This window comes from Streptosporangium sp. NPDC053982 (assembly GCF_055585205.1).
The window spans coordinates 169,899-226,517 of record NZ_JBVJKQ010000006.1 but is presented as its reverse complement, the minus strand read 5'-3'; the positions used below and the strand labels follow the sequence as shown (position 1 = coordinate 226,517).

The following is a 56,619-nucleotide window of genomic DNA, read 5'->3' as shown; positions in this document are numbered from 1 at the left end:
CCGGCGTCGTCGTGCTGCCGGAGACGGCCGAGCAGGTCGCGGCCGTGGTACGGCTCTGCGGCGACCACGGCGTGCCGTTCGTGGCCAGGGGCGCCGGCACGGGCCTGTCGGGCGGGGCGCTGCCCCGCACCGACGGGGTGCTGATCGTCACCTCCAGGATGCGGCGTGTCCTGTCGGTCGACGTGGCCGCGCGGCGGGCCGTGGTGGAGCCGGGGGTCACCAACCTCGCGATCACCGAGGCCGTGCGCGACCTGGGCTACTACTACGCGCCCGACCCCTCCAGCCGGCAGGTCTGCTCGATCGGCGGCAACGTGGCGGAGAACTCCGGCGGCGCGCACTGCCTGAAGTACGGCTTCACGGTCAACCACGTGCTCGGCCTGGAGGTCGTCACCCCCGACGGCGAGATCGTCGAGCTGTCGGACGACGACCCCGGCTACGACCTGCTGGGGGTGTTCGTCGGCTCGGAGGGCACGCTCGGCATCGCCACCAAGGTCACCGTACGGCTGACGCGGGCGCCGGAGGCCGTGACGACGCTGCTGGCCGCCTTCGACGGCATCGAGCGGGGCGGCCGGGCGGTGTCGGCGATCATCGGCGGCGGCATCGTGCCCGCCGCCATCGAGATGATGGACGCCCTGGCGATCGAGGCGGCCGAGGCCGCGGTGGCCTGCGCCTACCCCGAGGGCGCCGGGGCGGTGCTCATCGTCGAGCTCGACGGACCCGCCGCGGAGGTGGCCCGCCAGTACGAGGAGGTGACCCGGATCTGCCGGGAGACCGGCGCGTTCGAGCTGCGGACCGCCGACGGCCAGGAGGAGCGCGACGCGATCTGGAAGGGCCGCAGGTCGGCCTTCGCCGCGGTGGGCCGGATCAGCCCCGCCTACATCGTGCAGGACGGGGTGGTGCCGCGGACCGCGCTGCCCGGGGTGCTGGCGAGCATCGACCGGCTGTCACGGGAGCACGGCATCCGGGTGGCCAACGTCTTCCACGCCGGGGACGGCAACCTGCACCCGCTGGTGCTGTTCGACGACGCCCGGCCCGGAGAGACCGAACGGGCCGAGCTGGTATCGGGGCGGATCCTGGACCTGTGCGTGGAGCACGGCGGGTCCATCACCGGTGAACACGGCGTCGGCGTGGACAAATCCCGATATATGCCGAAGATGTTCTCAGAAGATGATCTCGACACCATGCAGCGGGTGCGCTGCGCCTTCGACCCCCGGAGCCTGTCGAACCCGGGCAAGGTCTTCCCCACCCCCCGCCTGTGCGGCGAGGTCCCCGGGGTCCGCAGGGGCGCGCACCCGCTGGTCGAGTCAGGACGGGCGGAGCAGTTCTGATGGACGGCCGGCGCGAGGACGCGCCACAGCGGACCACGTCACAGGGGACCACGTCACAGGAGACAGCGGCCCGGCAGGCGGCGTCCCGGCGGACGGCCCCGGACCGGGCGGCGCCGTACGGGACGGGGGCGGCGGTCCGGGAGGCCGGGCCCGGCGACGCCGTGTCCGTCGTCCGTCCCCGCTGGACGGCGCTGCCGGAGAGCACCGAGCAGGTCGCCGCCCTGCTGCGCCACGCGGCCGTGCACGACCTCGCCGTGGTCCCGGCCGGCGGGGGCACCAAGCCGAACCGGGGCCTGCCGCCCGAACGCTGCGACCTCGCGATCGGCACCCGCCGCCTCGACGGGACACCGGAACACGCCGCGGGCGACCTGATCGTCCGGGTCACGGCGGGCACGACCATGGAGACGCTGGCCGCCGTCCTCGCCGAACGGGGCCAGCGGCTCTGCCTCGACGTCCCCGACGGCGGCGCCACGGTCGGCGGCACGCTCGCCACCGCCGAGGCGGGCCCGCTGCGGTTCCGCTACGGCACCGCCCGCGACCTGCTGATCGGCGTCACCGTCGTGCTGGCCGACGGCACCGTCGCCACGTCGGGCGGCAAGGTCGTCAAGAACGTCGCCGGATACGACCTGGGCAAGCTGTTCACCGGCTCCCACGGCACGCTCGGCGTCATCACCGAGGCCGTCTTCCGCCTCGGCCCCGTGCCGCCCGCCCGCCGCTGGGTCGTCGCGGAACCGCCCGTCTCCGGCTCGTCGGCCGCCGATCCGGACGCGACGGCCAGGCTGGACGCGCTGGTCGGGCTGCTGGCCGCCTCCCCCGCCGAGCCGAGCGCGATCGAGGCGGACCTGCCCGGCCCCGGCCGGGAGCCCTCCCTCGCCGTCCTGGTCGAGGGGAGCGCCGCCGAGGAGCGGGCGCGCGCCGTACGGGACCTGCTGGACGTCCACGGCCCGGCGCGGATCGCCGGTGAGGCGCCCGCGTGGTGGGGTGCGCCGCCCGGCGAGGAGACGCTGCTGGAACTGCGGTTCCCGCCCGGCCGGGCCGCCGGCGCGCTGCGGGCCGCGGCGGCGGGCGGCGTGCCCGCCCGGGTGCGCGGATCGGTCGCGTCGGGCGTCCTGCGGGCCGGCCTGCCCTCCGGCGTCGCCGCGCCGGAGTTCGCGGGGTTCGTGACGTCGGTCAGGGACGGCATGGCCGGACTCGGCGGCAGGCTGACCGTCGTCGCCGCGCCGCCCTCGCTGATGACCGCCGTCGACCCCTGGGGGCCGGTGAGCGCGCTGCCGCTGATGCGGCGGGTCAGGGAGCGCCTCGACCCCGATCGCAGGATGTCCCCCGGCCGCCTCCCAGGAGGGATCTGACATGGACCCCGAGCTGATCGCCGACTGCGTGCACTGCGGGTTCTGCCTGCCGACCTGCCCGACGTACGTGCTGTGGGGCGAGGAGATGGACTCCCCCCGCGGCCGGATCCACCTGATGGGCCAGCACGTCGAGGGCACCCCGATGACCCCGGAGATGGCCGGGCACTTCGACGCGTGCCTGGGCTGCATGGCCTGCGTGACCGCCTGCCCCTCCGGGGTGCGCTACGACCGCCTCATCGAACAGACCCGCGCCGTGGTGGAGCGCGAGCACGTCAGGGAGCCCGCCGACCGGGCGCTCCGGGAGATCGTCTTCCGGCTCTTCCCCTACCCCCGGCGGCTGCGGGCGCTGCGGCTGCCGCTGCGCCTGTCCGCGGGGGCGCGCCGCCGGATCGCGCCGCGTCTGGAGCGGATCAACCCGTCCCTGGCGGCCATGGCCGGCCTCGCCCCCGACGTGCCGGACCGGGTACGGCTGCCGCGCCGGGTCCGGGCCGTCGGCCGGCGCAGGGCCACGGTCGGGATGCTCACCGGGTGCGTGCAGGGCGAGTTCTTCCCGCAGGTCAACGCGGCCACCGCCCGGGTGCTCGCGATGGAGGGCTGCGACGTGGTCATCCCGCCGTCGCAGGGATGCTGCGGGGCGCTGTCGCTGCACGCGGGACGTGAGGAGCAGGCCGTACGGCTCGCCCGCCGGACGATCGCCGCCTTCGAGCGGGCCGGCGTGGACACGGTGGTGGTCAACGCGGCGGGCTGCGGCTCGACGATGAAGCAGTACGCCGAGATCCTCGGCGGCGAGTGGGCCGAACGGGCGGCCGCCATCCGGACCGCCGACCTGGCCGAGTATCTCGCCGCCCTCGGCCCGGTGGCCCCGCGGCACCCGCTGCGGCTCTCGGTGGCCTACCATGACGCCTGCCACCTGGCGCACGCCCAGGGGATACGGTCACAGCCGCGCGCGCTGCTGGCGGCCATCCCGGGTCTCACGGTGCGGGAGGTCGCCGAGTCCGCCGTGTGCTGCGGCTCGGCGGGCACCTACAACCTGCTGCAACCCGAGGCCGCGCGCGAGCTGGGCGACCGCAAGGCGGCGCGGGTGCTGGAGACCGGCGCCGACCTGCTGGTCTCGGCCAACCCGGGCTGCACCATGCAGGTCACCGCGGCCCTGCGCCGCCGGGGCGGCCCGGAACTGCCGGTCGCGCACACCGCGCAGGTCCTGGACGCCTCCCTGCGGGGCCTGGCGAAGGTGCCCTGAGGGCGGGACGGATCGGACAGGAGAAGCGCATGAGCGGCGTGCAGTCGGTCGACCGGGCTCTGGACGTGCTGGAGGCGCTGGCCGAGCGGGGCGGCGAGGCCACGCTGTCGGAGATCGCCGCCGGGACGGGCCTGCCGTACGGGACGATCCACCGGCTGCTGCGCGCGCTGGTCGACCGCGGGTACGTGCGCCAGGACGAGGGCCGCCGGTACGCGCTGGGCGGCGCGCTGCTGCGGCTCAGCGGGGTGGCCGAGCGCATGGTCGGCGCCTGGGCGCAGCCGTACCTGGCGAAGATGGTCGAGCTGTCCGGCGAGACGGCCAACCTCGCGGTGCTGGAGGGCGACTTCGTGGTCTACGTCGCCCAGGTGCCCTCGCCGCGGCGGCTGCGGATGTTCGCCGAGGTCGGCAGGCGGGTGCTGCCGCACAGCACCGCCGTGGGCAAGGTCCTGATGGCCGCGCGGCCGGACACCGAGGTGGCCTCCATCGTGGAACGGACCGGCATGCCGCGGCGGACCGCCAACACGATCACCGACCTTCCCGGCATGCTCGCCGAGCTGGGGCGGGTGCGTGAGCGCGGCTACGCGACGGACCTGGGCGAGGAGGAGCTCGGCGTCCACTGCCTGGCCGTCGGGGTGCGCGACGGCTCACGGGTCGTGGCCGCGATGTCGGTGTCCGGACCGGCCGAACGGATCGACGCCCTGGACCGGGAGGAACTGGCCGGGGGCATGCGGGAGATCGCCGAGGCGTTCCGCGCCGAACTCGGCTTCTGACCGTCCGGCTCGGCTTCCGGCCGGCGGGTTCGCGGCCGGCCCGGATCGGCCCCGTACCCGGCTCGCGGAGAACGCGGGCGGCGGCGCCCGCGCGCCGGGCTGCGAGGAGGGCCGGGCGCGGTGACGAACGCGGCGCCGCCGGAGGGCGCGGAGTCAGTCGTCGAGGGTGTGGACCGGGGCGTCCGAGGCCGAGCAGCGGACCTCGACCTTCACCTCGCCGGACTCCGACTCGAACTCGACGCGGGCCCGGCGGTCCGGCCCCCGGTCCACCTTGTCGACGTGGAAGCCCTGCGCCGGGCTCCACGACCGCAGGGTCACCAGCCCTCCGTCGCAGCGGGCGATCACGTTCCCGCCGGCCGTGGCGATCAGCCGGCTGCGGCCGGGCGACGCCCCGGCGGCGGGGGTGGGTGGCGTCCCCGCGTCCGCGGGCCCGGCGGTCGTCGGCCCGCCGGTCGTCGGGCTGAGGGCCGTCGGCCCGGCGGTCGGAGACGCGGCCGGGGCGGCGGACCCGGACCCGGCGGCGGTCGGGCCGCCCGAGGGGGTGGGATCCGCGCCCGGGGGCACGGCGGCCGGGGTCGCGCGGGCGAGGGCCTCGCGGACCTCCCGCGCGGACAGCGGACGTCCGGCGGAGTCGGCCAGCGGCTCGCCGAGGACACCGATCACCGTGACACCCGCCCCGGTCGCGATGACGACGGTGATCAGCCAGCCCGCGGCGGCGGCGAGGGGAATGCGCCTGCTCACGGGTCCCACTCTCCCAGCACGATCGCTAAGGCGTGGTTAAGGGGTCGATAACGTGCTTATGCCGAGGGTCGCAACCGGGCTACCGTTGCGGCAAATGTCCAATGTGCTGCTCATCGAAGACGACGCCGTGATCCGCGTCTCGCTCACCCGCGCCCTGCACGATCGGGGCCACGCGGTGGCGTCGGCCGCCGCGGCCCTCGACGGCCTCCGCCTGGCCGTCGAGGAGCGCCCCGACCTGGTCGTGCTCGACCTGGGCCTGCCCGACCTCGACGGCCTCGACCTGCTGCGCATGCTCCGGGCGGTCAGCCGGATCCCGGTGATCGTGGCGACCGCCAGGGACGGCGAGGCGGAGATGGTCCGGCTGCTGGACGCCGGAGCCGACGACTACGTGGTGAAGCCGTTCACCGCCGCCCAGCTCGACGCCCGGATCCGCGCGGTGCTCAGGCGCGCCGGAACGGACCGCGCCGACGGCGCGGTGACCGTCGGCGGTCTGCGGGTGGACGCCCGCACCAGAGAGGCGAGCCTGGACGGCGCGCCGCTGGACCTCAGCCCCAAGGAGTTCGAGCTGCTGCACTACCTGGCCTCCCGGCCCGGCGAGGTGGTCACCAAGCGGGAGCTGCTCACCCACGTCTGGCAGATCCCCTACGGCGGGGCCGACAAGACGGTGGACGTCCACCTCTCCTGGCTCCGCCGCAAGCTGGGCGAGACCTCCGCGGCCCCCCGATACCTGCACACCGTGCGCGGCGTCGGCGTACGGCTGGCCGCCCCGGCATGAGGCGCTGGCTGGCCCTGCTGGTCGCGGCGACCACCTCCCTCGTCCTGATCGCCCTGCTCGTCCCGCTGGCGCTGCTGGTCCGCACGGCGGCCGAGGGCCGGGCGATGAGCGCCGCCGGGAGCGAGGCCGACTCGGTGGCCGTGACGGTCGGCTCGGCGGACGCCGAGACCCTGCGGCTCGGCACCGAGCGGGCGGCGCACCCGGTGACGGTCTTCCTCCCGGACGGACGGGTGGTCGGCGCCCCCGCCCGGCGCTCCCCCGCCGTCGAGCTGGCCGCCCGGGGCCGCAGCGTCACGGCGGCGGTGCCGGGCGGTAGGGAGGTCCTGGTGGCGGTCCAGGGCGTGCCGGGCGGCACGGCCGTGGTGCGGGTCCACCTGAGCGACGCCGACCTGACCGAGGGGGTGGCGCGGGTGTGGGCCGGGCTGGCGGCCCTCGGCGTGGCCCTGGCCGGGCTCGGCGTGCTGGTCGCCGACCGGCTGGCCCGCGCGGTGACCGGGCCGGTCTCGGCCCTGGCCGGGGTGTCGCACCGGCTGGCCCGCGGCGACCTGGCGGCCAGGACCGTGCCCGGCGGCCCGCCGGAGGTGCGGGCGGTCGGACTGGCGCTCAACCACCTCGCCGAGCGCATCACCGGCCTGCTCGCCGAGGAGCGGGAGAACGCGGCCGACCTCTCCCACCGGCTGCGCACCCCGCTGACCGGGCTGCGGCTGGAGGCGGAGTCGCTGGCCGACCCCGGTGAGGCGAGGCGGATCGAGGCCCGGGTGGACGCCCTGGAGCGGGCCGTCACCTCGGTGATCGTCGAGGCCAGACGGCGGACGCGGGACCGGGCCGGCTGCGACGCGGCGGCGGTCGTCTCGGCCCGGGTCGCGTTCTGGTCGGTGCTGGCCGAGGACCAGGCCCGCCGGCTCGACCTCGACCTGGCCCCGGGGCCGCTCCCCGTCGCGGTCCCCGCCGACGAGCTGGCCGCCTGCGTGGACGCGCTGCTGGGCAACGTGTTCGCGCACACGCCCGAGGGGGCGGCTCTCGCCGTACGGCTGGCGACGGCGGACGGCGGGGCGCTGCTGACCGTGTCCGACGACGGGCCCGGCTTCGGGACCGGGACCGCCGCGCCCGCGGAACGCGGCAGGAGCGGCGCCGGATCGACCGGTCTCGGCCTCGACATCGCCCGCCGCACGGCCGAGTCGTCGGGCGGCTCGCTGTCCCTGGGCGCCTCCGCGACGGGCGGCGCGAGCGTCGTCCTCCTGCTGGGCGGGGCGTAGTGCTCCGGGGCGCGGCCCGCTTTTCGGAGCGGCCCGGAAACGCGGCTCGTTTCGTGTGGTCCTCCGGGGCGCGGCTCGTTTCGCGGAGCGCCCCGGGGCTCGGCTTGTTTTAGGGCGGGCTTAGCGCGGCGCTATCGTGATCGCGGCGAATCTAGACACATGAGACAGATCACCAAGGTCGCCCTCGCGACCGCCGCCACCGCGACCACCGCAGCCCTCCTGTTCGGCGAGGGCGGCACCGTCCTCGCCGCCGCCCGGCCCGCGGCCGGCGCCCCCCTCTCCGCCGCCTCGACGACCACCACGACGGCCGCCTCGACGACCGGCACGGCGACCACCGTGGTGCCCGCCGCGGCGACCGCCGCCACCGCGGGCATCTCCTACCGCGAGGCGATCCGGATCGCCCGGAAGCGGGTGCCCGGCGCCCGGGTGACCGAGGTCGAGCGGGAGTGGGAGCACGGACGCCGGGTCTGGAAGGTCGAGCTGCGCAAGGGCCGCTGGGAGTACGAGGTCCACGTGTCGGCCGCCTCCGGGAAGGTCACCCGGGTCAAGCGGAAGCTCGACGACTGATCAGCAGGACTTCAGGACGGTCCGCATGGCGTCCTTCTCCCCGGACGTCACCCACAGGTCGTACTTGATCTTCACCTGGACCTGACGGGAGACGTAGGCGCACCGGTAGGCGCGGCGCGGCGGCAACCAGGTCGCCGCGTCGCCCGCGCCCTTCTGGCCGTTCAGCGGGCCGTCCACGGCCAGCAGGTTCAGCGGGTCGTTGGCCAGTTCCTTGCGCTTGCTCTCCGGCCACTGCTGAGCGCCCTTCTGCCAGGCGTCGGCGAGGGCGACCACGTGGTCGATCTGCACCGCCGAGCTGGTCTTCTGGCCCCGCTCGAACTTGATCGTCTTACCGCTGTAGGGGTCGTCCAGGACGCCGCTCACCACGATGCAGTCGTGGGTGCCCGCCTTGAACTTCTCGTCCTTCAGGTCGCGCTTGAGGATGTCGTTGCGGGTGTCGCAGCCGTTGTGGTCGACGTCCGACCAGGCGGGGCCGAACTCGTCGCGGTCGAAGCCGGTCATCGGGGCCCGGCCCTTGACCTGCAGCCTGTCGAGATCCTTGAGCGCCTGGGCCGCGGACTTCCCCGCGGCCGCGTCCTGCGTGCCGCCGGGGGCCGCCCCTGTCAGACCGCCGCAGCCGGCCAGCGTGAACGCCGTCATCGCGGCGACCGCACCCCGCACCGTCGCCGATCGCACTATGCCACTTCTCACACCGCTTCGTTACCCATGAACTGGCAAAGTACCCCACCACCGACAGGTGGTCATCAAAACCTCAACGCGGTGGCGAGCCCGAAGCGGGAGGACATCTCCCGCTTCGTCATACTTCGTCCCTTGATCTTCCTGGGTCTCCCCCGGTCTCCCCGGCGGCTCAGGCGCGGCCGTAGGAGTCCTCCAGCCGCTCGATGTCGTCCTCGTCGAAGTGACCGAAGGCGATCTCCATGATCCGGACGGCCGGCCCCGAGGAGCCGAGGCGGTGGGTCTGGCCCGCCCTGATCAGCACGCGGTCGCCGACCGCCGGCTCGATCCGCTCGCCGTCGATCTCGAACACCGCGCCGGGGTCGAGGGCGACCCAGAGCTCGTCGCGGTGTTCGTGCCGCTGCAGGCTGAGCCGCTGGCCGGGCGCCACCTCGATGATCTTCACCGTGGACTGCTCGTTGAGCGTGTACCGCTCGAAACCACCCCAGGGGCGCTCATCCCGTACAACCGCACCGAGCCGATCGATCTGCTGCAACTCTCCTCCATCCACTCTCACCCAAGCGTGTCGGGTGACTCGGGTAAGAGGCACTCTCGCATGCCTTCGTGACGAGCGCACATGCGCCACGGGTACGGCGGGCGGCCCCGGCATGCACGGCCGCCCCCGTACCGGGCCGTCGCGGCCGGACAGGCGCCCGCCCCGGCGCGCACGGCCGCCTCTCACCCCCGCGCCGGTCAGGTGACGAGGATCCCGCCGTCCACCGGGATCACGGCGCCCGTCACGTAGGAGCCGGCGTCGGAGGCGAGGAAGACCGCGGCGGCGACGAGCTCGGCCGGGTCTCCCGCGCGGCCCATCAGCACCCGCGTCTCCAACTGCCGGGCCATGTACTCCGGGGCGTACTGCTCGGTCATCTCCGAGGCGAAGAACCCCGGCTCCAGGCAGTTCACCCGGATGCCCCGGCGGCCCGTCCACTGCTGGGCCAGGTCCCGGGTGAGGCCGATGACACCCGCCTTGGACGCGCTGTAGGCCGCCTGTGGCAGCCCGGCCGTCGTCTCCCCCAGGATGCTGCCGATGTTGACGATCGAGGAGCCGGGGCGCATGACCTGGGCACATGCCTGTGCCATCCAGTAGGTGCCGTGCAGGTTGACGTCCACGACCCGACGGAACTGCTCGGGGGTCTCCCTGAGCGCCGGCACGGCCGTGGCGACGCCCGCGTTGTTGATCAGGACGTCCACCGCGCCCAGCTCGGCGACGGCGGTCTCCACCAGCCTGCGGCAGTCGTCGGGGCTGGTCACGTCGGTCTGTACGGCGACGCACCGCCTGCCGGTCTCCTCGACCAGCGCGCGGGTGCCGTCCAGGCGCTCCGTGCGCCGCGCGCCGATCACGATGTCCGCGCCCGCCTCGGCCAGGCCACGGGCGAACGCCACACCGAGCCCCGAGGAGGCTCCGGTGACGATGGCGACCTTGCCGTCCAGCCGGAATCGGTCCAGCATCCGGTTCCCCCTCACTCGCGGTAATTACCGAACGAGATTCTAGAGGTGAACGCCGACCGCCCGTGAGGGGGCTTTCCCTCACGGGCGGTCGATGTGCGCCCGGCGCGCCGGGTCCGAGGCTCCGGGCCTCGGACCCGGAGCCTCGGGCTTCTACAGGCCGTACTCCTTGACGATGCGCTCGTGCCGCTCCACCTCGACGTCGATCGACCTGGCCAGGTCCAGCCAGGCCAGCGGGTGGACCCAGCGCTCGGTGGCGTCGTCGAGGAGGGCGTCCACCTCGGTCGGGGTCACGTTCGGCGGGACCGCGATCCAGCCGAAGACCCCGGGGATCCGCTCGCCGTTGGCCGGGTTGGTCACGGTGTAGTTCTCGTCGCTGTAGACCCACATCGGCCAGCCGCGCTCGGCCAGGACCTCGTTGAACTCGGCCCAGTCGGCCTCGCTCGGCGCCGCGCCGTCGAAGAACCAGCTCGTGTAGCCGCCGGGACGGAGCATGCTGACCGCGGCGAACGGCGGGATGAAGCTCTCCTGCTCCTCCGGCTTCTCCGGGATCGGCTCCAGCAGCTGCGGGTCGAAGACGACGAGGTCGCCGGCGTTGTAGTCCATGCCGGGAGGCTGCGGGATGGCCAGGCGGGCCGTGGCCGGGCCGGTGCGCAGGCTGATGACCGCCCGCTGGCTGCCGTCGGGCGCGGGGAGGATGACCCGCACCAGGCCCAGCTCCTCCTCGATCGGCCCCTCTGCCGACTGCAGCGGCATGCCGACCTTGGCCGCGCCCAGCCGTACCGTCTCCCAGTCCTCGGCGGCCGTCGCCATGGTGATCATCCGCCAGACGTCCTCGGCCTCGGTCTCCTCGGAGTCGATGACCTCCTTCAGGATCGCGGCGCCCTTGGCGTTGTCACCGGCCTGCTGTACGGCGCCGGCCCACAGCCGCCTCGCCTCGATGCCCGCACCACCGGCGGTCACCGCCGCCTCGGCCTCCGCGGCGGCCTGCTCCCAGCGCTCCCGCGCCCGGTGCAGGCGGCCCAGGGCCAGGTGGCGCTGCGCGGCGGGCAGCAGCTCGGCCAGCTGCTCCAGCCGCTCGTCCTGGCGGGCCTCGACCAGCAGGCCGGTGATGTAGCCGATGTCCTCCGGATCGGCCGTCGCGGCGTCGCCGGAGTCGACCAGCAGGGTCCAGTAGGTGTCGGCGCCCTGGCCGGGATAACCGAGGAAGCCCATCGTGGTGGTCTGCCGCCGGGTGGCCTCCAGGTCGCGCCCGGCCAGCGGGGCCAGCCAGCCCACCCAGCGCTCGGGGTCGGCGTTGAAGCCGTCGGCCGCGTCGAAGTAGGCGACCAGCTCGGCCTCGGGGCCGGGGGCCGGGAGCGCGGTGGCCGCGTCGCCCGCGGCACGCAGCTCGGCGACCCGTCCGGCGACGTCACCGGACTCGCGCAGCTCGCCGGCCGCGGACTCGGCGAGGTCGGCCAGCAGCCGGGTCTGCCAGACGCCCTGCCGGGCGACGGCCAGGTGACCGGCGATGATCGCGAGCTCGACCCGGGCGCGGTGGCCGCCCATCATGGCGAAGTAGTCGATCCACTGCTTGAGGACCCGGCCGAGCTGCCAGCTGTTGGTGATCTGCTCCGAGCCGGAGAGGAGGCGGATGGCCCGCGCCCACTCCACCCACACCCGCGGGTGGTCGGCCACGACGTCGAGGTCGGGCAGCGCCTCGACGGCCTCCGGCGTCCTGCCGAGGGTGGCGAGCGTGAACGCCCGCAGCACGCCCTCGCGGTGCGCCTTGGCCACCGGGTCGTCGGGCTTGAAGTCGGCCGCGGCGTCCAGCGCGGTCAGCGCGTCCTCCGGGCGCCCCGCGGCCAGCAGCGCGCGGGCCGAGGCGGCCCCCAGCTCCCAGCTCGCCTCGCGGCCGGCCTCGCGCAGCGCCGCCACGGCGGCCTCGGCGTGGGCGACGGCCTCCACCGGACGGCCGGCGTCGATCAGGGCGGCGACGTGCTGCTCGGCCACGGCGGCGAAGGCCGGGGAGGCGGGCGCGACGTCGAGGGCGCCCAGGGAGGAGAGCCGCTCGGCGGCGTAGCCGGGGCCGTCGGTGTTCGCCTGCGCGATGGCCAGCGCCAGGACGGCCCCGGGGGCCGACGGGCAGTCGCGGACGTCCTCGCGCCGGGCGAACTCGGCCAGCGCCTCGGCGTCGGCGAGGGCGACCGCGCCCTGGGCGCGGTTGCCGACCCGGCCGATCAGGTGCCAGTAACGGGCGTAGAACTCGAGCCAGGGCAGCCCCATCGTTCCCGCCTGCTGGGCGATGGCCGGCGCGAGCACGTCGAGCTGCGCGTACCGGCCCTCCAGTGCCTGGGCGGGCACGTCGCCGATCGCCATTGCCAGACCGGTGTTCCCGGCTTCGTGCAGTTGCCGCTGGGTGTCGCCGACCCAGGACCAGATGTCCACGTCCATGGGACGTCAGTCTGCCAGGTCGGCGACCGTGCCCCAAACGACTTGACCATCTCGCCAGGTCCGATGCCCCGGCCGGTCCGCTCGTGTCCCTTTCGCCGTCCGGTCCGTCATCCGGTCCGCCGCCCGGTCCATCGCCGGGTCTGTCATCCGGTCCATCGCCCGGTCCGCCGCCCGGCTCGTCATCCGGTCCATCGCCTGGCCCGCCGCCCGGGCCGCCGTCAGATGAGGATCTCGCCCGAGGCGACCAGCACCGCGGGTCCCGCGAGGTGGCTGGTGTGCTCGTCGAGGGTGACGGTGAGGGTGCCGCCGGGGACCTCCACCTCCCAGGTGCCGGTGCTCTCCCCCGCCAGCCGCGCGGCCGCCACCGCCGAGGCCACGGTGCCTGTCCCGCAGGACCGCGTCTCGCCCACCCCCCTCTCGTGGACCCGCATCACGATCCGGTGCGGACCCACCGCGTTGAGCAGCTCGACGTTCACCCCGTGCGGGAAGGCCTCCGGGTCGAACGCCGGCTGCCGCGTCAGGTCGAGCCCGGCCACCGGGTCGCCGATCACGCAGGCCAGGTGCGGGTTGCCCATGTCGACACGGACGCCCTCGTACTCGCGGCCCCCCACGACCGCCCGGCTCTCGCCCAGCACCCGGGGTGCCCCCATGTCCACGCTCACGTCGCCGCCGCGGGCCAGCCGTACCCGCCTGACCCCGCCACGGGTCGCCACGCCGAACTCGCCCTCGTCCATCAGGCCCGACTCGACCAGGTAGCGGGCGAAGACGCGTGTCCCGTTGCCGCACATCTCCGCGATGCCGCCGTCGGCGTTGCGGTAGTCCATGAACCACTCGGCCTCGCCGGCCTGGCCGGCCACCTCGGGGACGAGCTTCGTCCGCGTCACGCGCAGCACGCCGTCGGCGCCGATCCCGGCGCGCCGGTCGCACAGCGCCGCCACCCTCGCCGCCGTCAGCTCAAGCTCGCCGTCCGGGTCGGGGAGGATCACAAAGTCGTTCTCGGTGCCGTGGCCCTTCACGAATCGCATGTCCCAACTGTAGGCACGCCCCGGATCGGGGAGAGAATCGCGGGCGCGCCCCGGGACGGGCCCGGCCCGTCGCGGACACGCCCGGAGGTCGCCTCACGGGTGCGCCCCGGGCCGGGCCCGGCCGGCCGCGGGCGTGCCCGGGGTCGTCTCGCGGACGCGGCGCCCTCCGGTGGCCGTCGCGCGCCGCCTCCGCGGCACCTCCACGACGGCCGGTCACCTCGTGGGCGGAGCGTCCTCCACCACGGCCAGCGCGCGGTCGAGCAGGCCGGGATCCTCCTGCGGGAGCCACACCACCCGCGGGTCGCGGCGGAACCACGACTCCTGGCGGCGGACGAACCTGCGGGTCGCCCGGACCGTCTCGGCCTTCGCCTCCTCCTCGGTCCACTCGCCGGCGAGGAGACGCAGCACCTGGGCGTAGCCCAGCGCGCGGCTCGCCGTACGGCCCTCGGCCAGGCCGCGTCGCAGCAGCGACCGCACCTCGTCCACCAGTCCGGCCTCCCACATGCGCTCCACGCGCAGCGCCACCCGCTCGTCCAGCACGTCCCTCGGCACCTCGACGCCGATCTGCACGCTGTCGTAGACGGCGTCGTAGGAGGGCATCGTGGCCGAGAAGGGACGCCCGGAGATCTCGATGACCTCCAGCGCGCGGACGATCCTGCGGCCGTTGCCCGGCAGGATCGCCGCGGCCGCCTTCGGGTCGCTCCCGCGCAGCCGCTCGTACAGCGGGGCCGGGCCGAGGCGCTCCAGCTCGGCCGAAAGGCGTGCGCGGACCTCCGGATCGGTGCCGGGGAACTCCAGGTGGTCGAGGGCCGCCCGCACGTACAGCCCGGACCCGCCCGCCAGGATCGGCGCGGTCCCCTTCGCCCGCAGCTCCTCGATCAGCGGCCGGGCCGTCTTCTGGTACTCGGCCACGCTCGCGGTCTCGGTGACGTCCAAGACGTCGAGCAGGTGGTGGGGGACCCCTCGCCGCTCCGCCGGGGTCAGCTTCGCCGTACCGATGTCCATGCCCCGGTACAGCTGCATGGAGTCGGTGTTGATCACCTCGCCGCCCAGCCGGAGGGCGAGATCGACGGCGAGGTCCGACTTTCCGGCCGCCGTGGGTCCGACGACGGCGATGACTGGTAGCTGACGCACAGGACAAGTGTGTCAACCTCCGGGGTATGGGCGAGCCCCGTGGGTATGCATGCGGTTGACGTCACGTCACGTCACGTCGAACAGGGGGACGCAGCCATGTCGATCATGCAGAAACTCAAGGAGATGCTGCGGGGCAACCCGCGGGCCGGGGAGTTCGCCCAGAAGGGCATCGACAAGGCCGAGCAGATGGCCAGGCAGAAGAGCGGCGGCAAGTACGACGACAAGATCGACCTCGCCGCGCAGAAGGCGCGGGAGGCCGCCGAGAAGATGACCGCCCGGCCCGGCGAGCCCGGTCAGGCCGGGGGGTACGGCGAGGCGGGCACCGCCGCGGGATACGGCGAGCACGGCACGCCGCCCGGCCGGCCCGAGACCGACACCGACGCGCCGCCTGCCCCGGGCCGCCCCGGAGCGCCCCCGGCGCCCTAGCCGCCACCGGGAAGGCTCACCGGGCCCGTCCGGCCCGACACCGGTTTCCGCCGGGGCGGCGCCGTCCGGCGAAGGTCTCCGGCCACGGCGTCAGGCACCCCGGAGGCCCGCCGTCTCCGGACGGTTCCGCTGTCCGGCACCCGTCTCCGGACGGTTCCGAGGTCCCGTCCGGCGCCCTGTCCTGCCCGATTTCTGACCGGCCGACCGATTCATCCGACCGGAGCCGGTCAGCCCCAGTCGAGCATCGGCTGCAGGTAGCCCTCCAGGGTCAGCAGCCACCGCTTGGACTCCACGCCCTCACCGCCGCTGAAACCGCCCAGGCCGTTCCCGGCGACGACCCGGTGGCAGGGGACGATGACGGGGATCGGGTTGGCGCCCATGATCGAGCCGATGGCCCGCGCGGGGACGCCCGTCCCGCTGCGGGCGGCGAGCTCGCCGTAGGTCACGGCCTCGCCGTACCCGACCGTCTCGTACAGGGTGCCCAGCACCCTGCGCTGCACCGGCGTGGTCAGCCGCCAGTCCACCGGCGAGGAGAACGTCCGCAACTCCCCCGCGTAGTAGCGGGCCAGCTCGTCCAGCACCGGGGCCGTACGCGCGGGGTCGCCGGCCTCGGCCAGACCCAGTCGGAGCAGCAGCCGTTCCCGCAGCTCCCCGTCGCGGCCGCCGCTCCAGCCGACGCCCGCCACCCCGTCCTCGGTGACGGCGGCCAGCATGTCCCCCAGCGGGGTCGGGACGCTCCCGAACGCCACCGTTCCTACCATGTGCACCGTGTCCCTTCGCGAACTCGTCGTCCTCGGCACCTCAAGCGCGGTCCCCACCCGCCACCGTAACCACAACGGATATCTCCTGAGATGGGATGGTGAGGGGTTCCTGTTCGATCCGGGAGAGGGTACCCAGCGCCAGATGATCCGGGCCGGCGTCGGCTCCCACGACGTCACCTGGATCTGCGTCACCCACTTCCACGGCGATCACTGCCTGGGGGTGCCGGGCGTCGTCCAGCGCATCGCCAGGGACGGTGTGACCCACCGGGTCCGGGCGGCCTACCCGGCGAGCGGCGAGACCTACTGGCGGCGGCTGCGCCACGCCAGCGTCTTCGCCGACACCTCGGTGATCGACGAGTGCCCGCTCTCGGGCTCCGCGCCGGCCTTCGACGCCGGGCCGGTGACCCTGACCGCCCGGCCGCTCTCCCATCCCGTCGAGTCCTACGGCTACCGCCTCGACGAGCCGGACGGCCGGAGGATGCTCCCCGGGCGGCTCGCCGAGCGCGGCATCCGGGGCCCGGCGGTCGGCGAACTCCAGCGCGAGGGCTCGGTGCGCGCCCCTGACGGGTCGGTCGTGCTCCTCTCGGAGTGCAGCGAGCCCCGCCCCGGCCAGAGCGCGGCGTTCGTCATGGACACCGCGCTGTGCGACGGCGTCCTCGCGCTCGCCGAGGGCGTGGACCTGCTGGTGATCGAGTCCACGTTCCTGTCCTCGGAGTCGGACCTCGCCGCGCGGTACGGCCACCTGACCGCCGCCCAGGCCGGCCGGGTCGCCGCCGAGTCTGGGGTGCGCCGCCTGGTGCTGACCCACGTCTCCGAACGCTACGACGCCGCCGACGAGCCCCGGTTCACGGAGGAGGCGCGCCTGGCCTTCGACGGCGAAGTGGTGCTCGCCCACGACCTGATGCGTGTCGCGGTCCCGCGCCGCGACCAGCGATGACCGATGACCGATGGCCGATGACCGTCCCGGTTCCGCGTCGCGGCCACCGGCTTCCGCCCCGTTCCGCGAGCGACGGGGTCATCCCGTCCAGCGGGCGACGAAGTAGCCGACGCCGTAGGGGGCCGCGTGGTAGAGCACCTCGGAGTACGGCGCACCGCCCGCCCCGGCGAGGACCTGAAGGGCCGCGCGACCGGCCACCTGCGACTCCGCGGCCTCGCCCGGGTCGAGCGCCGCGAGTTCCCGGACGTCTCCCCGGGCCAGCGCGCCGACGATCGCGGCCTCGTACGGCTCGGCGCGGGGATCGAGGTAACCGGGGGACTTCTCCGTCAGGCGGGCCGAGCCGTCGGCCATGACGAGCAGCGCCACCCGGCCCGGTCCGTCCGCCAGCCGCGCGCCGAGCGCGGCGCACTCCGCCGGCGAGGCGTCGAACGGCACCGCGTGGAAGGACGAGGCGGCCATCCCCGCCCGGTCGAGCAGCCAGCGCCCGATCGTCAGGGACAGGGGCAGGACCGGCTCACCCTCACCGGCCCGGACGTCGACGCCCCAGGGCGCGAGGCTCCCCGCGGCGCCGGCCCCGTGCTCTCCGGCCAGGTCCGCTCCGCCGACCACCACGATCCGGTCGGGGCGGGCGTCGCGCAGCGCGTCCAGCGCGGCCGCGCAGGCCGCCCGGAGGTCGTCGAGCTCGGGGCCCGCGGCGCCGGCGAGTTCGGGGACCAGCAGCGGCGGGTGAGGACACACGGCGGCGGCGGCAAGCACCCGGCCAGACTAAGGGATCGGGTGCCGGCCGCCGCCGGTGGCCGCCGTCAGCCGTTGGGGCCGTTCGGGGGGACGGATCCGGGAGGGCCGTCCGAGCGGGGGTCGACGGAGCCGTCCTCGCCCGAGGACGACCCGGTGCCGCTCTGGTGCTCCTTGGCGGGCGCGGGCGAGCTTTTCTTACCGGTCGTGGTCTTACCGGTCGTGTCACCGTTCGAGGAGCGGGAGCCGCTCTGCGAGCCGCTTCCGGTGGCCGCGCCGTCGCCGCCACCCGCGGCGCGCTCCGTGCCCGGTCCGGCGTCTCCGACGGATCCGCCGGAATCACCGGATCCGTCGGACGCCTCGGATTCGCCGGATCCGTCCGAGGAGACGTCTCCGGACTGCCGGCCGGACTCGCCGGAGGCCGGGTCCTGGCCGGCTTCCTGGCTGGTTCCGGTGCCGTTCGGCGCCGACGGGCCGGCGGGATCGTCGCCGCCGGCGACGGCGAAGACGATGCCGCCGCCCACGACGGCGGCCACCGCCACCCCTGCGACGGCGGAGGCGACGGTCATGGCCGGACCGCGCTTCCGCCTGCGGGTGGGGGCGGGCTTGCCGGTGGGCTCACCGGCGGGGAGGGGCTCACCGGCGGGGCCGGCGAGGATCTCGGTCTCTCCGAGCCGCCGGGGGTGGTCCGGCGAGAAGGGGATGGGGTCTCCGGACTGTCGGGGGTGGCCCGGAGACGAGGGGACGTGGTCTCCGGGCTGCTGAGGGTGACCCGGAGATGAGGGGACGCGCATTCGGAACAACTCCCTGCGGTTATCGGGGGGAAACCTCCACGGCTTCCGCGGGCGCCGGACCACACTAGCCACAGGAATGGTGTGATCGCACACTGATCACAACGAAATCACGACTTGTCATCGGTGGAGCCGACGACCAGGGACGACCCGGCGCGGCCCCCGAAATCCGCCCCGACCGGCGGCTCGGCGGGCGGTTCCGCACCGGGTGGGCGGAATCCGGGACGATCGTGTGAAGGACCGGAAAAGAACGGCGGAGGACTGGAAAAGACCGCCGGAGGACCATCACGGCCCGCCGCGCGGGACACGCCGCGGCGGGCCGTACGGAGAGGGACCGTACGGGAGAGCGGCGGTGGAGAGGGGCGATGGCCCGCCGCGCGGAGGCGCCGCGGCGGGCCGTACGGAAGGAGGTGGGCCGGATCGGCCCACGCGGTTCAGGGGCTGACGGAGCAGCCCGGCGTCTCCTGCGGGAGCGGGGCGGGCCGGCCGATCGCCGGCATGCCGAGCAGGACGCCCCCGCCCGAGGCGGCCGGGGCGGCCTGCCGGGCCTCCCAGGCGTCGCCCGCGCGGGTACGGCGCAGGCCCAGCATCGGGCCGTCGGCGACCAGGTGGTGCGGCGCCGCGTATGTGATCTCGACGGCGACCATGTCACCGGGGCGCGGCGTCCCGGCGGCGTCGCCGTCCCGGGAGCTCGGTGTGAAGTGCACCAGGCGGTTGTCGGGGGCGCGGCCGGACAGGCGGCGGGTCGCCTCGTCCTTGCGGCCCTCACCCTCGGCCACCAGCACCTCGATCGTCCGGCCGACCTGCTTCCCGTTCTCCTCCCAGGAGATCTCGGTCTGCAGGGCCACGAGGCGCTCGTAGCGCTCCTGCACGACCTCCTTGGGGACCTGGTCGTCCATGGTGGCGGCGGGCGTGCCGGGCCGGATGGAGTACTGGAAGGTGAAGGCGTTGGCGAAGCGCGAGGCGCGCACGACGTCGAGGGTGGCCTGGAAGTCCTCCTCGGTCTCGCCGGGGAAACCCACGATGATGTCGGTGGAGATGGCGGCGTCCGGCATGGCCGCGCGGACCCGCTCGATGATGCCGAGGTAGCGCTCGGCGCGGTAGGAGCGGCGCATCGCCTTCAGGACGCGGTCGGAGCCCGACTGCAGCGGCATGTGGAGCTGGTGCATCACGTTGGGCGTCTCGGCCATCGCGGCGATGACGTCGTCGGTGAAGGCGGCCGGGTGCGGGCTGGTAAAGCGGACCCGCTCCAGCCCCTCCACGTCGCCGCAGGCGCGCAGCAGCTTGCCGAAGGCGAAGCGGTCGCCGAACTCCACGCCGTAGGTGTTGACGTTCTGGCCGAGGAGCGTGACCTCCAGGACCCCCTGGCCCACCAGGGTGCGCACCTCGGCCAGGACGTCGCCGGGGCGGCGGTCCTTCTCCTTGCCGCGCAGCGACGGCACGATGCAGAACGTGCAGGTGTTGTTGCAGCCGACCGAGACCGACACCCAGGCGGCGTAGGCGGACTCCCGCTTGGTGGGCAGCGTGCTGGGGAAGGTCTCCAGCGACTCCTTGATCTCGACCTGCGCCTCCTGCTGGACGCGGGCCCGCTCCAGCAGCACCGGCAGCGAACCGATGTTGTGGGTGCCGAACACCACGTCCACCCAGGGCGCCCTGCGAACGATCTCCCCCTGGTCCTTCTGGGCCAGGCAGCCGCCCACGGCGATCTGCATGCCGGGCCTGCCCGCCTTCGTGGGACGCAGGTGGCCGAGGTTGCCGTAAAGCCGGTTGTCGGCGTTCTCCCGGACGGCGCAGGTGTTGAACACGACCACGTCGGCCGTCTCCCCCTCGGGCGCCGGGACGTATCCGGCGTCTTCGAGAAGGCCCGACAGGCGCTCGGAGTCGTGCACGTTCATCTGGCACCCGTAGGTACGGACCTCGTACGTGCGGGTGCTCTCCACGGTGGCAGTCATCTCAACAGACAAGGGTAGGCGCTCCGCGCGGCCTCCCGGTACGGCCGCCACCCACCGCACTTTCGGTAAGGGAAAACAAACGGAGAGTAATGATCCTTGTTAGGGTGGGGCCCGAAGCCGCGTGCGAGAATAAGACTCGACCGACAGAGCATTTGGGGCGGTGAGCCGTATGGCGATGCTCGTGCAGACCTCGGAGGCGCCGGTGAAGGCCAACAAGCCTCACAGGAAGAAGGCGGCGCCGAAGCGGAACGGCCTCTGGTCCACCCCCGGGGAGCTCAGTGTCGATGAGTGGTTCGAGCTCAACTCACGCGACGACGGCAGTCGTTACGAGCTCATCGACGGGAGCCTCATCGTGTCCCCTGCCCCACCGTTCAGGCACCAGCGCCTCGGAGACCGGCTACAGACCTACCTGGAGTCCGTCGCACCGGAGGACATGGTCGCGGTCACCGCGACCGGCCTGATCCTGGATCGCAAGCCGGGTGTCATCCCCGATGTGATGCTGGTGGAGAAGAAGCCCTTCAGCGAAGGAGCCGAGGTCGCCCAGCCCGAATGGGTCCACCTGGTCGTGGAGATCGTCTCCAGGTCCACCACGGCGACCGACCGCAGGCTGAAGCCTTCCAAGTACGCCGAGGCGGGCATCCCCCACTTCTGGCGGATCGAGATGCTCCCCTTCCAGGGACAGGGCAACGAGCGACTGCCGATCGTGTTCACCTACGAGCTCGACGAGGACGGCGGCTACCGGCTCGTCCACCGGGTCGCCGCCGGAGGGGTGGCCGAGCTGACCGAACCGTGCAAACTGACACTCGACCCGGCGGGTCTCGCGCGGATCTGACACTCCGGAGCGGCTCTGACACGAATTCATCCCTATTTCATCGCATATCTCCAGGTCGTGACCTGATCGGTACCGCAGGGTTAGCCCGAGGTGCCCTTCACGGCTTTACGTTGTGCTCCATGACGGAGAACGGGGACGCGACTCCTCTTGTCGTGCTCAAGGACGTGAACAAGCATTTCGGCAGCCTGCACGTCCTGCGCGACATCAACCTGACCATCTCCCGCGGCGAGGTCGTGGTCGTCATCGGCCCCTCGGGCAGCGGCAAGTCGACCCTGTGTCGGGCGATCAACCGGCTGGAGACCATCGACGGAGGGACGATCACCTTCGACGGGCAGCCGCTCGCGGCCGAGGGCAAGGCCCTGGCCCGGCTCCGGTCGGAGGTCGGCATGGTGTTCCAGTCCTTCAACCTGTTCGCGCACAAGACGATCCTCGAGAACGTCACACTGGGGCCGATCAAGGTGAGGGGCACCGCCAGGGCCGAGGCCGAGCGCCGGGGCATGGAGCTGCTGGACCGGGTCGGGATCGGCGCGCAGGCGTCGAAGTACCCCGCCCAGCTCTCCGGCGGCCAGCAGCAGCGGGTGGCCATCGCCCGGGCCCTGGCCATGGACCCGAAGATGATCCTCTTCGACGAGCCGACGTCCGCGCTGGACCCGGAGATGGTCCAGGAGGTGCTCGACGTCATGGTGGGGCTCGCCGCCGAAGGCATGACGATGGCGGTCGTGACGCACGAGATGGGCTTCGCCCGCCGCGCGGCCGACCGGGTGGTGTTCATGGCCGACGGGCAGATCGTCGAGGAGAACACCCCCGACGAGTTCTTCACCGCTCCCCGGACCGATCGCGCCAAGGACTTCCTCTCCAAGATCCTCACCCACTGAGGCTCTCGGGCCGGCTGCACATTTCCAGGAAAAAGGGGTAACGAAAACATGCGACTACTACGTGCCGGTGCGGCGCTGGCGGCCGTCGGCGCGCTCACTCTGGGTCTGGCCGCCTGCGGGGGCGACGACGGCGGGGACGGCGGCAGCGCCGCCTACTCGACGGTCGTGGACAAGGTCAAGGGCGCCAAGAAGATCGTCGTCGGCACCAAGTGGGACCAGCCGGGCATGGGCCTGAAGAAGGGCGCCGAGCCGGAGGGGTTCGACGTCGACGTCGCCAAGTACATCGTCAAGGAGCTGGGCGGCGGCCAGGACGTGGACATCACGTGGAAGGAGTCCGCCTCCTCCAACCGTGAGGCGTTCCTCGCCAACGGCACGGTGGACATGATCGTGGCGACCTACTCCATCACCGACAGCCGCAAGCCGAAGGTGACCTTCGGCGGGCCGTACATCGTCGCCCACCAGGACGTCATGGTCCGCGCCGACGACACCAAGGTCACCAAGCCGACGGACCTCGCGGGCAAGCGGATCTGCCAGGTGGCCGGCTCCAACTCCTACAAGCGGATCACCGACCCGCCGCCGGAGGGTGAGCTCGACCTGGACGCCCAGCTCGTCGGCGCGGCGACCTACTCCGAGTGCGTGGCCAAGCTCCAGGGCAGCAACCTGGACGCCGTCACCACCGACAACCTGATCCTCGCCGGGTTCGCCGCGCAGGCGCCCGACAAGTTCAAGGTCCTCGGCCAGCCGTTCACCGACGAGAAGTACGGCGTCGGCCTGAAGAAGGGCGACACCAAGACCTGCGAGGCCATCAACACGGCCATCACCAAGATGTACCAGGACGGCACGGCCAAGCAGCTGCTGGACAAGTGGTTCGGCAAGACCCAGGGTCTGGAGCTGCCCACCGAGGCGCCGAAGTTCGAGCCCTGCGCCTGACGCCACGACCGGTCTCGTAGGAGCGGCGGCCGGTGACCCGACCTCGGGCCACCGGCCGCTGCCGTCCCCCGATGGAGCACGATGGACGATCTGATCAAATACGCGCCGGACCTGCTGGCGGGCTTCCTGAAGAACGTGCAGCTCTCCCTGGTCTGCGCTGTCCTGTCCCTGATCCTGGGCACGATCCTGGTGTCGATGCGGGTCGCGCCGGTCCCGGTCCTGCGGGCCGTCGGCACCACCTACGTCAACATCGTGCGGAACACCCCGCTCACACTGGTCCTGGCGTTCTCCGCGCTGGGCCTCAGCGACACCCTGGGGCTCACCTTCTCGGACGAGCCGAGCAGCAACGGGTTCTGGCTGGTGACGCTGGGCCTGTCGGCCTACACGGCGACGTTCGTCTGCGAGGCGCTGCGCTCGGGGATCAACACGGTGCCGCTGGGGCAGGCGGAGGCGGCCCGCGCGATCGGGCTGACGTTCTTCCAGTCACTGAGGATGATCATCCTTCCGCAGGCGTTCCGCGTGGTCATCGCCCCGCTGGGCAGCGTGATGATCGCAATGATCAAGAACACCACGGTCGCGGTGGCGGCCGGTTACCTGGCGGAGTCAGCGTTCGTCATGAAGGACACCTTCGACGAGACCGGCGTGTCGATCCCCATCTTCATCGGGCTCGTCATCGCGTTCATGGTGGTCACCCTGCCGATCGGCTTCCTCACCGGCTGGCTCGCCAACCGTCTGGCGGTGGCCCGATGAGCCGATCCGAGGCGTCGGTCCTGTTCGACACGCCGGGACCCCGCGCGCGGCTGCGCAACAACGTCCTGACGCTGGTGGCGGCGGTCGCCGTGGTCGCCGTCCTCTACGTCGTCTACGCCAGGTTCGACGCCAAGGGCCAGTGGGACGGGCAGATCTGGGAGCCGTTCGTCCGGCTCGACACCTGGACCGTCTACATCATCCCCGGCCTGCTCGGCACGCTGAAGGCGGCGGGTCTCGCCGCGATCCTCGCACTGGTCTTCGGCGCGATCTTCGGCCTGGCCAGGCTGTCGGACCACGCGTGGCTCCGGGTGCCCGCCGGCGTGGTCGTCGAGGTCTTCCGGGCGATCCCGCTGTTGCTGCTGATCTTCTTCATCTTCTACCTGGCGCCCAGTGCGTTCGGCGGCGGCGACTACACGCTGATCGCGCTGGTGACGGGTCTGACCCTGTACAACGGGTCGGTGCTGGCCGAGATCGTCCGGGCGGGCATCCGCGCCGTCCCCAAGGGACAGTCGGAGGCCGCCTACGCGATCGGGCTGCGCAAGGGCGGGGTCATGCGGCTGATCCTGCTCCCCCAGGCCGTCACCGCGATGATGCCGGCGATCGTGAGCCAGCTCGTGGTGCTGCTCAAGGACACCGCCCTCGGTTACATCATCGCCTACGTCGACCTGCTGAACATGGGCTTCAAGATCATCCCTGCGGTCAACTTCGGGTCGCTGATCCCGGCCGCCATCGTCATCGGGATCATCTACGTGGGCCTGAACATGACGCTCAGCGCCGTGGCCACCTGGCTGGAGCGGCGCAGCCGCCGCAGCCGCAAGTCCGCGGCCGGGCCGATCGAGCCGCCGGGTGCGGTCGGCGTGGCCGTCGGCAGCGGTGCCACTCCCGTCTGAGCCGCGATCCCCTTCCGGCCGCCCGCCGTCCCGTGCGGGCGGCCGGACCTGTTCCGGTGCGGCCATGGCGCGTGTCATACCGGCGACACGCGCCGGGTTATCGGGCAGGATGACCTCATGTCCCCCGAGCAGGCCGTCCTGCCGTACGCCGCCTGGCCTTCGCCGGTGTCCACCGCCGAGGTGGCCCGGTCCGGGCTGCGCCCGGCGTATCCGACGGTGTCCGGCGAGCAGGTGTGGTGGACCGAGGACCGCCCCGCCGAGGGCGGACGGACCACGATCATGCGGCGCGACCCCGACGGCACGCTCCACGAGCTGCTGGCCTCGCCGTGGAACGCCCGTACCCGTGTCCACGAGTACGGCGGGCGCGCCTACGCGGTCGTCCCGGGCGGCGGCGTGGTGTTCGCCAATCTCGCCGACCAGCGTCTTCACCTGCTGCTCCCGGGCGGCGCGCCCCGGCCGATCACGCCGGAGCCCGGCCGGGACGCGGGGCTCCGCTACGCGGACATGAGCGTCCGCGACGGCCGGGTCTGGTGCGTCCGGGAGCGGCACCACGACGACGGGCGGGTGAGCCGTTCGATCGTCTCCGTCCCGCTGGACGGCTCCGCCGAACCGCGCGAGCACGTCGGCGGGAGCGACTTCTACGCCTACCCGGAGCTCTCCCCCGACGGAGAGCACCTGGCCTACATCTGCTGGGACCACCCGCGCATGCCGTGGAACGGTACAGAGCTGCGGATCACCCGCCTGGCCGACGGCCGTTCACGAACGCTCTGCGGCGGGCCCGCCGAGTCGGTTCTGGCCCCCCGCTGGTGCGGCGACCGCGCCCTGTACCTCGTCTCCGACCGGTCGGGCTGGTGGAACCTCTACCGGGTCGCACTGGACGGCGCCGCCCCGGAGGCGCTCCACCCGGCGGAGGAGGAGTTCGCCGGACCGCTGTGGCAGCTCGGCGCCCACCCCTACGCCGTGCTGGACGACGGGCGGATCGCGGTCCTGCACGGGCGGGGAGACCTGCGGCTGGGCGTCCTCGACCCGGCCGGCGGCACGCTGACCGACCTGGACGTGCCCTACTCCGGCTGGGCCCCGGTCCTCGACCGCGACGGGCGCTCACTCGTCGGGATCGGCTACGGCCCTGCGACGCCCCGCTCGCTCGTGCGCCTGGACCTGCCGTCCGGACGCACCGAGGAGCTCCGGCACGACACCGAGGAGCCTCCGGAGAGCGCCTACCTCCCGGCCGCACGGAGCGTGGAGATCGAGGGCCGGTCCGGCCGGGCGGTGCACGCGTTCGTCCACCCGCCGTCGAACCCGCGTTGCCGCGGGGAGGGCCCCCCTCCCTACATCGTGTCCGTCCACGGCGGCCCCACCTCGCACAGCACGAGCGAGCCCGACCTGTGGAAGGCGTTCTTCACCAGCCGGGGCATCGGCGTGCTCGACGTCAACTACGGCGGCTCCACCGGGTACGGCCGCGCCTACCGCGACCGGCTGCACGGCGAGTGGGGGGTGGTGGACGTCGAGGACGTGGTCGCCGCCGCCGGGTGGCTGGCGGCTCAGGGTCTGGCCGATCCCGCGCGGATCGCGATCCGGGGCGGCAGCGCGGGCGGCTGGACCGTCATGGCGGCCTGCTGCGCCTCCGACGCGTTCGCCGGCGGCGTCTCCTACTACGGGGTGAGCGCGCTCGGCCCGCTCGTCGCCGCCACCCACGACTTCGAGTCCCGCTACGTCGAGTGGCTGGTCGGCCCGGAGGACCCCGTCCTGTACGGCTCCCGCGAACCGCTCGCCCGGGTCGCCGGGGTGAGCTGCCCGATGCTGCTCCTGCAGGGGCTCTCCGACCCGGTTGTGCCGCCCGCCCAGTCGCAGGCGTTCGCCGACGCGCTCGCCGAGCGCGGTGTCCCGTGCACCTACATGACCTTCGAGGGCGAGGCCCACGGTTTCCGCCGCGTGGAGACCCGCAGCGCGGCCCTGGCCACCGAGCTCGCCTTCTACCAGCAGATCTTCCGCGGCTGAGAGCCCGGCCCGGTCCGTCCCGGCCGTCCCACGGACCGGCCACGGGTCCCGCCCCCGGAGAGGGCATCCGGTGGGCCGGAGGGCACGGACCGGCCGGAACCGTACGGGCGGCAGGGCGGACCGGACGGGCCAGGCGGACAGACCTGGCAGACCTGGCAGACCTGGCAGACGGGACAGGCGGGTCGGGCGGGTTCAGCGGGCGAACTCGGTGGCGCGGGACTCCCGCACGACCGTGATGCGGATCTGCCCCGGGTAGGTGAGCTCCTCCTCCACCTGCTTGGCCACGTCGCGGGCGATCACCTGGGCCTGGATGTCGTCCACACCGTCGGGTTTCACCATGACGCGGACCTCCCGGCCGGCCTGCATGGCGAAGACCTTCTCGACGCCGTCATAGGAGGTGGCGATCTCCTCCAGCCGCTCCAGCCGCTTGACGTACGCCTCCAGCGACTCGCGCCGGGCGCCCGGCCGGCCGCCGCTGATGGCGTCGGCCGCCTGGGTCAGCACCGCCTCGACGGTCTTGACCTCCACCTCGTTGTGATGGGCCTCGATGGCGTGGACGACGTCCTCGTGCTCGCCGTATCTCCTGGCGATCTCCGCACCGATGAGCGCGTGGCTGCCCTCGACCTCGTGGGTGAGGGCCTTGCCGATGTCGTGCAGGACGGTGCAGCGCTTGAGCAGCGTCGGGTCGAGCCGGAGCTCGGCGGCCATGATCCCGGCGATGTGGGCCGACTCGATGAGATGGCCCAGCACGTTCTGGCCGTAGGAGGTGCGGTAGCGGAGCTGGCCGAGCAGGGTGACCAGCTCCGGGTGCATGTCGGTGAGGCCCAGCTCCACCAGGGCGTCCTCACCGGCCCGCACGCACAGCTCCCTGACCTCCGCCCTGCTGCGCTCGTGCGCCTCCTCGATCCGCTGGGGATGGATGCGCCCGTCGAGCACGAGCTTCTCCAGCGTCAGCCGGGCGGTCTCACGGCGGACCGGGTCGAAGCACGACAGGAGGACCGCCTCGGGCGTGTCGTCGATGATGAGGTTGACCCCGGTCGTCGTCTCGAAGGCGCGGATGTTGCGGCCCTCGCGGCCGATGATGCGGCCCTTCATCTCGTCGCCCGGCAGGTGCAGGACGCTGACGACGGACTCGGCGGTCTGCTCGGTGGCCACCCGCTGGACCGCCAGTGTGACGATCTTGGTGGCGCGCTTCTCGCCCTCCTTGCGGGCGTCGCTCTCGATCTGCCGGACGATCAGGGCGGCCTCGCGCTTGGCCTGGTTCTCGATCTCGCGCACCAGCTCGGTCTTGGCCTCGTCACCGGTGAGACCGGCGACCCGCTCCAGAACGGCCCTGCGCTCATCGGCGACGCGGTCGAGCTCCTCCCGGCGGGCGGCCAGCTCGGTCTCGGTCTCGGCGAGCTTGCGGGCCCGCTCGGCCTGGCGTCTCGCCTCCTCGTCCAGGCGCTGCTCCCGCTCGGCCAGCCGGTTCTCCCGCCGCTCCAGGTCCGAGCGGAGCTCCTTGATCTCGTACTTCAGGCCCCGGCTCTCCGCCTCGGCCTCCTTGCGCAGCTCCGCGGCGGCCTCGACGGCCAGCTCGGACCTGCGCAGGATCTCCCCCGCGTCGCTCTCCGCCTTGGCCCGGATGTCGGCGGCCTCCCGCCGGGCGGCCTCCAGCTCGGTCTGGACCTCGGCCAGCTGCGCGGGAGAAGGGCCTATCGGCCCGCCGCCGGTACGGCGCAGCAACACGATCAACGCGACTATCGTCACCACCGAAAGAACCGCGACGGCCCCGGTCAGTATGACGACCACAATCGGATCCATGCGCGCCCCGCCCTCCTCGCGTCGCGGATATCAAGCATGCGAGGGGTCACGCGCACGGCACGGAGAAGTCAGGCGGTGTCGTCACCACGGCAGGTGCCGACCGAGGGTCCACTCCACACCGGCTGATCACGCCGGCGCGTCGTCCGCCCTCATCCGCCGCTTTGTTCGCCCGTAATCAACCGTTATGACAATCCGCACTGCGCGGAGTAACTCCTCACTGTCGTCGAGGCTAAGCGTCAAACAGGTAACGGGCAAGCAAAGGCGCACTACGAACCGGCCGGCATCGCGAAGGCGGCGTTCCGGAGCGGCATCGCGGAGGCGACGCCCGGACCGGAGTGCTACCGGAATCGTCCGCGGCGCTCCGACCTTCGGGCCGGGAAGCGCGTCAGTCGAAGGGGTGGTCGAGGTCGTCGGCGAACGCGGCGCCTTCCGGCTCCTCGTTCTCCAGGGCTTCGCGGACCACGCGGAACGCCAGCCCCGGACCGTACCCCTTGCGGGCGAGCATGCCCGCCAGCCTGCGGGTCCGGACGGCACGGTCCAGCCCCCGGGTGGCGGAGAGCTTGCGCGCCACCAGCCTGCGAGCGGTCTCCTCCTCCTGCTCGGGGTCGAGCTGCTCCACGGCCTCCTTCACCGTGTCCTCGTCGACCCCGCGGTGCCGGAGCTCCGAGGCGAGCGCCCTGCGGGCCAGCCCCCGCCCGGTGTGGCGCGAGCTCACCCAGGCGGCGGCGAACGCCTCGTCATCGATGAGCCCGACCTCGGAGAACCGTTCGAGCACGGCCTCGGCCGCCTCGTCGGGCACGTCGCGCTTGCGCAACGCCTCGGCGAGTTGCGCCCGGGTGCGCGGCCCCATGGTCAGCAACCGCAGGCAGATGGCGCGAGCCACCGCCTGCGGGTCGGCGTCGGGGCCCTGGCTCGCCGGGGAGCCCTCGACCGGCCCGTCCGGGAGACGCCCGTCGAGGGCGCTCCGGGAACGCCTCCCTCCGCGCCGGCCCTCGCGTCTTCCCCCCTTCCGGGAGGAACCCGAGGGCTCGGGCACGTCGGGCCAGGCGCCCCAGTCCCGCGGCCCGGCCTGGCCGGCCGGACCGGAGTCGGATCCCGTCGGTCCTGTCGTCGAGTCAGGTCCCGTCGTCATCGGCCGGTCCCGGATCAGGCGTCACCCGGCTTGGGGGTCGCCTTGGAACCCCGGCCGGACGCGGCGGGAGCGGAAGCGGCGGGCGGCGGGGTGGCCGGGCTGTCGAGGCGCGGGCCGATGCCGAGCTTCTCCTTGATCTTCTTCTCGATCTCGTTGGCCATGTCCGGGTGGTTCCGCAGGAAGTTGCGGGCGTTCTCCTTGCCCTGGCCCAGCTGGTCGCCCTCGTAGGTGTACCAGGCGCCGGACTTGCGGACGAAGCCGTGCTCGACACCCATGTCGATCAGACCGCCCTCACGGGAGATGCCGACGCCGTAGAGGATGTCGAAGTCGGCCACGCGGAAGGGCGGGGCCATCTTGTTCTTGACGACCTTCACCCGGGTGCGGTTGCCGACCGCCTCCGTGCCGTCCTTGAGCGTCTCGATGCGGCGGATGTCGAGACGGACCGAGGCGTAGAACTTCAGCGCCTTTCCACCGGTCGTGGTCTCGGGCGAGCCGAACATGACGCCGATCTTCTCGCGGAGCTGGTTGATGAAGATCGCCGTGGTGCCGCTGCTGTTGAGCGCGCCGGCGATCTTGCGCAGGGCCTGGGACATCAGGCGCGCCTGGAGACCGACGTGGCTGTCGCCCATCTCGCCCTCGATCTCGGCCTTGGGCACCAGGGCCGCGACCGAGTCGATGACCAGCAGGTCGACCGCGCCGGACCGGATCAGCATGTCGGCGATCTCCAGCGCCTGCTCACCGGTGTCGGGCTGGGAGACGAGGAGCGCGTCGGTGTCGACGCCCAGCTTCTTCGCGTAATCCGGGTCGAGGGCGTGCTCGGCGTCGATGAACGCCGCGATGCCGCCGCCCTTCTGGGCGTTGGCCACCGCGTGCAGGGCGACCGTGGTCTTACCCGAGGACTCGGGACCGTAGATCTCGATGATGCGGCCGCGCGGGAACCCGCCGATGCCGAGAGCGACGTCGAGTGCGATGGAGCTGGTCGGGATCACTTCGATGGGCGCCCGCGCCTCGTCGCCGAGACGCATGACGGAGCCCTTGCCGAACTGCCGCTCGATCTGGGCGAGAGCGGTCTCGAGCGCCTTCTCGCGGTCGTTAGCTGCCATGGGAGCCCCCCTGGAGGGTCACGGGATGAATCGGTTGCCAGAAAGCTACGGGGTGCGACCGACATTTTCTGGAAGAGCACGCCATCGGTGGCGGCGTGTCCAATATAGCCGAACGATTGTTCGACGGAGGCTCGACGCTCCCATCCGTCCCCGGCGCCCCGCGTCGCGGGACGGATGGACCGCATGGCACGGGCCGGCCGCACGGCACGGACCGGCGGGACGGCGGATCGGCGCGCACGGCGGGTCGGCGTGGACGACGGGATGTCGCGGACGACGGCATGGCGGATCGGCCGCGCGGCATGGACCGGCGGGACGGTGCGGACGGCGGATCGGCGCGCGCCGGCGCTCAGCGCAGGGCGGCGGCGACGTCGGACACCCCGCACACGGCCCGCCAGACGTCCTTGGCGGCGATGCCGTCCGCCAGCGCCTGGTTCACCGTCCTGCCGTCCAGGCCGGCGATGACGTAGTCGCGGGCCCACGACTCGGCGTAGGCGTCACCGAAGTGGAGTCTCATCCGGTTCCAGAAATCCGACAGGCGCATGCCTCCAGTCTGACCCCTCCCCGCGGTGCTCATGACCGGACGCGCCCGGTGTCCGCCGGGCGGCCACGCCGCCCGGCACGGGCCGGGACGGGCCGGGACGGACCCGGGACCTGCGCCGCGGGCCCACGGTGGACCCAGCAGTGAGCCCGACGGCGGGCCCGGGGTGGGCCCGCAGCGGGCCACCCCGGGCCGCGGTCACGCCGTCGTGGCGATGATCTCCTCCACGATTTCCATCGTCGTGCCGGGATGCAGGAACGCGAACCTTCCGACCGTCTCGCCCTCCCATCCGGTCGGCGTGACGAACCCGACCTGCCCGGCGAGCAGCCGCTCGGACCACTCGTAGTAGTCCCGCCCGGTCCAGCCGGCGCGGCGGAAGAGCACCGCCGACAGTTCGGGCTCGCGGATCAGCTCCAGGTGTCCGGTGCGGCCGATCAGCGCGGCGGTCTCGCGGGCCAGCCACAGCCCCCTCTCGACGGCCTCGGTGTAGGCGTCGGTGCCGTTGACCGCGAGGGAGAACCAGAGCGGCAGGCCGCGGGCGCGCCTGGTCAGGTGATAGGCGTAGTCGGTGGGGTTCCACTCGTCGCCCTCCACGTGCAGGACATCGAGATAGGAGGCGTCCTGGGTGTGCACGGCGCGGGCCAGGCGGGGCTCGCGGTAGAGCAGGGCCGCGCAGTCGAAGGGCGCGAACAGCCACTTGTGCGGGTCGACGACGAAGGAGTCGGCGTGCTCGATCCCCTCGTAGCGGTGGCGCACGGAGGGCGCGAACAGCCCCGCGCCGCCGTACGCGCCGTCCACGTGGAACCACATGCCGCGCTCGCGGGCGACCTCCGAGACCCCGGCGAGGTCGTCGATGATCCCGGCGTTGGTGGTTCCGCAGGTGGCCACGACGGCGATCACGTCGGAGGGGTCGGGGTCGGCCGCCAGGGCCGCGCGCAGCGCCTCTCCGGTGAGGCGGTGGTCGGCGGACGGCACGACGAGGGCGTCCACGCCGATGATCCGCAGCGTGTTGGAGACGGAGGAGTGCGCCTGGTCGCTGACGGCGACGCGCAGGCGGCCCCCGGGGCGGCGGTGCCGGGCGGTGTCCCTGGCCACGACGAGCGCGGACAGGTTGGCGGCCGAGCCGCCGGAGACGAAGCAGCCGCCCGCGCCGGCCGGCATGCCGGCCCTGTCGGCGATCAGCCTGAGCACCTGGTTCTCCGCGGCGATCGCGCCGGAGGCCTCCAGCCAGGAGATGCCCTGCAGCGACGCGCAGGAGACCACCATGTCGAACAGCAGGGCGGCCTTGGTGGGGGCGGCCGGGATGAACGACAGGAAGCGGGGACTGTCGGCGGAGATGACCGCCGGGGCCAGCTGGGTCGCGTAGACGTCCAGGACCTTTCCGGCGTCGGTGCCGCCGGGCGTGATGAGCCCGGCGAGGGCCGCGTCGAGTTTGTCCTTCACGCCGGGGTTGTCGAGGGGGACGGGGTCGAGTGAGAGCCGCTCCTTCATGTAGGAGAAGACCAGGTCCGTCAGCCGCTCGTCGTAACTGTGCACGCGAGAATTATGCGGATAAAAGGTTTAAAACGGATAACAAGGACCTCAGATCATGTTCAAGGTAGATTCTGTCGATATCCCCCCGCACCGTGTGACGTCCCGCGGGCGGACGGTTCTGTCGGTGGCGAAGGGCAGTATGGATCCGTGACCGGCTCAGCGCTCGACCACTTCAGCCCGGTGACCAGGGAATGGTTCGCCGGCGCCTTCGCCATGCCCACCGCCGCCCAGGAGGGGGCGTGGGCCTCGATCGCCCGCGGGGACAACACCCTCGTCGTCGCGCCCACCGGCTCCGGCAAGACGCTGGCGGCGTTCCTGTGGTCGCTCGACCGGCTGGCCGCCGAGCGCGCGGCGGAGGCGGCGGAGACGGCCGCTGTCTCCGGGGCGGACGGCGGGCCCGGCTCCGCCCCGTCCGGCGGGACCGAGCGGGTCGTCCGGAAGTCCGGCGACCGGCGGGACCCTCGCGGCTCCGGCGGTCCCCGCGGGCGCGCCGGAGAGGACGGCGAGGCCGCCCGGCGCTGCCGGGTGCTCTACGTGTCGCCGCTCAAGGCGCTGGCGGTCGACGTCGAGCGCAACCTCCGGGCGCCGCTGACCGGGCTGCGGCAGACCGCCCGGCGGCTCGGACTGCCGGTGCCGGAGATCTCCGTGGCGATCCGGTCGGGCGACACCTCGCCGGAGGAGCGGCGCCGGTTCGCGGCCAGGCCCGCCGACATCCTCATCACGACCCCCGAGTCGCTGTTCCTGCTGCTGACCAGCCAGGCCCGCGAGGCGTTGCGCGGGGTGGAGACGGTCATCGTCGACGAGGTGCACGCGGTGGCGGGCACCAAGCGCGGCGCCCACCTGGCCCTCAGCCTGGAGCGGCTCGACGCCCTCCTGCCCGCCCCCGCGCAGCGCGTCGGGCTGTCGGCGACCGTGCGCCCGGTGAGCGAGGTCGCCGAGTTCCTCGGCGGTCCCCGTCCGGCCGTCGTGGTGCAGCCCCCCTCGGAGAAGGAGATCGAGATCGAGGTCGTCGTCCCCGTCGAGGACATGACCGAGCTCGACTCCGCCCCGCCGCGGTCGCCGTCCGGTGACGGCGGCGCTCCCGGCCACGGCGCTCTGGGTGACGGTGCTCCCGGTGACGGCGACCTCGGCGACGACCGCTGGCTCACCGAGCCGCCCACCCGGCGGTCCATCTGGCCGCACGTCGAGGAGCGGCTGTTCGACCTGATCGGCGCCCACCGCTCGACGATCGTGTTCGCCAACTCCCGCAGGCTGGCCGAACGGCTCTGCACCCGGCTCAACGAGCTGGCCTGGGAACGACGGCCCGGCACCGGGGACGCCGACGCCGCCGGGGACGGCGGGGACGACGGAACGCCCTGGAAGGGGACCCCTGCGGAGCCCGTCCACTGGGCCGACGGGTTCCCCACCCCGCCCGGCTCCGCCCCGGCCGGCCCCACGCCGGGCGTCGCCTCCACGCCGCCGACGGCCTCGTCCGCCACCCCGGCGGAGATGATGGCGCAGGCGGGCGCGTCCAGGGGCGTGATCCCGGAGATCGTCCGGGCCCATCACGGGTCGGTGTCGAAGCAGGAGCGCGCGGCGATCGAGGACGCCCTCAAGTCCGGGCGGCTGCCCGCCGTCGTCGCGACCTCCAGCCTGGAGCTCGGCATCGACATGGGCGCGGTCGACCTGGTCGCCTGCGTGGAGTCGCCGCCGAGCGTCTCCAGCGGCCTGCAGCGGATCGGCCGGGCCGGTCACCGGGTGGGGGCGGTCTCCCGTGGCGTGATCTTCCCCAAGTACCGCGGTGACCTGGTGCAGACGGCCGTGGTGGCCGAGCGGATGCGCGCCGGGGAGATCGAGGAGCTGCGCTGTCCCCGTAACCCGCTCGACGTGCTCGCCCAGCAGATCGTGGCGATGACCGCGCTCGACGAGTGGACGGTGGACGACCTGGAGACCCTGGTACGGCGGGCCGCGCCGTACCGCACGCTGCCCCGCGGCGCCCTGGAGGCGGCGCTCGACATGCTCGCCGGGCGCTATCCGAGCGAGGAGTTCGCCGAGCTGCGCCCGCGGATCGTCTGGGACCGCGTCACGGGTGTCCTGCGGGGCAGGCCCGGGGCCCAGCGGCTGGCCGTGACCAACGGCGGCACGATCCCCGACCGGGGGCTGTTCGGCGTCTTCCTGGCCGGGGAGAAGTCCTCGCGGGTGGGCGAGCTGGACGAGGAGATGGTCTACGAGTCGCGGGTGGGCGACGTGTTCGTGCTGGGCGCGACGTCCTGGCGGATCGAGGACATCACTGCCGACCGGGTCCTGGTCTCCCCCGCGCCCGGCCGACCGGGCAAGCTGCCGTTCTGGCACGGCGACAGCGCGGGGCGCCCGGCCGAGCTGGGCCGGGCGATCGGCGCCTTCCTCCGCGAGGTGTCCGCCTCCGGGGACGGCGCGGCGGAGCGGATCCGGGCGGCCGGGTTCGACGGGTTCGCCGCGGCCAACCTGCTGTCCTACCTCGCCGAGCAGCGGGAGGCCACGGGATACGTCCCCGACGACCGGACGCTGGTGGTCGAGCGGTTCCACGACGAGCTGGGCGACTGGCGCGTCGTGCTGCACTCGCCGTACGGCGCGCGGGTGCACGCGCCGTGGGCCCTGGCGATCGGGCGGCGGCTGCGCGAGCGTTACGGCGTCGACGTCCAGGCGATCCACTCCGACGACGGGATCGTGCTGCGCATCCCGGACACGCTCTCCGACCCCCCGTCCGACGTCGCGGTCTTCGACGCCGAGGAGATCGAGCGGATCGTCACCGAGGAGCTCGGCGGCTCGGCGCTGTTCGCCGCGCGCTTCCGGGAGTGCGCGGGGCGGTCCCTGCTGCTGCCGCGCCGCACGCCCGGCAGACGCACCCCGCTGTGGCAGCAGCGGCAGCGGGCCTCGCACCTGCTGGCCGTGGCGAGCCGCTACGGCTCGTTCCCGGTCGTGCTGGAGACGATGCGCGAGTGCCTGCAGGACGTCTTCGACGTGCCGGGCCTGGTCCGGCTCATGCGCGACATCGCGGCGCGGCGGGTGCGGCTGGTCGAGGTGGAGACCTCGCAGGCGTCGCCGTTCGCCGCGTCGCTGCTGTTCAACTACGTCGGCGCGTTCATGTACGAGGGCGACGCCCCGCTGGCCGAGCGCCGTGCCCAGGCGCTGGCGCTGGACACGACCCTGCTGGCCGAGCTGCTGGGTCAGGCCGACCTGCGCGAGCTGCTCGACCCCGACGTCATCGCCGACACCGAGCGCGAGCTGGCACGGCTCGACCGGCCGCTGCGCGACGCCGAGGACCTCGCCGACCTGCTGCGCTCGCACGGTCCGCTGCTCGCCGAGGACGTCAGCCTGCGCGAGGGCGACCCGGCGTGGCTGACCGGCCTGGAGGAGTCCAGGCGGGCGATCAGGGTACGGATCGCCGGTCAGGAGCGGTGGGCGGCGATCGAGGACGCCTCCCGGCTGCGCGACGCGCTCGGCGTGCCGCTGCCGGTCGGCGTGCCGCAGGCGTTCCTGGAGCCGGTGGACGACCCGCTGGGCGACCTGGTCGCCCGGCACGCCCGCACCCGCGCCCCGTTCGCGGCGGCGACGGCCGCGGTGCGGTTCGGCCTGGGGCAGGCGGTCGTCACCGACGCGCTGCGCCGCCTGGCCGCGACGGGCCGGGTGGTGAGCGGGGAGTTCCGGCCCGGTGGCCGGGGCGAGGAGTGGTGCGACGCCGGGGTGCTGCGGCTGCTGCGCCGCAGGTCGCTGGCCCGGCTCCGCAAGGAGGTCGAGCCGGTCTCCCCCGAGACGCTCGCGGCCTTCGCCCCCGCCTGGCACGGCGTCACCGGCGCCTCCCGGAAGGGCAGGCCGCCGATCGACGCGCTGGTGGGCGCGATCGAGCAGCTCCAGGGCGCGGCGGTGCCCGCCTCCGCGCTGGAGACGCTGGTCCTGCCCTCCCGGGTGCCGGGGTACGACCCGTCGCTGCTGGACGAGCTGACCTCCTCGGGCGAGGTCGTCTGGGCCGGGCAGGGTTCGCTGCCGGGCGCGGACGGCTGGGTGGCGCTGTACTTCGCCGACACCGCGCCCCTGCTGATGCCCGAGCCGCTGGAGATCAGCATGACCCCGCTGCACGAGGCGGTCCTGTCCGCCCTCGGCGGCGGAGGCGCGCTGTTCTTCCGCGAGCTGGGCGTCCGCGCCGGCGCGCTCCTCGCGTCCGGTCCGCCCCCGGACGACACGGTGCTCGCGGCCGCGGTGTGGGACCTCGTGTGGGCGGGCCGGATCACCGGTGACACGCTGGCGCCGCTGCGCGCCACGCTCGGCACCGGCCGCCCGGCGCACCGCCCGGCCACCACCCGCAGGCGGCGGCCGGTGCTGCCGAGCCGCAGCGGCCCGCCGACCGTGAGCGGGCGCTGGTGGTTGCTACCCGAGCCCGCGGGGGACGCCACCCAGCGGGCGCACGCCCAGGCCGAGACGCTGCTGGAACGGCACGGCGTGGTGACCCGGGGCGCGGTGGCCGCCGAGCGGCTGCCCGGCGGGTTCGCCGCCGTCTACCAGGTCCTGCGCGCGTTCGAGGAGAGCGGCCGCTGCCGCCGGGGCTACTTCGTCGAAGGTCTGGGCGGGGCGCAGTTCGCCCTGCCGGGTGCCGTGGACCGCATGCGCGCCGCGGCGGAGCCGCCCCGGCCCGTCGAACCGGCCCCCGACCTCTGGAGCACCCGGAAGCCCGCGGCGGACACGCCGCGGGCGGTGGTGCTGGCCGCCGCCGACCCCGCCAACCCGTACGGCGCCGCCCTGCCGTGGCCCGCCCATCCCGGGGAGGTGTCCCACAAGCCGGGCCGCAAGGCGGGTTCCCTGGTGGTGCTCGTCGACGGGCACCTGGTGCTCTACGTCGAGCGCGGCGGCAAGACCCTGCTGTCCTTCACCGACGGCGAGCGACTGCGGCCCGCCGTGGACGCGCTGGCTCTGGCCGTACGCGACGGCGCCCTCGGCAAGCTGACCGTGGAGCGCGCGGACGGTTCGGCCATCGGCGACTCCCCCCTGGCCGGCGCGCTGGAGGCCGCCGGGTTCCACCCGACCCCGCGCGGTCTGCGCCTGCGGGCCTGACCGCGGCGACCGTCGTACGGCCCCGAGGGCACGCGGCACCGGCCATGGTCTCGGATTCGGGCTTCACGTCGGTGGAACCCGCCGGGCCGTCCTGGGAACACCCGCTTGCGGCCCCGGAACGGAGCCGGGGCCGGGCCGGGACCAGGGGGCCGGGGCCGGGGCCGGGGCCGGGGCCGGTCAGACGGTTTCGGAGAAGACCTGCTCGCGGGCCTGGCCGAGGGCCGAGACCAGGGCCCCGCGCAGCACGGGGTTGCCCTCGACCCGCGAGACCACGACCCGCGGCCGGCTCGGGCAGATCCTGGCCACGGCCTCCTCGACCCTGGCCGCCAGCGTGGAGCCGCCTGCCCGGCCGACGTCGCCGCTGAGCACGACCAGGCCGGGGTCCAGCACCACCGATACCGCCGCCACGCCGACCGCCAGCCGGCTGGCCAGCTCGACGAGGAAGTCCTCCGCCCCCTCCTCGACGGCCGCGCGGACGTGGTCGCCCAGAGACGCGGACACGTCGGAGAGAGCGACCTCATGCGAGCCGTTCGCGGAACCCCACGCGCCGACACCGCCGACGCCGCCGATCCCGGCCCTTGGGACGCGCCCTGAAACCGGCCCTGCGACCGGCCCGGAGATCGATGCGGGGCCGGAGGCGGTGCCGTACGCGCCGGCCGGGCGGGAGCCGACGCCGACACCGACGCCGAGGTCAAGGCCGAGACCTATGCCGTGCGCGCCGGCCAGGCCGCGCACGGCGTCCCCGCCGACCAGGCGCTGGAAGGAGCCGGACTGCGGCTCGTGCACGTCCGTGGGGAGCGGTTCCCCCGGCACCGGGAGCCAGCCGATCTCGCCCGCGCCGCCGGTGAAGCCCCGGTGCAGCCGCCCGCCGAGCATCACCCCGAGTCCCTGTCCGACCCCGGACCAGACGAGCACGAAGTCGTCCAGGCCCGAGGCGGCGCCGTGGGCGTGTTCGGCGAGCGCGGCGAGGTTGACGTCGTTCTCTATCCGCACGGGGACGTCGAGGGCGTCGCGGAGCCCGGCGAGCACGCCCACGTGCCAGGACGGCAGGTCGAAGGAGAAGCGGACGTCGCCGGTGCCCGGATCGACGACGCCGCGGGTGCCGATCACGAAGGCGCGCAGCCGGGAGCGGGTGATGCCGCCCGACGCGCAGACCGCCTCGACGGCGTCGCAGACGAGGCGGACCGGGTCGTCGTGACCGTTGGGGTCCACCGACACCTCGGCGACGGTCTCGCCGGTGATGTCGGCCACCGCCGCGCTGACGCGGTCCGGCTGGACGTCCAGCCCGGCGGCGTACGCGCACGACGGCACGAGGCCGTAGAGGGCCGCGTTGGGGCCGCGCCCGCCCGCCTGCTCGCCGACCACCGTGACGAGTTCGAGTTCCTCCAGGCGGGCCAGCAGCTGCCCCGCGGTGACCTTGGACAGGCCGGTCCGCTCTCCCAGCTCGGCCCGGGTCAGCGGCCCGCCGGACAGCAGCAGTTCCAGCGCCGCCCGGTCGTTGAGCTGGCGCAGCAGCCGGGGTGTTCCCGGGCGTCTGGGCAAGGTCGGCTCCCCCCGTCACGATCCGCTAACGATCGTTTCTTTTAAGAAAGTTTATTGTTAGTTTAACCATGGCCGGCCCGCAGGCGACAGTCCCGCGGGCTACAGGACGCCCACTCCGCCCGGAGCGAGCTCGGGTCGCGGGGACCCGAGCCGACAGCCCGAAGAGCGTCACCCCCGTTGAAATGCCGGAAAGGGAGAACTCCAGTGAAGTTCGCGAGAATCGCCACCACGACGGCCGCCACCGCAGCCCTCGCGCTGGGACTGGCCGCGTGCGGCGGCTCTGATTCGTCCGATGGCGCCGCCACCTCCGGGGCGTCGGCGCCGGCCGCCTCCGGCCCCAAGTACGCCGGCCAGACGCTCACCGTGTGGCGGCTCGGCGACAGCAACCCGGCCGCCCAGAAGTACATGGACGAGCTGAACGCGGCCTTCGAGAAGGAGTCCGGCGCCAAGGTCAACCTTGAGTGGATCCCCTGGCCCCAGGTGAACGACAAGTTCACCGCCGCCGCCGCGGGCGGCGCCGGCCCGGACGTCACCGAGATCGGCAACGACCAGGTGCCGCTCTGGCAGAGCCAGGAGGCGCTGTCCCCGGTCAGCGAGATCGTGAAGTCCGGCGACCAGGCGGGGATCCCGAAGAACCTCCTCGGCCTGGAGACCATCGACGGCGAGGTCTACGCCATCCCGTGGGGCGCGGGCTCCCGCGCGGTGCTCTACCGCAAGGACTGGTTCGCGGACCTCGGCATCGAGGTGCCGAAGACCTGGGACGAGGTCGTCGCCGCGGCCAAGAAGATCCAGGCCAAGAAGGGCAAGGACGTCGACGGCTTCGCCTTCAACGGCGGCTCCGACGCCAACCACCTGCTCGCCGCGTTCGCCTGGTCCGAGGGCGGCGAGTACGCCGTCAAGGAGGGCGACAAGTGGGTCGGCAAGCTGACCGACCCCACGTTCAAGAACGGCTTCGCCACCTACACGAGCCTGGTCACCGACGGCCTGTCCGGCAAGTCGCGCCTCACGCAGAACACGGTGGACATCCGCAAGCGGTTCGCCAACGACAAGGTCGGCATGTACCTGACCGCCGGCTGGGACCTGCCGGGCATCGAGGAGGACAGCAAGGGCAAGCTGAAGGGCGACAAGCTGGGCTTCTTCCCGCTTCCCGCCAAGTCCGGCGGTGAGGCCCCGTCCTTCTTCGGCGGCAACGACATCGCCGTCTGGGACGGCGCGAAGAACAAGGACCTGGCGGCCGACTACCTCAGGCTGGCCACGAACAAGGAGTGGGCCGGCCGCTACGCCGCCGACGGCGGTCTGCTGCCGATCTATCCCGAGGCCCTCGCGAAGCTGAAGGACGACCCGGCGCAGGCCCCGTTCGCCGCCGCCTTCGCCAAGGCCAAGGCGTTCCCCGCCGACCCCAACTGGACCGAGGCCAACGAGACCAAGGCCGTGCTGCAGAACGCCGCCCGGTCGGTCATCGAGGGCAAGGCCACCGCCGACGACGCCCTGGCCAAGGCCAACGGGGAACTCGAAGAGATCCTGAACCAGTAGCCCTATGACGAACACGTCCACGGTCGCCCGGGGCGGGGGGGCCACCCCCGCCCCGGGGCGGCGCCGCCACGCACCGCAACGTCCCGCCAAGGCCCGCGGGCTCTCCCCCCGGGCCGTCCCCTACGTCCTGCTCGCGCCCGGCCTGCTGGTGATCGCCGGCCTGCTGCTCTACCCGCTGGGACAGATGATCTTCATCTCCTTCCAGAAGGTGGGGATCCCCCAGATCAACGGGAAGAAGCCGGCGACCTGGGAGGGCTGGGACAACTACGCCAGGGTCCTCGACAACGAGGTCTTCTGGTCCTCCCTCCGCAACACCGTCGTGTTCGCGGCCGTCACGGTGACGCTGACGCTGGTCCTCGGGACCGCGGTCGGCACCCTGCTCAACCGGCTGAGCAAGAGGATGTCCACCTTCGTGGTCATCGGCATCATGTCGGCCTGGGCCGTGCCGCCGGTCGCCCAGGGCGTCATCTGGCGGTGGCTCTTCGACGCCGACGCCGGGATGATCAACTGGGCGCTGAACCTCCTGCCCGACTGGCTGTCGGAGCTGCTGTTCGACCGGTCCGACTGGACCGGCGAGCCGTGGCTGAACGACGCGTTCACCATCTACCTCGTGCTGGTCGTCTGCGTCCTCTGGTCGTCGTTCCCGTTCGTCGCGGTGTCGGTGCTGGCCGGTCTCAAGGGCATCCCCACCGAGCTCTACGAGGCCGCCCGGGTCGACGGCGCCACCCCCTGGCGGATCTTCAGGAAGGTCACCTTCCCGCTGCTCAAGCCGGTCTTCTCGGTGCTGACGATCCTGTCCATCATCTGGGACTTCAAGGTCTTCAGCCAGCTGTACGTGCTGATGAACGGGCCGACCAACCGCGAGGCGTTCAACCTGTCGATGTTCTCCTTCGCCGAGGCGTTCCGCAGCCCGCCGAAGATGGGCGTCGGGGCGGCGATCGCGGTGATCCTGACGCTGATCCTGCTCGTCGTCACCGCCGTCTACATCCGGCAGCTCGTCAAGACGGAGGACCTGCGATGACCCCGCTCGCCCGCAAGCGCCTCACGAGGATCGCGCTGAACACGGCCGGTCTGCTGGTCTTCCTGTTCGCGGTGTTCCCCGTCTACTGGATGGTCTCGACCTCCTTCAAGGCCAACGACCAGATCTTCACCACCGACTTCATCCCGTTCCCCACCCATTTCACCTTCGAGCACGTGGACCGGGTGCTCAGCGAGGGCGTGGCCGGCAACTCCATCTGGCTCTACATGCGCAACAGCGCGATCGTCGCCCTGGGCACCGTCCTCATCGGCGCCGCACTCGCGCTGCTGGCGGCCACCGCCATCGCCCGCTTCGCGTTCCGGGGCCGTACGGGCTTCCTGGTCCTGCTGCTCATCGTGCAGATGATCCCGGCGGAGGCGCTGCTCATCCCGCTCTTCCTCAACGTCAAGCGGCTCGGCCTGTACGACCAGCTGCTGGGTCTGATCGTCATCAACGTCGGCCTGACGCTGCCGTTCGGCATCTGGATGCTGCGCACGTTCGTCGCCGCGGTGCCCAGGTCGCTGGAGGAGGCCGCCTGGATCGACGGCGCCAGCCGGATGACGACCTTCTGGCGGGTGCTGTTCCCGCTGGTGGCCCCCGGCCTGGTGGCGACGAGCATCTTCTCGTTCATCACCGCGTGGAACGAGCTGATCTTCGCGCTCATCCTGATGTCGGACTCCTCGGGCTACACGATGCCCGTCGCGCTGCAGTTCTTCTTCGGCCAGCGCGGCACCGACTGGGGCGCCATCATGGCCGGTTCCACGATGATGACGATCCCCGTCGTCGTCTTCTTCCTCCTGGTGCAGCGGCGCATGGTCACCGGCCTCGTCGCGGGCGCCGTCAAGGGCTGACCCCGGCACCGGTACGGCCCGGCGCCCACGCGGTGCGGGCCGTACGGGACGCCGCCGGCGACCGATCCCCCGGTCCTCACGGTCCTCACGGTCCACTCGGTCCACACCGTCCGCGCGGTCCGCGCCGTCGGACCCCGCCCCCCGATCCCCTCCGCCGGGCGACCCGTCCCGGCGACTCCCCAGGTAAGGAGCGTTCCAGCGCCATGTCCGAGCTCACCGCAGGTCCCGCCGACCGGGGCCTGTACCGTCTCGCGGCCGGCACGCTGCTCGCCGCCTTCCAGGGCGTCACCGCCCCAGAGTGGATCGTGCGGGAACTTGCGGCCGGCCTCGGCGGCGTCACCCTGTTCGGCTTCAACGTCGCGGGCCCCGACCGGTTGACGGCCCTCACCGCGCGACTGCGCGAGGCGGGTGAGCCGGTCGTCTCACTGGACGAGGAGGGCGGCGACGTCACCCGCCTCGACTACCACGAGGGCAGCCCCTACCCCGGCAACGCCGCCCTGGGCGCCGTCGACGACGTCGAGCTGACCCGGCGCGTACACCGGGCGATCGGCGACGACCTGGCCCGCTGCGGGATCAACCTCGACATGGCCCCGTCCGCGGACGTCAACAGCGCCGACGACAACCCGGTGATCGGCACCCGCTCGTTCGGGCCGGACCCCGCGCTGGTGGCCCGGCACACCGTCGCCGCGGTGCGGGGCCTGCAGTCCGCCGGGGTGGCCGCCTGCGTCAAGCACTTCCCCGGCCACGGCGCCACCCACCAGGACTCCCACCTGGAGGTGCCGCTCGTCGACGCCTCCCTGGAGTTGCTGCGCGAGCGCGAACTGGTGCCCTTCCGGGCCGCGATCGACGCCGGGACCAAGTCGATCATGACCGCGCACGTCCGCGTCCCCGCGCTGACCGGCGCGCTTCCCGCCACGCTGTCACCGGCCGCGCTGACCGGCCTGCTCCGCGGCGAGCTGGGCTACGACGGGGTGGTCGTCTCCGACGCCCTCGACATGCGCGCCGTCACCGACGCCTACGGCCTGGTGGACGGCGCCGTGCTGTCCCTGGCCGCCGGGGCCGACCTGTTGTGCCTCGGTCCGCTGCCGACCGAGGAGGACGTCCGCCGGATCATCGCCGGGATCCTCGCCGCGGTGCGGGACGGCCGGCTGCCCGGTGAGCGCCTGGAGGAGGCGGCCGAGCGGGTGGCGCGGTTGCGCGCCTGGTTCGCCGCGTCCCGGGCGGACGCGAGGACGGCGGCCGCGGCGGGCATGGACGGGGAGCGGGTGGTCGGCCTGGCCGCGGCCCGCCGGGCGGTCAGGCTCACCGGGACCGCGGCCCCGCTCGTCGATCCGCTGGTGGTGGAGATGGAGACCCCGCCGACCATCGCGGTCGGGGACGTGCCGTGGGGGTTCGGCCCGCTGCTGCCCCGGGCGGAGGTCGTTCGGGTCCGGCCGGAGGACGCCGACGTGCCCGCTCTGCTGGCGCGCGCCGAGGGCCGCTCCCTGGTCGTGGTGGTCAAGGACGCCCACCGCCACACCGCCGGCCGGTCGGTGGTCTCGGCGCTGCTGGCCGTCCGCCCGGACGCGACGGTGGTGGAGATGGGCCTGCCGGTCTGGCGGCCCGAGGGCGTGACCTACCTCGCCACGTACGGCGCGGCGCGGGCCAACGCCCAGGCCGCCGCCGAACTGCTCGGCGTCTGACGGCCCCGGCGGAACGGCACAGCCGTACGGGCGGCCGGTGCGGGGCGGCCTTGCGGAGGACGCTAAGGGGCGCTACGGGGCGATGCGGAGCGTACGGGGGTTCGGGCGCGGTGCGGGGCGGCCATGCGGAGACCGGGGCGGCGCGGGCCGTGCGGAGGCTCAGGCGGCGCGGGCGGTTCAGGACGCGAAGAGCTCCTCGCGTGCCTGCTCCAGCCCCGCCAGCACGGCGCCCCTCAGCACCGGGTCGCCCTCGACCTCGCCGGAGACCACGCGGGGCCGCACCGGGCACATCCGGGCCACGGCCTCCTCGATCCTGAAGGTCAGCTCGCCACCGCCGGCCCGGCTGACCTCACCGGCGAGCACCACGAGCCCGGGATCCAGCACGACGCACACCGACGCCACGCCCAGCGCCAGCCGCCTGGCGACCTCGTCCAGCAGCGGCCGGCCGCGCTCCCCCGCCTCCACGGCCGCAGCCACGCACTCGGCCGCGCCGCGCCCGGTGAAACCGTGCGCCCGGGCCAGCTCGGTCACCGCCTCGTCGGTGACCAGCGACTGCAACCCCCCGGCGAGGGACGGCATGCGCCCGGGGACCTCCCGCACGTCCTCGGCGAGCGGAACGCCCGGCACCGGCAGGTATCCGATCTCCCCGGCGCTGCCGGAACGGCCGCGGTGCAGCCGGCCGCCGAGGACGACGCCGAGGCCGATGCCGCGGTCCACCCAGAGCAGCACGAAGTCGTCGGCCCGCCGCGCCGCGCCCAGGGCGTGCTCGGCGATGGCCACCAGGTTCACGTCGTTCTCGATCCTGACGTCGCGACGCAGGTCGCGGGCGAGCCGCTCGTGGATGCCCTCGCGCCAGTCCGGCAGGTCGAAGGAGAACCGGACGTCCCCGGTGCGGGGATCGACGACGCCGGGGGTGCCGATCACCACGGCCCGCAGCCTCGCCAGGGCGACCTTGGCGGACCGGCACGCCTTGACGATCGCGCTGTGCACGAGGGCGACCGGGTCGTCGTGCCCGTCGGGGGCGACCGTCACCTCGGCCACGATATCGCCGCTGATATCGGCGACGGCGGTGGTGACGAATTCCGGCCCCACGGCCAGGCCCACGACATAGGCAGAAGACGGAATAACTCCATAAAGGGCGGCATTCGGCCCTCTCCCGCCCGCCTGCTCCCCGGTCACCTCGACCAGTCCGCGTCCTTCGAGCCGGGCCAGCGTCTGGGACGCCGTCACCTTGGAAAGCCCGGTCATCTCACCGATCTGCCCCCGGGTCAGGGGACCGGAGTCGAGCAGGAGCTCCAGGGCGGCCCGGTCGTTGATCTCCCGCAGAAGCCTGGGAACGCCAGGACGTCGCTCCATACGCATGCTCTCTTGTCCGCCGTTTCCCCGTCGCTTTTGCATTCAGGCGAGAAGCGTTCGCATTAGTCAATAAAGGTTCCTGACAGCTTAGCCGCGCGGGAGCCGCCGCGGGTTCCCGCGGGCCACCGCGCCGTACCTTCCCCGGGGCCTCGCGGACGGCCACGACGTGCCTTCGCGGGTGCTCACGGACGGCCGCGCCGTACCCGCGCCGCATCCGCCGCGCCTCCCCGGAGATTCGCGGCCCGCGCGTCACGGGCCGTCCGCGGACCGCGACACGCCCGGCGGCACGGCACCCCCTCTGCCACGACCCGCCCGGCACGAATCATCACAGAGTGTGACGGAAACCCTCGCGGGGCGGACCCGCCGACGGTCACAGAGGCGACATGTTCGGCTCTTCCGATCCCTCGCGCCTAAGCAGTCAATAGCAGGCGGGATAATCGTCTACATGCGCCTATCTGCTCGTGTCGACTATGCCCTTCGTGCCGCCGCCGAACTCGCCGCCGCCGGCGACGGACCGACCACGGTGGGCGAGCTGGCCAAGGAGCAGGACATGCCGCCGAAGTATCTGGAGAACATCCTGCTGCAGATGCGCCGGGCCGGCCTGGTCCGCGGCCAGCGCGGCCCCGAGGGCGGCTACGTGCTGGCCCGCCCCGCGCGGGAGATCACCCTGGCCGACGTGATCCGCGCGGTGGACGGCCCGCTGGCCAACGTCCGGGGCGAGCGGCCCGAGCACGTCGGCTACCGCGGTCCCGCCGAGTCGCTGCAGAAGGTCTGGATCGCGCTGCGCGCCAGCGAGCGGGCCATCCTGGAGGAGGTCACGCTCGACAGCGTCGCCACCGGCGTGCTCCCCGAGCGGGTCATGACCCTCGCCGCCGACCCCTCCGCCTGGGACTGAGCCGGTCCCGTGCCCGAAGGCGACGTCGTCTACCGCACCGCGCGGCGGCTGGGCCGGGCGCTCGACGGCCGGGTCCTGGTCAGGTCCGACTTCCGCGTCCCGCGGTACGCCACCGCCGACCTGACCGGCAGGCGCGTCCTTGAGACCGTCTCACGCGGCAAGCACCTGCTCACCCGGGTGGAGGGGGGCCTGACCGTCCACACCCACCTGCGGATGGAGGGGAGCTGGCGGATATCGCCCGCCGGCCGGCCCGTCCCGCCGGGTGACGTGGTCCGCCTCGTGCTGGCGAACACCGAGTGGCAGGCGGCGGGGGTACGGCTCGGCATGCTGGACCTGGTGGCGACCGCCGAGGAGCACCGGCTCGTCGGGCATCTGGGCCCCGACCCGCTGGGGCCCGGCTGGGACGCGGCGGAGGCCGCGCGGCGGCTCGTGCGTGATCCCCGGGCGACCATCGGCGAGGCGCTGCTCGACCAGCGCAACCTCGCGGGGCTCGGCACCATCTACCGGGCCGAGACGCTCTTCCTCGCGGGGGTCTCGCCGTGGCGGCCGGTGGGTGAGATCGAAGATGTGGAAAGGATCGCAGCGCTCGCGCGGCGGCTGCTGCACGCCAACCGTGACCGGGTGACCAGGGCGACGACGGGCGACCCGCGTCCGGGGCGGGACACGTGGGTGTACGGCAGGGCAGGAAGGTCATGCCTGCGCTGCGGACATCGAATCAGTCGGGGCGAGATGGGGGCACAGCCGCAGGAACGGCTGATCTTCTGGTGCCGTCACTGCCAGCCGGGAGAACCGGCCGGCTAGGCGGCGACCATGTCGTTGACCTCGGGGAACACATCCTCGGGAAGCGAGCCGGGCACGGTCTCGGCGATCGGCAGGCGCTCCCGCTCGGGAACGTCACCGGCGAGCACCGGGGCGTGCTGAAGCTCGGCCAGGGCGAACTGGTCGGAGACCTCGCGGAGCACCTGCGACAGCGGCACACCGAGGGCGCCGCAGATCGACGCGAGCAGTTCCGAGGACGCCTCCTTCTGACCACGCTCCACCTCGGAGAGGTATCCGAGGGAGACACGGGCCAACGTGGAAACCTCACGCAGGGTGCGACTCTGCCGCACCCGCAGTCGCCGCAGCACGTCACCGAGCAGCTGACGCAGCAGGACCATCTGTCGCTCCCTCCCCAGCGCGGGAGCCTGGGCGACCCCCCGCGCGATCGGTTCGTGCCGCCCGTTCTTGCGCGACCCTTGGTGCATACTCCTCGCCGTCATCATCGCTTGACCTTTACATCACTCACGGTTCCACCGTACCTGCATCCACCGATGCGACGGCAGACCACGGGGAGCATGTTCGCTGGGGACGTAACGCGGTAATCACCCGGAATGTTCCCCCACGCTCGTCTCCAGGACTCTCCGCAGAAGGTCCACTGCCTCGATCACCGTCGACCGCCGGATCTCGTCACGCGTTCCGGCGAGGTTCAGATCTTCATGCCATACCCGCCCGTCCGAACCGCTAACGGCCAAATGTACGGTGCCGACCGGTTTTCCGTCCTGCGGATCGGGTCCGGCCACCCCGGTCGCGGCCAGCCCGTAGGAGGCTCCGGTGAGCCGGCGGACGCCGTCCGCCATCGCCGCGGCGACGGCCGGGTGAACCGCCCCCTCCCGTGCCAGCAGGTCGGCCGGGACACCCAGGAGGCGGTGCTTGAGCTCGGTGGCGTAGGAGATGACCCCGCCGGCGAAGGCGGCCGACGCGCCGGCCGGGGCGGTGAGGGCCGCGCCGATCAGCCCGGCGGTCAGCGACTCGGCCACCGCCGCCGTCTCCCCCCGGCGGACGAGCAGGGACAGCACCTCGGCGGCGGGCGGGACGCGGCCCATCAGGCCTTCCTCGCCTGCTTCGCCACCTGCCGCAGCTTGACCGCGCGGACGACGTAGTCGATCCCCGTCCCCACGGTCACGACGACCGCGGCGCCCATCACGACCCAGCGGAACACCTCCGGCATTCCCGGCCACATGTAGAGGGCGATCGCGGCGATCTGCAGGACGGTCTTCACCTTCCCGCCGTAGCTGGCCGGGATGACCCCGTGCCGGATCACCGCGAACCGCAGGAGGGTCACGCCCAGCTCCCGGCCGAGGATCACGCCGGTGACCCACCACGGCAGCTCGTTCAGGACCGACAGGCTGATCAGCGCGGCGCCGGTCAGCGCCTTGTCCGCGATCGGATCGGCGATCTTCCCGAAGTCGGTGACCAGGCCGTAGCGGCGGGCCAGCTCGCCGTCCAGCAGGTCGGTGAGCGAGGCCACCAGGAAGACCACCAGCGCGGTGATCCGCCAGCCGTACCCCTCCAGGAAGAGGCACGCCACGAAGAAAGGGACCATCGCCAGACGGAGCACCGTGACGACGTTGGCGATGTTCCAGGCGCTCGGCCTGGAGTCCATGGATGCCGAGGTCGATCCGGTTCCGGTCTCTGGCGGGTTGGTCATACGCTCTCCCGGCCGGGCGGCGCGCTCACGGAGCGGCCTTGATTCGGGCGATCAGGTCGACCCCCTCGGAGTCGACGACGACGGCCCGCACGATCTGCCCCGGCACCAGGCCGATGCCCTGGACCGTGACGGAGCCGTCCACCTCGGGTCCCTGGTGGGCCGCCCGCCCTTCGTAACCGCCGTCGCCGAGGTCCTCCTCGACGAGGACGTCCACCTCGGCGCCGATGCGCTCCTCCGCCCGCTGGGCCATGAGCTCGTCGGCCAGCTCGGTGAGCGCGGCCACCCTGGCGTCGACGATTTCCTGGTCGAGCTTGCCGGGCAGGGACGCCGCCTCGGTGCCCTCCTCGTCGGAGTAGCCGAAGACGCCGATGACGTCGAGCCTGGCCTCCTGCAGGAAGTCGACCAGCTCGCCGAACTCCTCCTCGGTCTCGCCGGGGAAGCCGACGATGAAGTTGGACCGCACGCCCGCCTCCGGGGCGCCCGCGCGGATGGTCTCCAGCAGGTCGAGGAAGCGCCGGGGGTCTCCGAAGCGGCGCATCCTGCGCAGCACCGTGCCGCTGGCGTGCTGGAAGGACAGGTCGAAGTAAGGCGCCACGCCCTCGGTCGAGGAGATCGTCTCCAGCAGGCCCGGCCGGAGCTCGGCGGGCTGGAGGTAGCTGACCCGCACCCGCTCGATCCCCTCGACGGCGGCCAGGGCCGGCAGCAGCCTCTCCAGGGCCCTCAGGTCGCCGAGGTCCTTGCCGTAGGAGGTGGAGTTCTCGCTGACCAGGACGAGCTCTCTGACGCCCTCACCGGCCAGCCAGGCCGCCTCGGCGAGGATCTCCTCCGGCTTCCGCGACACGTAGGCGCCGCGGAAGGCGGGGATGGCGCAGAAGGTGCACCGCCGGTCGCAGCCGGAGGCCAGCTTCAGCGAGGCCACCGGCCCGCCCCCCAGCCGCTTGCGCAGCGGGCGGGGGCCGCTGGCCGGGGCCAGGCCCTCGGGCAGGTCGCCGTGGCCGGGGATGTGGGTCTTGGGGGCGGCGGCGCGCTCGACCGGCGAGATCGGCAGCAGCGTCCTGCGGTCGCGCGGGCTGTGCGGGACGAGCGGCCTGTCGGCCAGCACGTCGTCCAGCCGCGCGCCGATCTGGGTGTAGTCGTCGAAGGAGATGACGGCCGACGCCTCCGGCAGCGCGTCGGCGAGCTGGTCGCCGTAACGTTCGGCCATGCAGCCCGCGGCGACCACCTTGGCGCCGGAGTCGGCCGCGGCGAGCAGCGTGTCGATGGAGTCCTTTTTCGCTGAGTCGATGAAGCCGCAGGTGTTGACGACGATGACGTCGGGGTCGTCGTCGCCCACCTGCCAGCCGGCAGCCTCAAGACGCGCGGCGAGCTCTTCGGAGTCGACCTCGTTGCGCGCGCAGCCCAGTGTGATCAGCGATGCGGTTCGGCGGGATGACATGGTGAACACTACGGTATCGGGAGTTGGCCACCATCGGCGCACTCCCCCTCCCCCAGGCTCCCCTCCCCGGCCGTTCCGGCCCTCCGGGAGGCTCTTCCCGGCCCTCCCGGAACCCCGCGCGGTCAGGACTTGGAAGCCTTGTAGGAGTGTTTGAGCACCTCGCCCTCGGAGCCCGGGACACCGAGGTCCACGCCGTTCATCCGGACCGAGAAGGCCCCCGCGTCACCGAAGGTGACCTTCAGCGCCTTCTGCGCCCGCCACACGGACGCCTGACCGGCCGTCATCCGGCCGGAGAAGAGCCGGTGCCCGGCCGCGTCCTTGATGTCGAGCCAGGACGGGCGTTTCGCGGTGATCTGGAGGACCACCTCGCCCCGCTTCGGGGCGAGCGCCGCGCCGGCCCGGCGAGGGCCGCCGGCCAGCGGCCGCGCGTGCGCCGAGTGCGGCGCGGCCGACTTCTTGGCCGGGCGGATGTCGGCGGTCGGGGTCTCCTCCCCGCCCATCATCTTCGCCACGCCGAACACCACGATGATGGCCAGCGCCACCGCCATGGCCATCGTCCAGTTGGGCGAGCGCCGCTCCCGGATGTTGATCGGCTTGTCGGCCTGGAAGACGCTGGCCGCCCGCACCGGCAGCGGGACGCCCCCGTGCAGCTCGTCGTACTCGTGCACCATGGCCTCGGGGTCCAGCCCGAGGACCTTGGAGATGTTGCGTATGTGACCCCGCGCGTAGAAGTCGCCCCCGCAGTGCGAGAAGTCGTCGCGTTCCATCGCGTGGATCAGCGCCTCGCGCACGCGTGTGCGCGCGCTCAGCTGCCCGACGGTCATGCCCGTCGTCCGGCGCGCCTCTGCCAGACTGCCGCCAATGCTCATGCCGCACGCCCCCCCAGCCCATGACGTTGCGTAGTGAGTCCCATTCAATCAGTAATCAGGGGGACTGGGTACGCCGGGGGGGTCATCACCCTCTCAAGTCGGCCGGGAGAGACGGCGCGCCGTACGGCGACGGCGGCGGCGAGGCGCGGTCGTCACCCTCTCAGATCGGCCAGGAGACCCGGCAGGTCGTCGGGTTTGACCAGCACCTCCCTCGCCTTCGACCCCTCGCTCGGCCCGACGACGTTGCGGCTCTCCAGCAGGTCCATCAGCCGGCCCGCCTTGGCGAAGCCCACCCGCAGCTTGCGCTGGAGCATGGAGGTGGAGCCGAACTGGGTGGTGACGATCAGCTCGGCCGCCTGGATCATCAGTTCGAGGTCGTCGCCGATGTCCTCGTCGATCTCCTTCTTGGCGGTGGCGGCGGCGGTGACGTCCTCGCGGTACTCGGCCTGCATCTGGGCCTTGCAGTGCGCGACTATCTCGACGATCTCCTTCTCGGAGACGAAGGCGTTCTGCAGTCGCATGGGCTTGCTCGCGCCCATCGGCAGGAACAGCGCGTCGCCCTGGCCGACCAGCTTCTCCGCGCCGGGCTGGTCGAGGATGACCCGGCTGTCGGCGAGGCTGGAGGTGGCGAACGCCAGCCGGGACGGCACGTTCGCCTTGATCAGGCCGGTGACGACGTCCACCGACGGCCGCTGGGTGGCGATCACCAGGTGGATGCCCGCGGCGCGGGCGAGCTGGGTGATGCGGACGATGGAGTCCTCGACGTCGCGCGGGGCGACCATCATCAGGTCGGCGAGCTCGTCCACGATCACCAGCAGGTACGGGTAGGGCTGGTAGACCCGCTCGCTGCCGGGCGGCGGCACGAGCTTGCCCGCGCGCACCGCCTTGTTGAAGTCGTCGACGTGCCGGAAGCCGCTGGCGGCCAGGTCGTCGTAGCGGCGGTCCATCTCCCCCACCACCCACTCCAGGGCCTCGGCGGCCTTCTTGGGGTTGGTGATGATCGGCGTGATGAGGTGCGGGATGCCCTCGTAGACGCTCAGCTCGACCCGCTTGGGGTCGACCAGGACCATCCGCACCTCGTCGGGGGTGGCGCGCATCAGGACCGAGGAGATGAGGCCGTTGACGCAGACCGACTTCCCGGCGCCGGTGGCGCCCGCGATGAGCAGGTGCGGCATCTTGGCGAGGTTGGCCACGATCGTGCGGCCCTCCACGTCCTTGCCCAGGCCGACGATCATGGGGTGCTGGTCGGCCTGGGCGACCTGGGAGCGCAGGATGTCGCCCAGCGACACGAGGTCCTTGTCGGTGTTGGGGATCTCCACCCCGATCGCCGACTTGCCGGGAATGGGGCTCAGGATGCGGACGTCGGCCGACTTGACCGCGTAGGCGATGTTCTTGGTGAGCGCGGTGACCTTCTCGACCTTGACCGCCGGGCCCAGCTCGATCTCGTAGCGCGTCACCGTCGGCCCGCGGGTGAACCCGATCACCTGGGCGTCGATGGCGAACTGCTCCAGGACGCTGGTCAGCGCGTTCACCACGACGGTGTTGGCCTTGGTCTGCGGCTTGGGCGCGCTGCCCGGGCGCAGGAGCTGGCTGTCGGGCAGGGCGTAGGGGCCCGACTGCGAGGAGAGCAGGAGCTGCTCGACCTTGCGCGGCGCCGGGGTCGGCGCGGGCGGCTCGGGCGGCGCCGGAGGCTCGGGGCTGGGCACGGGCGGCTCGTCCACCAGCCCCGGCACGATCTCCGGTGAGTGCTCGGCGGCCCGCTCGCCCGCCTCGGTGAGCAGCGGCGTGTCGTACGGCCGGACGCCCTCGGGCCCCTCCGGGCCCTCCTCCTCCCCGTTCCCACGGCCGCCGCGGGGCTTCTTGGACGTCGTGCGCCTGCGCGGCTCGCGGGTCCGGGCCGGGAGGTCCCGGTTGAAGAGCATGTGCCGGATCTCAGCCAGCCGTTCCGGGACCCGGTGCACCGGGGTGGCGGTGATCACCAGGACGCCGAAGCCCGCCAGGATCAGCAGCAGGGGGACGGTGATGAAGGCGGGCAGGATGCTCGCCGGAGGCGCGGAGACGATGAACCCGATCATGCCGCCCGCGGCGGCGACCTTGTCCATGCCGTCGGCGCCGCCCCCCGACGGGTACGGCGTGCCGTGCGCCACGTGCACGATGCCGAGCAATCCGGCCACGAGGGCGGACCAGCCGATGCCCATCCGGCCGGTGTCGGCGTTCTCGTCCGGGTGCCGCAGCAGCCGCCAGGCCAGCAGCGCCACCAGGATCGGCGCCAGCCAGGCGAGCGAGCCGAACGCCCCGCGCATGAAGCCGTTGACGATCTCGGAGAACGTGCCGGTGGTGTCCCGCCAGATCAGCGCCGCCAGCACGATCGCCCCGGAGAAGACGGCCAGCCCGAGCCCGTCGCGGCGGTGGACGGGGTCGAGTTCGCGGGCGTTCTGGCCCATGGCCCGCGCGGTGCTGCCGACGGCCCCGGCGAGCACCATCCAGATGCCCATGAGCAGCTTGCCGAACATGATGAAGACCCAGCTGATCGGGTCGGGCTGCAGGGGCGCGGGCCTTCGGGCGGCGGGCTTCGCCCGGGCGGCGGCCGCCCGCCTGGCGGGGGCCGTACGGGAGGGAGCGGACCTCGCCCGGCCGGGTCCCCCCTTGGCCGGGGGCTTGCCTGAAGGTCGGGACGTACGGGTGGCCATGGTAGCGAGGCTAACGAGCCGGGACGCGGATCGCTCGGCGGCGCGCCGGGGAGGTCCGAAGAAGCCGGCGAGGCGGGAGAGAGCTGAGAGGCCGGAGAGAGCGGCGGGCGCCGGGCGGACGGTGGCGTCACCGTCCGCCCGGCGCCGGAGGGGATCAGGAGTAGGAGATGTCGGAGGAGGAGTAGAGGCAGTTCACCCCGTCGGCGCCGCTGCCGATGTGGCTCGGCTCACCGCTGGTCACGCCCTTGTACTTGTCGCAGATCACGACCTTGCGGCTGGAGTCGTTGACGATGCGGATCGAGGAGAACCGGGCGGTGTCGCCGTAGTTGGTGTTGATGCCGGCGATCACCTTGCCCGGGGTCGTCGCCACCACGTTGGAGATGACCACGTTGCGCTGGTACTGCTTGGAGCAGTTGCCGCAGGAGCGGTAGAGCTTGCCGAAGTTCTCGACCAAGAACTTTGGTTGAGGCAACTCTTCTCCAGATGCGTCTCACGTCGAAGCACTTAGGAGAGCAACGAGCGATGACGGTCTGACCTGTGCGAATGCCGAAACCCTTCTACCTGCCAGGCTCGCCAGCCATGATCAAGAGCGGCGACAGCTACCGATCGGCGAGGAGTTTCATTACACGATCAAGGCGGCAGCGCTTCGCGCCGCCGCACGGCGGGGCGTGCCCGCCCCCGCCGCGCGGACATCGGGACCGGGCATGCGGCCTGGGGGCCGGTCCCGGCCCGCGCCCGCCCGGCGGGGGCGGGCAGACCCCGCCGCCCGCCGCACCGAGCGCCCGCCGTACCGAACCGCACCCGCCGCCGCTGGTGCGCGCTGCCGCCGCTGCGACCGCCGGCCCAACCGCTACGCGGCCCCTCCGGGGTGCCTTCGGCATTGCGCCGGCCGTCTCCGCTCTGTGCGTTCATCAGCCACACCGAATCTATGGACAAGACAGGGCTGCCGCCCCGCTTCCGGTGCTCGCGCCTGGCGGCACTGCGCTCCGGGTCGGGTTGCCATCGAATGACACGGGTCCAAGGTGGTCACGGTCATCGCGGGTCAGGTGCGGCGGCACGGACTACGGGGGAAGGCCGCACCGCCGCACCGGCTTCAAGGGAGATCAGCGGTAGGTGAGCTGCACCCAGACCGCGCGGCCTATCTCCGGGTCGTAGTCGGTGCCCCATGCACTGGACAGGAAGTCCACCCACGCCAGCCCCCGCCCGCCGAGGCTGTCACTGTCGGCGGGACGCATCGCGGGGACGTTGACGGGTGAGCCCTTGTCGATCACCTCGACATGGACCAGGCCGTCTCCCAGACCGACGCCGACCGTGATGATCCCGTCAGGGTGACCCGAGTCGCTGTGAAGAATCGCGTTCGTGACGACCTCGCTCACCAGCAGCTCCACCGTCTCCAGAACCTCCGCCGAGGCCGTGACGTGTGCGCTCAGCAATTTCCGCACCCAGTGACGCGCGTCCGCCGCCGACTGCGGCACCCCGTAGAAGTCCCGATGATCGAGGAAGCGCAGCCCGTTCCAGCGCTTGAGCATCGCTTCGAACGCCTCATAGACGGCTTCCCGGCTCACCGCCCCGCCGCCTTGCGAAGGGGGGCCGGTTGCGCCTGGTCAGCCGGTGTCGCCCCACCCGGCGACATGGCTTTAGAGTGATCCACGGATCGCACCTCCAGCGTGCGGTCAAGGGACCCGTACGGCGTGTCCGCGCCTGCGGGTCCCGCTTTGTGCGGTCCTCCCATGACATCCCCGAGTCCCCTCCCACAGGCAGTGTGAGTAGGGGAGACTGGGGGAGACAGTCGGACCCTCCGAGTCCCCCGAGGTACATGCGATGGACGACGTTCCAGCCTGGGCCATACGGTTACGCGCCGAGCGACGGGACAAGCTGTGGACGCAGCGAGAGATGGCGAAGCGACTCGCCGACGCCGCTGACGGCCGTACCCGAGCCCGGTTCCCCGAGCGTGAATCTGTGATCCGCATGATCAAGGACTGGGAAGCGGGCAGGCATCAGCCCAAGGACCCCTACCGGGTGCTCTACTGCCGGGTGTTCGGCATGGACGAGTCCGAACTGTTCGGCGACGACCCCGACAGCGCGCCTTCCGGCAGTACCTACCTCGGTGGGGACGAGATCGAAGCCCTGGAGCTGGCCCGCCGCGTCGCCGCCAGCGACGTAGGAGGCGAGACGCTCGACCGGATGGAATCAGCCGTCGACGATCTCGCGACGGCCTATCCGGGGACGCCACCGGCCGAACTGCTGAACCGGGTACGCGAGCACCTGGCCTACGTCTCACACCTTTTCGACGCGAAGAAGACGATCAACGAGCATCGCCGCCTGCTCACGGTCGGCGGCTGGCTGTCATTGCTCGCCGCCACCTGCCACATCGACCTTCGCCAGTTCAGGACCGCCACGACGTGGCTTCAGACGGCCTCCCAGATGGCGAAACACGCCGAGCACCCCGA

General features: G+C 72.9%; 49 protein-coding genes (2 of these 49 running past the window's edge). 23 read left to right on the top strand and 26 right to left on the bottom strand.

Annotated features, from left to right (window positions below; all coding sequences use genetic code 11):
• The 4 genes in view from ACZ6W9_RS12680 to ACZ6W9_RS12665 are tightly spaced (at most 29 nt apart) and all read left to right on the top strand, a layout consistent with a single transcriptional unit that may run on beyond the window.
• Positions 1-1,328, top strand: partial view of an FAD-linked oxidase C-terminal domain-containing protein gene (locus ACZ6W9_RS12680; protein ID WP_389955794.1) — the 3' portion only. The gene continues 130 nt to the left of window position 1, outside the view; only the last 1,328 of its 1,458 coding nucleotides appear in the window; its start codon lies off the left edge, out of view; the stop codon is at positions 1,326-1,328.
• On the top strand, positions 1,328-2,677 hold the full coding sequence (locus ACZ6W9_RS12675; protein WP_470117750.1) for an FAD-binding oxidoreductase: 1,350 nt from the start codon (positions 1,328-1,330) through the stop codon (positions 2,675-2,677). Before ACZ6W9_RS12680 ends, ACZ6W9_RS12675 begins: the two co-directional genes overlap by 1 nt.
• A gap of 1 nt (position 2,678) precedes the next feature.
• The gene (locus tag ACZ6W9_RS12670) at positions 2,679-3,917 is read left to right on the top strand and encodes a (Fe-S)-binding protein (RefSeq protein WP_389955799.1); all 1,239 of its coding nucleotides are present in this window, start codon (positions 2,679-2,681) and stop codon (positions 3,915-3,917) included.
• A gap of 29 nt (positions 3,918-3,946) precedes the next feature.
• Positions 3,947-4,687, top strand: coding sequence for an IclR family transcriptional regulator (locus tag ACZ6W9_RS12665; protein WP_362928302.1), 741 nt, complete (start codon positions 3,947-3,949; stop codon positions 4,685-4,687).
• A 153-nt stretch (positions 4,688-4,840) separates the two neighbouring features.
• Here the strand turns inward: ACZ6W9_RS12665 and ACZ6W9_RS12660 are convergent, their stop codons facing one another.
• Positions 4,841-5,428 (bottom strand): hypothetical protein, encoded by a 588-nt coding sequence (locus tag ACZ6W9_RS12660; protein ID WP_470117748.1) that lies wholly within the window; start codon positions 5,426-5,428, stop codon positions 4,841-4,843.
• A 94-nt stretch (positions 5,429-5,522) separates the two neighbouring features.
• Here ACZ6W9_RS12660 and ACZ6W9_RS12655 point away from each other — a divergent pair, with 94 nt between their 5' ends.
• From ACZ6W9_RS12655 to ACZ6W9_RS12645, 3 genes are all read left to right on the top strand, one after another.
• A complete protein-coding gene (locus ACZ6W9_RS12655) occupies positions 5,523-6,203 on the top strand; it encodes a response regulator transcription factor (RefSeq protein ID WP_470117746.1) in 681 nt (226 codons plus the stop codon).
• Complete coding sequence (locus tag ACZ6W9_RS12650) at positions 6,200-7,459, top strand: sensor histidine kinase (protein WP_389955806.1); 1,260 nt, start codon at positions 6,200-6,202, stop codon at positions 7,457-7,459. Before ACZ6W9_RS12655 ends, ACZ6W9_RS12650 begins: the two co-directional genes overlap by 4 nt.
• Before the next feature lie 159 nt (positions 7,460-7,618).
• Complete coding sequence (locus ACZ6W9_RS12645; protein ID WP_470117743.1) at positions 7,619-8,026, top strand: PepSY domain-containing protein; 408 nt, start codon at positions 7,619-7,621, stop codon at positions 8,024-8,026.
• On the opposite strand, the gene ACZ6W9_RS12640 is transcribed toward ACZ6W9_RS12645, so the two are convergent.
• The 6 genes from ACZ6W9_RS12640 to miaA form a co-directional block, all read right to left on the bottom strand.
• The gene (locus ACZ6W9_RS12640; protein WP_470117741.1) at positions 8,027-8,716 is read right to left on the bottom strand and encodes an HNH endonuclease family protein; all 690 of its coding nucleotides are present in this window, start codon (positions 8,714-8,716) and stop codon (positions 8,027-8,029) included.
• Between the two features lie 157 nt (positions 8,717-8,873).
• Positions 8,874-9,236, bottom strand: coding sequence for a phosphomannose isomerase type II C-terminal cupin domain (locus ACZ6W9_RS12635; protein ID WP_389955814.1), 363 nt, complete (start codon positions 9,234-9,236; stop codon positions 8,874-8,876).
• Between the two features lie 197 nt (positions 9,237-9,433).
• Positions 9,434-10,192, bottom strand: coding sequence for an SDR family NAD(P)-dependent oxidoreductase (locus tag ACZ6W9_RS12630; RefSeq protein WP_389955816.1), 759 nt, complete (start codon positions 10,190-10,192; stop codon positions 9,434-9,436).
• A 150-nt stretch (positions 10,193-10,342) separates the two neighbouring features.
• Positions 10,343-12,622, bottom strand: a complete 2,280-nt coding sequence (locus tag ACZ6W9_RS12625) for a tetratricopeptide repeat protein (protein WP_470117739.1) — start codon at positions 12,620-12,622, stop codon at positions 10,343-10,345.
• Positions 12,623-12,840: 218 nt separating this feature from the next.
• A complete protein-coding gene (gene dapF, locus ACZ6W9_RS12620; RefSeq protein WP_470117737.1) occupies positions 12,841-13,647 on the bottom strand; it encodes a diaminopimelate epimerase in 807 nt (268 codons plus the stop codon).
• Between the two features lie 213 nt (positions 13,648-13,860).
• A complete protein-coding gene (miaA, locus tag ACZ6W9_RS12615; protein WP_389955823.1) occupies positions 13,861-14,781 on the bottom strand; it encodes a tRNA (adenosine(37)-N6)-dimethylallyltransferase MiaA in 921 nt (306 codons plus the stop codon).
• Positions 14,782-14,877: 96 nt separating this feature from the next.
• Between miaA and ACZ6W9_RS12610 the strand changes: the two genes are divergently transcribed.
• Positions 14,878-15,207: an antitoxin gene (locus ACZ6W9_RS12610; protein ID WP_389955826.1), complete on the top strand. Its 330-nt coding sequence runs from the start codon at positions 14,878-14,880 to the stop codon at positions 15,205-15,207.
• 227 nt (positions 15,208-15,434) lie between these two features.
• Here the strand turns inward: ACZ6W9_RS12610 and ACZ6W9_RS12605 are convergent, their stop codons facing one another.
• Positions 15,435-15,956, bottom strand: coding sequence for a methylated-DNA--[protein]-cysteine S-methyltransferase (locus ACZ6W9_RS12605; protein WP_470117734.1), 522 nt, complete (start codon positions 15,954-15,956; stop codon positions 15,435-15,437).
• Between the two features lie 19 nt (positions 15,957-15,975).
• Here ACZ6W9_RS12605 and ACZ6W9_RS12600 point away from each other — a divergent pair, with 19 nt between their 5' ends.
• Positions 15,976-16,905, top strand: coding sequence for a ribonuclease Z (locus ACZ6W9_RS12600; protein WP_389955831.1), 930 nt, complete (start codon positions 15,976-15,978; stop codon positions 16,903-16,905).
• 78 nt (positions 16,906-16,983) lie between these two features.
• Here ACZ6W9_RS12600 and ACZ6W9_RS12595 read toward each other — a convergent pair whose 3' ends face one another.
• The 3 genes from ACZ6W9_RS12595 to miaB form a co-directional block, all read right to left on the bottom strand.
• On the bottom strand, positions 16,984-17,661 hold the full coding sequence (locus tag ACZ6W9_RS12595) for a class III extradiol dioxygenase subunit B-like domain-containing protein (protein WP_389955834.1): 678 nt from the start codon (positions 17,659-17,661) through the stop codon (positions 16,984-16,986).
• Positions 17,662-17,708: 47 nt separating this feature from the next.
• The gene (locus ACZ6W9_RS12590) at positions 17,709-18,434 is read right to left on the bottom strand and encodes a hypothetical protein (RefSeq protein WP_470117731.1); all 726 of its coding nucleotides are present in this window, start codon (positions 18,432-18,434) and stop codon (positions 17,709-17,711) included.
• 431 nt (positions 18,435-18,865) lie between these two features.
• Positions 18,866-20,383, bottom strand: a complete 1,518-nt coding sequence (gene miaB, locus ACZ6W9_RS12585; protein ID WP_389955840.1) for a tRNA (N6-isopentenyl adenosine(37)-C2)-methylthiotransferase MiaB — start codon at positions 20,381-20,383, stop codon at positions 18,866-18,868.
• Positions 20,384-20,552: 169 nt separating this feature from the next.
• On the opposite strand from miaB, the gene ACZ6W9_RS12580 reads away from it, so the two are divergent.
• The 6 genes from ACZ6W9_RS12580 (at position 20,553) to ACZ6W9_RS12555 (ending at position 26,658) form a co-directional block, all read left to right on the top strand.
• Complete coding sequence (locus tag ACZ6W9_RS12580; protein WP_389955843.1) at positions 20,553-21,215, top strand: Uma2 family endonuclease; 663 nt, start codon at positions 20,553-20,555, stop codon at positions 21,213-21,215.
• Between the two features lie 119 nt (positions 21,216-21,334).
• A complete protein-coding gene (locus ACZ6W9_RS12575; protein WP_389955845.1) occupies positions 21,335-22,090 on the top strand; it encodes an amino acid ABC transporter ATP-binding protein in 756 nt (251 codons plus the stop codon).
• A 48-nt stretch (positions 22,091-22,138) separates the two neighbouring features.
• Complete coding sequence (locus tag ACZ6W9_RS12570; protein ID WP_362928265.1) at positions 22,139-23,020, top strand: glutamate ABC transporter substrate-binding protein; 882 nt, start codon at positions 22,139-22,141, stop codon at positions 23,018-23,020.
• An 81-nt stretch (positions 23,021-23,101) separates the two neighbouring features.
• Positions 23,102-23,770 (top strand): amino acid ABC transporter permease, encoded by a 669-nt coding sequence (locus ACZ6W9_RS12565; RefSeq protein ID WP_362928263.1) that lies wholly within the window; start codon positions 23,102-23,104, stop codon positions 23,768-23,770.
• Positions 23,767-24,660 carry an amino acid ABC transporter permease gene (locus tag ACZ6W9_RS12560; protein ID WP_389955849.1) on the top strand — a complete coding sequence of 298 codons (894 nt, stop codon included), beginning with the start codon at positions 23,767-23,769 and terminating at the stop codon, positions 24,658-24,660. The genes ACZ6W9_RS12565 and ACZ6W9_RS12560 overlap by 4 nt, the downstream gene beginning before the upstream one ends.
• Positions 24,661-24,777: 117 nt before the next feature.
• Entirely contained in the window at positions 24,778-26,658 is a 1,881-nt protein-coding gene (locus ACZ6W9_RS12555) for a S9 family peptidase (RefSeq protein WP_470117727.1), read from the top strand.
• Positions 26,659-26,850: 192 nt separating this feature from the next.
• Here ACZ6W9_RS12555 and rny read toward each other — a convergent pair whose 3' ends face one another.
• The 5 genes from rny to ACZ6W9_RS12530 all read right to left on the bottom strand — a co-directional run bounded on the left by rny (position 26,851) and on the right by ACZ6W9_RS12530 (position 32,770).
• Positions 26,851-28,461 (bottom strand): ribonuclease Y, encoded by a 1,611-nt coding sequence (rny, locus tag ACZ6W9_RS12550; RefSeq protein WP_389955855.1) that lies wholly within the window; start codon positions 28,459-28,461, stop codon positions 26,851-26,853.
• 385 nt (positions 28,462-28,846) lie between these two features.
• Positions 28,847-29,593, bottom strand: coding sequence for a recombination regulator RecX (recX, locus tag ACZ6W9_RS12545; protein ID WP_470117725.1), 747 nt, complete (start codon positions 29,591-29,593; stop codon positions 28,847-28,849).
• Positions 29,594-29,607: 14 nt separating this feature from the next.
• Complete coding sequence (gene recA, locus ACZ6W9_RS12540; RefSeq protein ID WP_470117724.1) at positions 29,608-30,696, bottom strand: recombinase RecA; 1,089 nt, start codon at positions 30,694-30,696, stop codon at positions 29,608-29,610.
• 346 nt (positions 30,697-31,042) lie between these two features.
• Positions 31,043-31,237 carry a DUF3046 domain-containing protein gene (locus ACZ6W9_RS12535; RefSeq protein WP_362928251.1) on the bottom strand — a complete coding sequence of 65 codons (195 nt, stop codon included), beginning with the start codon at positions 31,235-31,237 and terminating at the stop codon, positions 31,043-31,045.
• 195 nt (positions 31,238-31,432) lie between these two features.
• Entirely contained in the window at positions 31,433-32,770 is a 1,338-nt protein-coding gene (locus ACZ6W9_RS12530; RefSeq protein ID WP_389955860.1) for a pyridoxal phosphate-dependent decarboxylase family protein, read from the bottom strand.
• A 210-nt stretch (positions 32,771-32,980) separates the two neighbouring features.
• On the opposite strand from ACZ6W9_RS12530, the gene ACZ6W9_RS12525 reads away from it, so the two are divergent.
• On the top strand, positions 32,981-37,831 hold the full coding sequence (locus ACZ6W9_RS12525; protein ID WP_470117920.1) for an Lhr family helicase: 4,851 nt from the start codon (positions 32,981-32,983) through the stop codon (positions 37,829-37,831).
• Between the two features lie 177 nt (positions 37,832-38,008).
• Here the strand turns inward: ACZ6W9_RS12525 and ACZ6W9_RS12520 are convergent, their stop codons facing one another.
• Positions 38,009-39,373 carry an ROK family protein gene (locus ACZ6W9_RS12520; protein WP_470117721.1) on the bottom strand — a complete coding sequence of 455 codons (1,365 nt, stop codon included), beginning with the start codon at positions 39,371-39,373 and terminating at the stop codon, positions 38,009-38,011.
• A 204-nt stretch (positions 39,374-39,577) separates the two neighbouring features.
• Between ACZ6W9_RS12520 and ACZ6W9_RS12515 the strand changes: the two genes are divergently transcribed.
• The 4 genes from ACZ6W9_RS12515 to ACZ6W9_RS12500 all read left to right on the top strand — a co-directional run bounded on the left by ACZ6W9_RS12515 (position 39,578) and on the right by ACZ6W9_RS12500 (position 44,457).
• Positions 39,578-40,906, top strand: coding sequence for an extracellular solute-binding protein (locus tag ACZ6W9_RS12515; protein ID WP_389955865.1), 1,329 nt, complete (start codon positions 39,578-39,580; stop codon positions 40,904-40,906).
• Positions 40,907-40,910: 4 nt separating this feature from the next.
• The gene (locus tag ACZ6W9_RS12510; protein ID WP_362928241.1) at positions 40,911-41,927 is read left to right on the top strand and encodes a carbohydrate ABC transporter permease; all 1,017 of its coding nucleotides are present in this window, start codon (positions 40,911-40,913) and stop codon (positions 41,925-41,927) included.
• On the top strand, positions 41,924-42,775 hold the full coding sequence (locus ACZ6W9_RS12505; protein WP_362928239.1) for a carbohydrate ABC transporter permease: 852 nt from the start codon (positions 41,924-41,926) through the stop codon (positions 42,773-42,775). Before ACZ6W9_RS12510 ends, ACZ6W9_RS12505 begins: the two co-directional genes overlap by 4 nt.
• 203 nt (positions 42,776-42,978) lie before the next feature.
• The gene (locus ACZ6W9_RS12500; RefSeq protein WP_470117718.1) at positions 42,979-44,457 is read left to right on the top strand and encodes a glycoside hydrolase family 3 protein; all 1,479 of its coding nucleotides are present in this window, start codon (positions 42,979-42,981) and stop codon (positions 44,455-44,457) included.
• A 177-nt stretch (positions 44,458-44,634) separates the two neighbouring features.
• Here ACZ6W9_RS12500 and ACZ6W9_RS12495 read toward each other — a convergent pair whose 3' ends face one another.
• Positions 44,635-45,813, bottom strand: coding sequence for an ROK family transcriptional regulator (locus ACZ6W9_RS12495; RefSeq protein ID WP_389955872.1), 1,179 nt, complete (start codon positions 45,811-45,813; stop codon positions 44,635-44,637).
• A gap of 445 nt (positions 45,814-46,258) precedes the next feature.
• Here ACZ6W9_RS12495 and ACZ6W9_RS12490 point away from each other — a divergent pair, with 445 nt between their 5' ends.
• Positions 46,259-46,708 (top strand): RrF2 family transcriptional regulator, encoded by a 450-nt coding sequence (locus tag ACZ6W9_RS12490; protein WP_362928233.1) that lies wholly within the window; start codon positions 46,259-46,261, stop codon positions 46,706-46,708.
• Positions 46,709-46,717: 9 nt separating this feature from the next.
• On the top strand, positions 46,718-47,509 hold the full coding sequence (locus ACZ6W9_RS12485) for an Fpg/Nei family DNA glycosylase (protein WP_389955875.1): 792 nt from the start codon (positions 46,718-46,720) through the stop codon (positions 47,507-47,509).
• Here the strand turns inward: ACZ6W9_RS12485 and ACZ6W9_RS12480 are convergent.
• From ACZ6W9_RS12480 to ACZ6W9_RS12445, 8 genes are all read right to left on the bottom strand, one after another.
• Complete coding sequence (locus ACZ6W9_RS12480) at positions 47,506-47,865, bottom strand: helix-turn-helix domain-containing protein (RefSeq protein ID WP_389955877.1); 360 nt, start codon at positions 47,863-47,865, stop codon at positions 47,506-47,508. The genes ACZ6W9_RS12485 and ACZ6W9_RS12480 overlap by 4 nt on opposite strands.
• Before the next feature lie 204 nt (positions 47,866-48,069).
• A complete protein-coding gene (locus ACZ6W9_RS12475) occupies positions 48,070-48,570 on the bottom strand; it encodes a CinA family protein (protein WP_389955880.1) in 501 nt (166 codons plus the stop codon).
• The gene (gene pgsA / locus ACZ6W9_RS12470) at positions 48,570-49,175 is read right to left on the bottom strand and encodes a CDP-diacylglycerol--glycerol-3-phosphate 3-phosphatidyltransferase (RefSeq protein WP_389955882.1); all 606 of its coding nucleotides are present in this window, start codon (positions 49,173-49,175) and stop codon (positions 48,570-48,572) included. Before pgsA ends, ACZ6W9_RS12475 begins: the two co-directional genes overlap by 1 nt.
• A gap of 25 nt (positions 49,176-49,200) precedes the next feature.
• Positions 49,201-50,610: a 30S ribosomal protein S12 methylthiotransferase RimO gene (gene rimO / locus ACZ6W9_RS12465; protein WP_389955885.1), complete on the bottom strand. Its 1,410-nt coding sequence runs from the start codon at positions 50,608-50,610 to the stop codon at positions 49,201-49,203.
• A 122-nt stretch (positions 50,611-50,732) separates the two neighbouring features.
• Positions 50,733-51,479 (bottom strand): helix-turn-helix domain-containing protein, encoded by a 747-nt coding sequence (locus ACZ6W9_RS12460; protein ID WP_389955887.1) that lies wholly within the window; start codon positions 51,477-51,479, stop codon positions 50,733-50,735.
• A gap of 152 nt (positions 51,480-51,631) precedes the next feature.
• Positions 51,632-54,169: an FtsK/SpoIIIE family DNA translocase gene (locus ACZ6W9_RS12455; RefSeq protein WP_470117715.1), complete on the bottom strand. Its 2,538-nt coding sequence runs from the start codon at positions 54,167-54,169 to the stop codon at positions 51,632-51,634.
• 154 nt (positions 54,170-54,323) lie between these two features.
• On the bottom strand, positions 54,324-54,623 hold the full coding sequence (locus ACZ6W9_RS12450; RefSeq protein WP_470117714.1) for a pectate lyase: 300 nt from the start codon (positions 54,621-54,623) through the stop codon (positions 54,324-54,326).
• 649 nt (positions 54,624-55,272) lie between these two features.
• Positions 55,273-55,734: an ATP-binding protein gene (locus ACZ6W9_RS12445; protein WP_470117713.1), complete on the bottom strand. Its 462-nt coding sequence runs from the start codon at positions 55,732-55,734 to the stop codon at positions 55,273-55,275.
• A 256-nt stretch (positions 55,735-55,990) separates the two neighbouring features.
• Between ACZ6W9_RS12445 and ACZ6W9_RS12440 the strand changes: the two genes are divergently transcribed.
• On the top strand, positions 55,991-56,619 hold the 5' portion of the coding sequence (locus ACZ6W9_RS12440; RefSeq protein ID WP_470117711.1) for a helix-turn-helix transcriptional regulator. Its footprint extends 607 nt past the window's final position; 629 of the gene's 1,236 nt are visible here — the first part of the coding sequence; its start codon is at positions 55,991-55,993; the stop codon falls past the right edge of the window.

Excerpts from the sequence above, each read along its gene's own strand:
- ACZ6W9_RS12675 (WP_470117750.1), top strand. The coding sequence starts at position 1,328 with ATGGACGGCCGGCGCGAGGACGCGCCACAGCGGACCACGTCACAGGGG.
- ACZ6W9_RS12670 (WP_389955799.1), top strand. The coding sequence starts at position 2,679 with ATGGACCCCGAGCTGATCGCCGACTGCGTGCACTGCGGGTTCTGCCTG.
- ACZ6W9_RS12665 (WP_362928302.1), top strand. The coding sequence starts at position 3,947 with ATGAGCGGCGTGCAGTCGGTCGACCGGGCTCTGGACGTGCTGGAGGCG.
- ACZ6W9_RS12655 (WP_470117746.1), top strand. The coding sequence starts at position 5,523 with ATGTCCAATGTGCTGCTCATCGAAGACGACGCCGTGATCCGCGTCTCG.
- ACZ6W9_RS12650 (WP_389955806.1), top strand. The coding sequence starts at position 6,200 with ATGAGGCGCTGGCTGGCCCTGCTGGTCGCGGCGACCACCTCCCTCGTC.
- ACZ6W9_RS12645 (WP_470117743.1), top strand. The coding sequence starts at position 7,619 with ATGAGACAGATCACCAAGGTCGCCCTCGCGACCGCCGCCACCGCGACC.
- ACZ6W9_RS12630 (WP_389955816.1), bottom strand. The coding sequence starts at position 10,192 with ATGCTGGACCGATTCCGGCTGGACGGCAAGGTCGCCATCGTCACCGGA.
- ACZ6W9_RS12625 (WP_470117739.1), bottom strand. The coding sequence starts at position 12,622 with ATGGACGTGGACATCTGGTCCTGGGTCGGCGACACCCAGCGGCAACTG.
- dapF (WP_470117737.1), bottom strand. The coding sequence starts at position 13,647 with ATGCGATTCGTGAAGGGCCACGGCACCGAGAACGACTTTGTGATCCTC.
- ACZ6W9_RS12610 (WP_389955826.1), top strand. The coding sequence starts at position 14,878 with ATGTCGATCATGCAGAAACTCAAGGAGATGCTGCGGGGCAACCCGCGG.
- ACZ6W9_RS12590 (WP_470117731.1), bottom strand. The coding sequence starts at position 18,434 with ATGCGCGTCCCCTCATCTCCGGGTCACCCTCAGCAGCCCGGAGACCAC.
- miaB (WP_389955840.1), bottom strand. The coding sequence starts at position 20,383 with ATGACTGCCACCGTGGAGAGCACCCGCACGTACGAGGTCCGTACCTAC.
- ACZ6W9_RS12580 (WP_389955843.1), top strand. The coding sequence starts at position 20,553 with ATGGCGATGCTCGTGCAGACCTCGGAGGCGCCGGTGAAGGCCAACAAG.
- ACZ6W9_RS12575 (WP_389955845.1), top strand. The coding sequence starts at position 21,335 with ATGACGGAGAACGGGGACGCGACTCCTCTTGTCGTGCTCAAGGACGTG.
- ACZ6W9_RS12570 (WP_362928265.1), top strand. The coding sequence starts at position 22,139 with ATGCGACTACTACGTGCCGGTGCGGCGCTGGCGGCCGTCGGCGCGCTC.
- ACZ6W9_RS12565 (WP_362928263.1), top strand. The coding sequence starts at position 23,102 with ATGGACGATCTGATCAAATACGCGCCGGACCTGCTGGCGGGCTTCCTG.
- ACZ6W9_RS12560 (WP_389955849.1), top strand. The coding sequence starts at position 23,767 with ATGAGCCGATCCGAGGCGTCGGTCCTGTTCGACACGCCGGGACCCCGC.
- ACZ6W9_RS12555 (WP_470117727.1), top strand. The coding sequence starts at position 24,778 with ATGTCCCCCGAGCAGGCCGTCCTGCCGTACGCCGCCTGGCCTTCGCCG.
- rny (WP_389955855.1), bottom strand. The coding sequence starts at position 28,461 with ATGGATCCGATTGTGGTCGTCATACTGACCGGGGCCGTCGCGGTTCTT.
- recX (WP_470117725.1), bottom strand. The coding sequence starts at position 29,593 with ATGACGACGGGACCTGACTCGACGACAGGACCGACGGGATCCGACTCC.
- recA (WP_470117724.1), bottom strand. The coding sequence starts at position 30,696 with ATGGCAGCTAACGACCGCGAGAAGGCGCTCGAGACCGCTCTCGCCCAG.
- ACZ6W9_RS12535 (WP_362928251.1), bottom strand. The coding sequence starts at position 31,237 with ATGCGCCTGTCGGATTTCTGGAACCGGATGAGACTCCACTTCGGTGAC.
- ACZ6W9_RS12525 (WP_470117920.1), top strand. The coding sequence starts at position 32,981 with ATGCCCACCGCCGCCCAGGAGGGGGCGTGGGCCTCGATCGCCCGCGGG.
- ACZ6W9_RS12510 (WP_362928241.1), top strand. The coding sequence starts at position 40,911 with ATGACGAACACGTCCACGGTCGCCCGGGGCGGGGGGGCCACCCCCGCC.
- ACZ6W9_RS12505 (WP_362928239.1), top strand. The coding sequence starts at position 41,924 with ATGACCCCGCTCGCCCGCAAGCGCCTCACGAGGATCGCGCTGAACACG.
- ACZ6W9_RS12500 (WP_470117718.1), top strand. The coding sequence starts at position 42,979 with ATGTCCGAGCTCACCGCAGGTCCCGCCGACCGGGGCCTGTACCGTCTC.
- ACZ6W9_RS12495 (WP_389955872.1), bottom strand. The coding sequence starts at position 45,813 with ATGGAGCGACGTCCTGGCGTTCCCAGGCTTCTGCGGGAGATCAACGAC.
- ACZ6W9_RS12490 (WP_362928233.1), top strand. The coding sequence starts at position 46,259 with ATGCGCCTATCTGCTCGTGTCGACTATGCCCTTCGTGCCGCCGCCGAA.
- ACZ6W9_RS12480 (WP_389955877.1), bottom strand. The coding sequence starts at position 47,865 with ATGGTCCTGCTGCGTCAGCTGCTCGGTGACGTGCTGCGGCGACTGCGG.
- ACZ6W9_RS12475 (WP_389955880.1), bottom strand. The coding sequence starts at position 48,570 with ATGGGCCGCGTCCCGCCCGCCGCCGAGGTGCTGTCCCTGCTCGTCCGC.
- pgsA (WP_389955882.1), bottom strand. The coding sequence starts at position 49,175 with ATGACCAACCCGCCAGAGACCGGAACCGGATCGACCTCGGCATCCATG.
- rimO (WP_389955885.1), bottom strand. The coding sequence starts at position 50,610 with ATGTCATCCCGCCGAACCGCATCGCTGATCACACTGGGCTGCGCGCGC.
- ACZ6W9_RS12460 (WP_389955887.1), bottom strand. The coding sequence starts at position 51,479 with ATGAGCATTGGCGGCAGTCTGGCAGAGGCGCGCCGGACGACGGGCATG.
- ACZ6W9_RS12455 (WP_470117715.1), bottom strand. The coding sequence starts at position 54,169 with ATGGCCACCCGTACGTCCCGACCTTCAGGCAAGCCCCCGGCCAAGGGG.